The sequence below is a fragment of the Microbispora siamensis genome, from assembly GCF_016863095.1.
GTDB lineage: Bacteria > Actinomycetota > Actinomycetes > Streptosporangiales > Streptosporangiaceae > Microbispora > Microbispora siamensis.
In genome coordinates, this window is record NZ_BOOF01000028.1 from 1 (window position 1) to 56,229 (window position 56,229).

A 56,229-nucleotide genomic window follows, 5' to 3' on the forward strand; every position below is an offset into this window, starting at 1 on the left:
GCCGCACTCTCGTCACGCCGTACCTACCGGCTCACCGCACCGGGAGCGCAGCGCCGCCGAACCAGGTACCGCACTCAGCGCCACCCGAGTATCTGGACTCATGAGCAGTCACCGGCGCTCGTAGAAGGTGATAACTATGCGACCCCTGCGAGCACTGACCCGCTACGTTTCCCGATACGAGCGCGGAACCTTCGCCGCGTTGATCGTCGGCCCGTACGTGCTGATCGTCATCGCCGCGACCGTCTACGTAGAGATCGCCACACGTCAACCGGGCAGCCAAGGTCTGGAAGCACTCGTTCTCTTCGCGGTCACCTCTCCGACCTCGGAACTCCTCATGTTCCTGCCGCTCCCCGACCCGTTGGTCTCCCTGCTGATATTCACCGCCGCCGGGCTGTTTCAGGCATGGCTCCTCTGGCTGATCGCGCGCGGACGCAGAAAGAACAAGGCCTCCGCCGGGTCTCCAGCTCCGGGATGATCGCGACTCGTCACGCGAGGGGCCGTAACTGGCTGAGGTGAGCCCGATCGTCCCGTGGATTGTCGCCCCTCGCCTCGTTACCGTGGTGACGTGACTTTCCCTGTCGGCGGGCCGAATCGGTTACCGGGTAGCCAGCCCGGCGACTTCTGGACGGGCTGGTGGACCTTCATAGGAGGCCCGTTCTTGATCATTCTTGGAGCGTATGACCTGATTACGAGCGGCAGCTTGTGGGGTTACGTGTCCAGTTTCGCGCTCTTGATCGCCGGAGCTGTTCTTTGGCTGGAGCATGGGAAGATCGTGTGGGCGCACGTTCGGAAGTCCCGCCGATCGGACCAATGATCGCGAAGCCCTCACGTCAAGATCCGCAATGCGCTCGGAATTATCTTGGGCGCTCAGTTGCATTTCGGGTTGCGGTTCCAAGCGATCCAGAGCCGTTCAGATCAGACCACGCACGTGCGCTGACCTGCATTGAACTGTCTGGAACCATGATCGGCCGAGCTTTTAATCCGTCGGTTCAGGGTTCGAGTCCCTTGCACCCCACCACTTCACGCCCCACCTGAGCTGGGCTTTCTCGGTCGAGACGGCCCTTGCGGGGAGCGGTTGATCTCGCTTGGTCGCTCGTTGTCCGCTCGGGGGCACGGACCGGGCGCAGCGCGAAGTAGGCCACCGCGCCGGAGGCCAGGTACAGCACGGCCTGCACGTTGAGGACGAGCACCACATTGAGCACGTCGCCGAGCAGGCCGGCGGCCGCCATGCCCAGTCCCTGCGACGCGTTGTAGACCACGTAGAACGAGCCGAAGGCCCGGCCCAGGTCTTTGTCGGGGACGCTCTGCTGGATCTGCGCGAACGCGCCGCTGTTGTACGCGATGCCGGGCACGCCGACCAGGATGAACAGCACGACGTACACCCCGACCTGACGCGACAGCACCGGGCCGTTCCAGATGGTCAGGCTGAGCAGGCCGAACGAGGCGGCGCCCAGGCTCATCAGCAGCCAGGGGCTCAGGCGTGCGCCGAGCAGGCTGACGATGAGCCCGCCCGCCACGCCGCCGATCGCCTGGACACCGCGCAGCACACCGGTGAGCGTGCCGTCGGCGTGCAGCGCGCGGCTGACGAACACGACGAAGAGCACTGCGAACAGGCCCTGGGCGACGCCGCCCAGGGCCACGCTCTGGAACGTCACCCGGACACTGCGGTTGCGCATCATGGTCACCGGGCCGGATCGCCAGTTCGCGAAGAACGACGTGGCGCCGCCGTCCGGGGCCGGTTCCGCGGCGTCGTGGCGTGCCGTCCGGCGGGCGGCTGCGATCAGAGCGGCGGCCGTCACGAACGCCACGGCGGCGCCGATCGCCAGGTACCGGGTTCCTTCCCGGGTGATGGCGAAGCCGCCCAGCGAGCTGCCGATCAGGCGCCCCACGCTGGTGTTGAGCGCGACCATGCTGTTGGCGCGCACCAGGTGCGCGCCCTCGACCAGCCGCGGCAGGGCCGCGTTGCGGGCCGAGTCGGATGCCTGGGTCAGCACCGCCTGGACGCCGGCGACCAGGCAGATGATCCACAGGCGGTGGCTGGGCTCGCCCACCGCCACCAGCAGCATCACCACCACCGTCTGGAGCAGCGCGACGCTGCTCATCAGCCGGAACCGGTCGAAGCGGTCGGCGAGCGCCCCGGCGAACGATCCCAGGGTGATGCCGCACAACAGCTCGACGAGGAACACGGCGGAGGTGACCAACGCCGAGCCGGTGACGCCGAAGACGTAGATCGGCAACCCAGTGATCAGCAGCCAGCTCGCCACGCTCGAGGCGAGCCCGGCGATCCAGACGAGGACGAATCCGCGGTGGCGCAGCAGCATCGACATGTCAGATGAATTCCGGTGTGGGATAGGCCTGCAGGCTCAGGCTCACCGGCCGGGTGTCACCCGGCGCCCCCTCGCGCAGCGGGCGCAGATACGGCCGGATGACGGCGTCCAGCGTCAGGGTGAGGTGCCGCAGTTCCTCGGGGGTCAGCGAGAGGGTGTAGTTGTGGAAGGTCGCGCTCTCCTGCCACTGGTCGGGCAGCTTGTGCTGCTGTTGCCGATAGCGCTGGAGCGAGCGGAACACCTCGTCCAGTTCCAGCGAGGTCAGCGCGTCGTTGACCTGCCGGCCCTGCTCGTCCCCGGGCTCCGGCAGGAAGTCCAGCCCGGTGGCGGCGGCGCGCCACGGCCGGTCGCGCCGGTTGGCACCCTGCGCGGGCGCGCGTTCGATCAGCCCGTGGCGGGCGAGCTGATGCAGGTGGTAGCTGCAGTTGGAGCCGGTGTCGTCGAGCGCCTCGGCGCACTGCGCCGCCGTTCGCGGGCCGGCCGCCAGCAGGTAGCGCAGCAGGCGCAGCCGTAGTGGATGGGCGAGCGCGCGCAGCGTCGTGGGGTCTTGCACGCGTACGCGCCGTTCCGGCCTGGTCGCTTCCATGGGCACTCCAGAACGAAAGATTTCTTTCATTAATACGCCCTCGGGACGTTTTTCCGCAATGATTCTTTTGAATCGAGGTGGTGTGCCACGTCGGCACAGCTCCCACGCGATCCGCAACAGCACGTCGCCGCCCGCCACCAGAGAGCCCTCAGGGCAGACGTCCTGATCCATAGCGAGGTCGGCGTGGGCAGCTTCGCCACCGCCAAGAGAGGAGCGGGACAAGCCGAGTGACCAGGCCCGGAGGCGCGTGAGGGATTTCTCGGCCGAGGTCGGTCTTTCGTTGATCTCGGTTGGTTGCGCCAGACCCAGAGGACGATCAAGAGAAGACGTGGGCCGGCACCACCGCATCGCCGCTCCGGGCCAGCTCGGCGGCAACACGCCCGCCCCGCCGATCCAGATCGTCTATCGCCCACCAAGGCCGTCGACGACACCGCCACCACCGGGCAGGGCGCTCCCGTCAGCGTGCCCGTCCTGGCCAACGGCACCGCGACCGCGCCGACGATCAGCGGCGTCAGCAAGCCCGGCCACGGCACCGCGACGATCTCCGGCGGAAAGGTGGTCTACACGCAACTATGCCTCCACGCTCTACCAGGACCTGCCGACCGTCCCGGGAACCCGGATGACCTGGTCAGCGGGGACGGCGGCCCTTCCTGCCCCGGCTGGTTTGCGCGCCCCGGCGACCCGACCCGTCCGGAGCGGGAGTCCTCGGCTGCTTCCGCGTCTTCCCCTGGGCAGGCGCGGGGGTACGGCCCCGCGAGCTGTTCACCGTACGCCCGCGGACGATGCCGATGAAGTCCTCCACCAGCTCTGTCGTCGCCTTCGTGGGCCACGCCAGCCCGATCTGCGACTGCGGCGTCTCCACAACCGGCCGATAGGTCAGATCCTTGCGGTGATACAGGCGCGCCAGCGACTGCGGGACCAGCAGCAGCCCGGCCCCCGCCGCCACCAGCCGGATCGCCTCCGCCGTCGTCTCCGGACGCGTGAAAGCCGGCAGCCCCGGCAGGGCCGTCCACTCAAGGGTGTCGTCCATCGGACGGAACACCTCGTCGTCGGCGAGATCGGCAACAGTCACCTCGTCGGCGGCGGCCACCATGTGATCCTTCGGCACCACGACCACGGTGGTCTCGACATAGAGAGGGATCACGCTGAGCCCTTCACGGTCCACGGGCAGCCGCACGAACCCGGCGTCGGCGCCGCCGTCGTGCAGGAGCTTCACCACCTCGGCGGCGGCGACGGAGACCAGGGTGAGTGGCACCTCGGGCACACGCTCGGCCCAAATGTCGACCCATTTCGCGGGCGTCACCCCAGGCACGTAAGCCAGCCGGAACTCCCTGTCGGTCACCTCCCCAGGGTACCGATGTAAGGGGAAGCGGCTTCGCGCCCTACCCTTGACACCATGACCAAGCTCAAGGCCACCCAGACGATGAAGCCCGCGACCGCGGCCAAGAAGCTGGGTGTGCTCCTCTCGGCCACTCCCGCCGAGTTCCAGGAGGGAGTCGTCTCCAGGGATGAGCTGAACGCGCTGCAGGCCAATCCGCCGGCATGGCTGGCCGATCTGCGGCGCAACGGGCCGCACCCCAGGCAGGTCGTCGCCGTGAAGCTGGGCATCTCCAACTCGGGCCTGGCCAGGGGCGGCATCACCGGGCCGCTCACCACCGCCGAGATCGACGCCATCAAGGCGGAGAACCCCGAGTGGCTGAAGCGCGAGCGGGCGGTTCAGGCCGAGGTGCGCAAGGAAGCGCAGCGCCTCAAACAGCGCTAGCCAGCCGGTGGGAGTGGCGATCTGGTCCGCCGCCATCCGGGCCGGCCGCCGAGTCCTTCAGCGCGGCCCGGCGCATGAGCAGCTCTGCCGCGCCGTGGCTGACCGGATGTGCCGGCCGTGACGTAGTCCGGCATGCGTCCGCCGGGCACCGTAGGTGCCGGGAGAGCGCTGGTGGATCTGCCGCACCAGGCCGGTCAGCCGGGCGTGCCGACGTTCGGCGTACGCGACGAGGTCGACGGCGTATTGACCCACTTCCCGGCGATTGACCGAGGTGAAGGGGTGATCGGGAGGGTAAGGAGCCCTACGCGGCGGGATGGTTCGTGGGGGGTATCCGATGGGCAGATCAATCCTGAGCGAGCGGCTGGAGCGCGCAGGTCCGGGGAGAGCCACCGATTCTCGCAAGTGGTGGTGGAATCTCGTCATGGTGCTGGCCGCCGCGGTCGTGGGCCGGGTGCTGGTCCGCCGGCTCCTGCGACGCGTGGGTGCCATCTCCGGTGACCTCGCCGAGATCAACGTCAGCGACGAACACGCCCAGATCGCTCAGCAGCGTGATCCGCAGGAGGTGACGCAGCTGGTCGACAACATCAACGCGAGTTTGGACATGCTGGATCGTGAGCGGCAGTTCGCCTCCAACATCGCCCACGAGATCCGGTCCCCGTTGGCCGGGATACGCGTCACGGTGGAAGAAGCGACTTCCCGTCCTGGCGAAGCGGACTACCCCCGCGTACTGGAGGCGGTACTACGTGGAGTCGATCGGCTGGAGGCGCTGAGTACCGCGCTTCTCCTGGTCGCCCGCTCCCGCGCCGCCCAAGCCGACTGGGAACGGATCGACCTGTGCGAACTGATCAGGCAGGAGGTCGCGGACCGGAACGACCCCATCTCGGTCGAAGTCGTCTGCACTCCCGGTGTCGAGGTCACCGCCATGCGCACGCGGATCTGCCAGATCATCACCAATCTGCTGGACAACGCTCAGCACCACGCCACCCACCAGGTGCAGGTCCACGTCGGCCGCAGCGGCTGCAATGCCCGGCTGGCGGTGTCCGACGACGGCCCCGGCGTGCCGGAGAAGGACAGGGAACGCATCTTCGACCGGATGTACCAGCTCAAAGCCACCTCGCAGCGGGGCGGGCCCGGCACCGGCCTCGGCTTGGCCATCACCCGCGACATAGCGAAAGCCCACCACGGAACCGTCTGGGTCGAACCCTCCCCGCTCGGCGGCGCCTGCTTCGTCCTCCAATTGCCCATCGCCGCCCCCTGAGCCACCACCGGTCTCTCCCCTTCTCGGTTGTACGCGCACGCGACCCGTTCCCGGTCCTGCATCGCTTGTCCGTCGTTAGGCTTACTCGGCGTGCTGTCGGGCTGGCTGTGGTGGGTTGTGCCGCTCATCGTGACCGTGGCGCTGTACGGCCTGGCCCTGCGCCAGACGGCAGGGGTGGCCGCCGGGGGCGTCGTGGTCGCGTTGGTGCTGACCGCGGGGACGGCGAGCGTCCTCGGGGAGTCACCCAGGTCCGTCACCGGCGTGACACTGCTGGCCGCCGGACTCGCCGCGGTCGCCTGGGCCCTGGGCCGGGCGCGGCGGCGCGGCCGGGCGAAACGCCGGGCCGTGGCCGTCTTCCGCGCGGCCTCGCCCGATGTGCCGGCCGTGGCCGCCGAGGCCGAGCGGCACCGGCTCGCCGCCGAGCTTCACGACACCGCCGCCCACAGACTCACCGGCATCGCGGTCGGCGCCGCCTCCGCCTTGCGTCTCGCCGACCCGGCTCTCGTGGCCGAGGCGGCCCGGTATGCCGCCGAGACCGGCCGCCTGGCCACCCGGGAACTGGAGCGGCTGACCACCGGCGACATCGGCACCGGCCTGCCCGATCTCGCCGACGTGGACACCCTGGTCGCGGCATGGCCAGAGCCGCGTCTCACCTACCGCAGAACAGCCGGGAGCGCCCCGCCTGAGATCGCCGCCGTCGCATGCCGGGTGGTTCGCGAGGCGCTGACCAACGCCCTGCGGTACGCGCCGGGAGGCGCCGTACGGGTCGGCGTCGACCGCGAACCCGGCCGCCTGGTCGTCACGATCGTCAACGATTCCGGCGAGCCGGTCGTGGACGACGCGGACGTGGCACGTGGACTGGGCGGCGGATACGGGCTCGCCGGGCTCAGGACGGCGGTGGCCGCCTGCGGAGGGTTCCTGTCCGCGGGGCCGGATGACCGGGGGTGGGCCGTGCGCGCCGAGTTCCCGCTCACCCCTGACGAGGGGCCGGCATCGACGTCGTACGAATGGCGTGGCCGGCAGGCGTCCGACGCCGCGCTTGCGATCCTCGCGGTGGCGCTGTCCATCGGTACGAGCCTGTTGACGGCCGACACGCCCGAGAGCCTCCCCGGAGAGGCCGCCCTGCTGGTGCCGCTCTTCCTCGCGCACGCCCTGCCGCTCGGCCTGCGCAGGCGGGCGCCGCTTCTCAGCCTGGCGGCGGCGTTGTCGGTCTATCCGGTCCTGCTCGCCGCCGGACTCTTCGGCTGGACGAAGCAGCCCGCAGGGGACGTGTTCCTGTGGTGCCTCTGGGTCGAGCTGGCGCTGCTCTACGCGGTGGGCGCGTACGGCCCTCGCGCGCGCCGGCGGTGGGGGGCTCTCGCCACGGCGGCTGTGGGGGCGACAGGCGGCCTTGCTCTGGCGTGCGGGCCGGGGATCGTGGGAGATCGGGTGGCCGCCTGGGCGGTGCTGGCCCTGGGCGTCGCGGTCCCGTCGGCGATGGCGTGGGCGCTCGGCCTGACGGTGGGGTCAAGGCGTGCGCGGCGCCATGCGGCCGTGGCCGGGGAGCGGGATCTGCTCGGCCGCGAGACGGCGACGGTCGTGCTGGCGGAGCGGAACCGGCTGGCGGCGGGCCTGCGCCGTACGGCCCTGCGACATGCCAGGGCCATCGTGGTCGCGGCGGACGCGGGGCGGCTGGACAGCGTGCTGGCCGAGGCCAGGGCCGGGCTGGCCGCGCTCAGGGAGTCGCTCGGCGAGCTGCGCCGCCAGAGCGGCGACGACCCGCCCCCGACCATCGCCGGAATCGCCCTGCTCGCCGTGCGGCACCAGGGCACCGTCCGGTACGCCGGAGCCCGCCGCGAGGCGTCCCCCAGCGTGGAGGTCGCCGCGTTCAGGGCGGCCGAGGTGATGCTGCGCGGCTGCACACGGGATGAGCGGGAGATCACCGTGGCCTGCCGCGCCGACGGCGTCGCGGTCTCGGGGCCTTCCGCCGGCACGGGCGGGGATCGGCGCCTTCGGGCGCTGGCCGACGCGGCCGGAGGTAGCGTCTCGGACGCCGGGGACGGAATGGTGAGGGTGTGGCTTCCGGAGGTGCTCCCTTGATCAGGGTGACGGTCGCCGACGACCAGGCGGTGGTGCGGGCGGGCATCGCGGCGGTCCTGGACGCCGAACCCGATCTGAGCGTCGTGGGCCAGGCCGCGGATGGGGAGGCCGCCGTGGCGCTGGCTGTGTCGCTGCGGCCCGATGTGGCCCTCATGGACATCCGGATGCCGGGCCTGGACGGGTTGCGGGCGACCGCCCGGATCGGCGCGGAAGCGCCGGGCACCCGGGTGGTGGTGCTGACGACGTTCGGCCTCGACGAGTACGTGTTCGCGGCGCTGAGAGCCGGCGCCGGCGGGTTCCTGCTCAAGGATGTCGAACCGGAGAAAGTCGCCGACGCGGTCCGGGCGGTGGCCTCCGGAGACGCCCTCCTCGATCCGGGGGTCACCCGACGCCTCATCGATCGGTTCGCGTCCGAGCCGGAACCTCGTGACCCCGCCGTCCTCGGCACGCTCACCCGGCGCGAGACCGAGGTGCTGACGCACGTCGCCCGTGGTCTCACCAACGCCGAGATCGGCGAGGTTCTCCGGATCAGCCCCTCGACCGTCAAGGACCACGTCGCGGTGATCCTCGCCAAGCTCGGTGTCCGCGACCGCCTCCAGGCGACCATCACGGCGTACGAGACCGGCCTGATCCGTCCGGGCAGCCGCTGACCCCCCGCCGTACGGCGGGGGTGACGACGGTTCCGCGGGAGGAGGCCGACGCGGGTTCGGCTTCCTAGCGTGGCTCGCATGAGATCCAACCTGTTGTCCGGCGGCGCGTTGTCGCTCGCCGGGGTGATCGCGGCGGCCGTGGCCGGGACGGCGGCCTTCGCCGGGACGGCCGCCGCCGTCCCGGCGGTGACGGTGTTCTCCGCGGCCGGCCTCCTCGCGGCGGCGGGAACCGCCTGGGCGTTCGGGCGGGCCGCGACAAGGCGCCTCGGCAGCCCGCGAGCGCTGTGGCCGTACGTCGCCGGCGTCGTGCTCGTCACGGCCGGGGCCGCGGCCCTCACGGTGATGCGCCCCTTCCCCGTGCCGCCGACGGCCGCGGCCCCGCCCGGCGTCTCCCACTGGGACCTGCCCACGGGATCCCGCATCGCCTACGTGAAGATCGCCGCGTCAGGTAAGCCGCGCCCGACGCCCGTGATCTTCCTGCACGGCGGCCCCGGGACCCCCGGAGAGGGCGTCCCGGAGGCCGGGCGGGAGCTGGCCGCGGTCGGTTTCGACGTTTACGCCTATGACCAGGTCGGCGCCGGCCGCTCCACCCGGCTGGCCGACGTGACCGGCTACACCGTCGCCCGGCACGTCGCCGATCTGGAGGCGATCCGCCGCGCGATACACGCCGAGAAGGTCGTCCTCGTCGGCAGGTCATGGGGCGGGACCCTGTCGGCGGCGTACATGGCCGCCCATCCCGGCCACGTCGCCAAAGCCGTGCTCACCTCACCGGGCGCGATCTGGGACCCGGCCTTCCCCGGCGGACCGGGCAGTCCCTGGGACCGTCTCCCCCCGGCCCAGGCCGAACGCGCCGACGAACTGACCTCCGATCCCCGGTTCCTCCTCCAAGCGCTCCTGCTCCAGGTCAACCCGGCTGCCGCGCACGCGCTCGTACCCGACGCCGAGGCCGACGCGTACTTCCGCGAACTGCTGCTCACGGCCAAGGACGCCACCGGATGCCCAGGAAGCCCGCCCGCCCCCGTCCACGGCAACCCGCCCGGCTTCTACAGCAATCAGATGACGTCCGCCGACGCCGCCGCCGTCCCCGACCCGCGTCCGAAGCTGCGCACCGTCCATGTGCCCACGCTCATCGTGCGCGGCGAGTGCGACTACCTGAAATGGGCGGTCACCTACGATTACCGGCGCACGCTTCCCGAGTCGACCCTCGTCTACGTGCGCGGCGCGGGGCATTCGATCGCCAACGGCCGCCCCGACCTCTACCGCGACCTGCTCATGACGTTCCTTCTCGACCGCCCGCTGCCGCTCCCGCCGGTCACGTCGGCGGACGAACCCGCCAACTGAAACCCTGTCGACCCTGCTGCGTGATCGGCCTACTCTGACCGCATGGCCCATGGAAAGACCTCCTTCGTCTGCTTGCCTTGCCGTGCCTCGTACAAGCAGCCCTATCCAGGACTGGGCCTTGACGATCGGCTCTGCCCTCGATGCGCTCAGCCGCTCATCCACGTCGGTTCCGCCTTCGCGGCGCCGCGCCGTAGGGACAACGCAGGCTGGCGGACGCTCTCGGTGCTGCTGCACGCGGGCGTCCGCTTTCACAAGAGTTGTTGTGGAGGCCCTGGCTACCGCCCGCGCTCGCTCAGCGAGGTGCGTGCACGCATGACGTACGCCCGCAGAACCGGAGAACCCTTCTCCGAAGCTCTGGTACGCCCCGAACTGCCCTAGCCTCCCCGGCTTATCGAGGCGACGGCCCTCCAGGGCGCCGCCACGATCCGCGCGCGGCGTCACACTTCGCTCCCGCCGGTCCTCTTAGGAGACGTGGCCGTTCCCGTACGCGTACAAGCGGGCGGGACGGCGTGATCCACGGCGACAAGGAGCACTCGGCATGACCGTTCTCGTCACCGGAGCCACCGGCACCGTCGGCCGGCAGGTCGTCCGCCATCTTCTCGATCGCGGCCGGAAGGTGCGGGCGCTGACCCGCGACCCCGGCCGCGCCGTCCTGCCGCACGGCGTCGAGGTGGTGGCGGGTGACCTCACCGACGCCGCCGGCCTGGAGGCGGCCTTCGACGGCGTCACCGCCGTCCACCTGATCAATTTCGGCGTCGGTTATCGGCCTCTCACGAACGGACGCGACATCGTCGCTCTCGCGGAACGCGCCGGGGTCCGCAAGGCCACGGTCCTGGGCGGCTGGCAGGAGGGCACGCTGGAGCCGGCCGTCAGGGCGAGCGGCCTGGAGTGGACCTTCCTGCGGCCGCTGCAGTTCATGGCCAACTTTCTGAACGACTGGGGCGAGTCGCTGCGGACCACAGGCCGGGTGCGCGAGCCGTACGGCGATCGCCCGAGCCCGCCGGTCGACGAGTACGACATCGGCGCCGTCGCGGCGGCCGTGCTGACCCAGGACGGTCACGGCGGCAGGTCCTACCACCTCACCGGCCCCGAGGTGCTGACCGCGCGGCGGATGGTCGCGATCCTCGCCGAGGCGACCGGCCGCGACCTGCGGTTCGAGGAGCTCACCCCTGACCAGGTGCGCCGCGAGTGGAGCGTGCCGGGCCGGCGTCCGCCGCTGTCCCTCTTCCGCGCGTTCGCCGAAATCGACGGAGCCGACGAGGCGGACCTGGTGGAGCGCCTGCTGCGGGTGTACGGCACGCCCAACGAGCACGCCACCACGCTGACCGACCACGTGGAGCAGGTCGCCGGCCGTCCGCCGCGCACGTTCGCCCAATGGGCCGCCGAACACGCCCGTCACTTCCTGCCCACCGACTCGCGCTGACATAACGAAGGCGAGAACCATGATCCTCATCACCGGAGCGACCGGCGCCGTCGGGCGCCTCGTCGTCCAGCAGCTCGTCGCCGAAGGCGCCCGCGTACGCGCCGTGAGCCGCTCTCCGCGCGACGCGGCCCTGCCGTACGGCGTGGAGGTCGTCCAGGGCGACCCGGCCCGGCCCGGCACGATGGCCGACCACTTCAAGGGCGTCGAGGCGCTCTTCCTGCACCCGCGCACCTTCGGCGACTCCGCCGACCGGCTCCTCGCCCTGGCCGCCGAGCGGGGCGTGCGCAAGGTGGTGGCCCTGTCGGCGATGAACGTCGACGACCCGTTCGAGCTGCAGCCGTCCCGCCTGCGCGGGGACCGGAACAAGGAGGCCGAGGAGGCGGCCGTCGCCGGCGGCCTGGCCTGGACCAGCCTGCGCGCCAGCGCCTTCGCCGGCAACACCCTGCAGGCGTGGGGCGCGCAGATCCGCGCCGGAGACGTCGTGCGTTACGTGCACGCGGGCTTCCGGGAATCCGTGCTCGACGAGCGGGATCTGGCCGAGGTCACGGCCCGCGCACTGCTCACCGACGAACTGGCAGGCCGCCGGCTGGAGCTCACCGGACCGGAGTCGCTGTCGCACGAGGAGATGGTGGCCGTGATCGCCGCCGCGCTCGGCAGGCCCCTGCGCTTCGAGGAAGTCCCGCCGCGGGCCGTCGCCGCGCACCTGATCGGCAACGGGCTGCCCGAGCCGTTCGTGCGCGCCCTGATGGCCCGGTACGACCACTACGCCGGCCGCGTCCAGCATCCCCCGACAGGTGAGGTCGGCAAGGTCCTCGGCCGTCCGGCACGGACGTACGGCGACTGGGTGGCCGACCACGTCGACGCCTTCCGGAACGGATGAGCCTTCGATGCCGACCGCCTACGTCGTCACCGCTCTGGTGACGATCGCTTTCAACACGTTCTCCGGATTCGCGGCCATGACCCGGCTCGCGCCGATCATGCGTACCCTCGGCCCCGCGCTCGCCCGAGCCGGTGTGCCGGAGTCGTGGCTGGTGTGGCCGATCGGCGCGCTGAAGGCCCTGGGCGCGCTGGGACTCGCGCTCGGGCTGCTCGGCGTGCCCCTCGTCGGCACGGCCGCCGCCGCGGGCCTCGTCCTCTACTTCGTCTGCGCGCTGTACACCCATCTGCGCGTCGCCGACTTCTCGCCCCAGTTCTACCTGGCGATCGTGTTCCTCGGCCTGGCGGTCGCCACGCTGGCGCTCGATCCCGCCCTCGTGCTGCACGCCACACGCTGATCGGGCAGCCTGAAGCCGAAGTCACACTCTCGCGCCCGACGGGCTCTTGAGGAGTATCCGTACCGGCAAGGAGTCTCATGATGCGCGAAATCCCCGCGGCCGACGCCTCCGAGGCGTTCGCCGACCACCGCGAGTTGTTGTTCTCCATCGTCTACAACATGCTCGGCACGGTCGGCGACACCGAGGACGTGCTTCAGGAGACCTGGCTGGCGTGGGCGGCACGAGATGTGGCCGGCATCGACAACCACCGCGCGTACCTGGTGCGTGTCGCGGTCAACCAGGCCCTCGCCCACCAGAGCGCGCTGCGCAGGCGCAAGGAGACCTACCTGGGCCCGTGGCTGCCGGAACCGTTGATCACCGGTCCCGACGCCGCCGAACCCACCGTACGCGCGGAGTCGGTGTCGATCGCGCTGCTGGTGATCCTGGAGACGCTCACTCCGCTGGAACGGGCCGTGTTCGTCCTGCACGAGGTGTTCGCCTACCAGCACACCGAGATCGCCGCCATGCTGGACCGCAGCCCGGCCGCGATCCGGCAGATCGCCCACCGGGCCCGCGAACACGTACAGGCGCGGCGTCCGCGCGCCCGGGTCGACCGGCGTACGCACCGGGAGGTGACCGAGCGCTTCGTCGAGGCGGCGTTCGGCGGTGACCTTCCCGCGCTGATGGAGATGCTCGCGCCCGACGTCGTCCTGTGGCCCGACGGCGGAGGCAAGTCGGCGGCGGGCGGGCCGCGTCCGATCCGTGGCCGCGACAAGGTCGCCCGGGTGGTCGTGGCCAACGCGCGCGGCGGCGTGGACGTCCGGCATCGCCAGGTCAACGGCGACCCCTCCGTGGTGATCTTCGCGGAGGACGCGCCCCTCGCGGTGATGGTGCTCGACCTCGATCCCGAGGGGAAGCAGGTGCACGACATCTACGTGGTCAGCAACCCCGACAAGCTCGGATCCATCTCCGGCCACACCACCGAGGGAGGTCCCGGAACCCCCGACCGTTAAGGCCGCAGGCGGGCCCTCCTCGTACGCTCGCCTCCGTGGACCTCGGTCAGCGGTGGAGCGCGTCCGGGGTGCCGTCCTCGATGAGGAAGCCTCCGGACTGGTGGTGCCAGAGCCGGGCGTAGGGGCCTTCGGCCTGGAGCAGTTCGCTGTGGGTGCCCTGCTCCACGATGCGTCCCCGGTTGAGCACGACAAGCCGATCCATGCGGACGACGGTGCTCAGGCGGTGCGCGACCACGACCGCGGTCCGGTCCTGCATCAAGCGCCACAAGGCTTCCTGGACGAGGATCTCGCTTTCGGAGTCCAGGGCGCTGGTCGCCTCGTCCAGCAGCAGGATGGGGGCGTCACGCAGGATGGCCCGCGCGAGCGCGATGCGTTGCCGCTGGCCGCCGGATAGCTTGACGCCACGCTCGCCGACCAGGGTGTCGAACCCGTCCGGCAGGGATTCGACGAACTCCGTGACATGCGCAGCCCGCGCGGCCTCGAAGATTTCGGCGTCGGTGGCGCCCGGCCGGGCGAACGCGAGATTGTCGCGTACGGACCGGTGGAACATGGCGGGTTCCTGCGGAACGTAGGCGATCAGGCTGCGCAGGTCGGCTTGGCGCAGCCGGGCGATGTCCTGGCCGCCGATCAGGATCCTGCCGCCGTCCACGTCCATGAGACGCAGCAGCAGCCGGGTGAGCGTGCTCTTGCCGCCGCCGGACTGGCCGACCAGCCCGATCTTGGCGCCGCTGGGGATGTCGAGGTCCAGGTCTTCGAAGAGGGGCGGGCCGCCGGCGTACCCGAACCTCACCCGCTCGAAGCGGACGCTCGCGTCGGCGGGGCGCAGGGGCTGCGGATCGACCGGATCCACCACGGTCGGCGGCACGAGGAGCAACTCGGTGAACTGGGCGGCTTCGGTGAGCACGCTCTCGATGCGCCGGTAAATCTGATTGAACTCGAACATGATGCTGATCGTGTTCGTGTAATAGGTGAACGTCACCACGATGGCCTCCACCCCGAGACCACCGCGGAGCGCCACGGCGAGGAGCAGGCCCACGGCGCTGGTGAGCACCGACAGAGGGGCGACGACGGTGTCCACCCGGAGGTTGCCGTAATCCCAGGAACGTAGGGACAACCTGCGCTGCTCGGCGATCCTCACCCGATATTCGGCGGCTTCGCGATCCTCGGCGGCGAACGCGCGGACCGTCTCCATGTTGGTCAGCACGTCGGCGACGTGACCCGACACCAGCACCCTGGCGGCCTCGCGTTCGTCGACCAGGGCCTGGCGGCGGCGGATGAGCGGAGCGACGAGGACGCCGGTGACGATGATGAGGCCCACGAGAACGAGGACCAGCAGCGGGTGATATCGCCAGAGCACCACCGAGGCGAAGGCCAGGGGCACCACCTTGGCCATGATCGAGAATGTGAGCGTGTCGGCGAATTCCTCGAACCTGGAGGAGAAGCCGATCACCCGCTTGGTCAGCGATCCGGCGAAGTTGTCGTGGAAGAACGCGGTGTCCTTGGCCAGCAACTCCTCCATGCCCACCACGCCGAGCCGCTCGATGCCCCGCGCGTCGGTGCGGTTCAGGAAGTGCAGCCCCACCCGCCACAGCGCCTCGCCCGTCAGCAGCAACGCGCCGAAGCCGAGCACGTACGGCAGGAGCGCGCCGACAGTGCCGTCTCCGCCTGCGGACAGGTGCCCCACGAGCCCGGCCACCGCCAGCGGCGCCAGATAGAACAGGCAGATGTTCCCGATGGCCGGCAACGTCAGCGCGGGCACCGCGACCCGCCACTGGCGCCTCAGCTCACCGCAGTAGTAGCGCAGCGCCAGCAAAACCGCCGATTTTCGTACGGATGGGCCGTTTTCAGCGTCCTCAATCGATCCGAGCGCAGCCATCAGCCCTCCCCGAACGCCGAACCCGCCGTGGCCATGCTGCCGCAGCGCGCACGGGAGAGCGAACGATTTTTCCGTCACCCCAGCCCGGCACGGCACGCGGTGTCGTCATCCGGCCGAATGGCAGGGGAATGGCGAAAGAAACGGCATAAAGTGACACCGTTCAACACCGGGCGGCACTGATCCACAGCGCTTTCCGCTCACCAGGTCGTTCGCCCGCGGAAACGCCTCGTCTGGTCATCTCATTTCACCGGGGTCGTCCTGGCTGCCTACGGGCTGGCGTTGGTCCGTTCGCCGGGCCCCGGGCGACTACGTGATCCACGCGACTCGCCGAAGGACCCCGAGACGACTTCCCGAGTCCTTCGGCGTATCGGCGCGGCATCGCCCCTAGGTTCGGGTCCGACAGATCATGGCCGTGTTCGCGGGTGCGGCTATCCGAAAACGGCTGACACGCGCGCTCTATCGAAAAGACGGAGGCTGCGCCAACCAGAGATAGAACCAGAGTGCCGTAAAAGTCTCCAAGTCCTGCGCCCTTCGTGCCTCCTGTGTCTCCCGCGCCGCCTCGCGTGCCAGCTCCGGCTCCAGCCGCAACTGCATCTCAGGTCCGAACACCTCCTCCGCGAAGGGATCCCACCCTGCCTGCCATTGCCGCGGCTGCCCTGTGGTGAACCGGCGGAATGCGGTGTACCGAGGGAGGATCGTCCGCGTTGCGACCCTCGCCGGCTCATGAGTGCGAGGCACAGTCGCCGTCTGCCGCTCCATCGGTGCCGGCGCCGGGGCCACCGGAGCGACATCGGCCTGCGCGGCCGACGATATCGCAATAGGGAGAAACGCCACCGAAACAGCGAAACCACCCAGATATGCGAATTTTTTCATGGCCCGCCTTCCTCGATTTCGTCAGCTGACCGATCACTGCGCCGAGGGGAATACCCAGCCGCGCTTGCCGCACGACGCCGACACGCCCGCACATACCGTTTTTCTGCCGTGATATGACCAAGATCGGAATGGAGCCCGCCGGCGACACACGCCACCTCCACGGCGAACGACGCCGCGATGAGCGAGCGCGCGAGGAGCAAGGTTCTCAGGCCGGCCACCGCCGGCACCGCGAATACGATGCACCTGACCACGGGGCGACCCGCGGCCAGGCTCCGTGTTCATGCTGATCTCGGGCCTCCTGATGCTCGGCACGAACACCACCAACCGGTTCGGCGACCACGCGGCGGAGAAGAAGGAGGTTCTCGCATGACCAGGGACGACGGCTCGACGGCAAGGTCGCGGTCATCTCCGGAGGGGCCAGCGGCACCGGCCGGGCCCTGGCCGTCGCGTACGCCCGGGCCGGGGCCCACTCGGTCGTCGGCTACTACCCGGGAGACCCGCACGACGCGGGCGAGACGGTCGCCGCCGTCGAGGCCACGGGCGGACGGTGCACGGCCGTGGAGCTCGACGTCCGGTCGTACGCGCAGACCGAGCGCTTCGCCCAGGCGGCGGTGGACGCCTTCGGCCGCCTCGACATCGCCGTGGCCGCCGCGGGCGTGCTGCGCCGGCAGCCGCTCGAGGAGATGACCGACGGCGCGTGGGACGACATGCTCTCCGTCGACCTCGGCGGCGTCCTGCGGATCTTCCGCTCCTGCGCGGCGCGGATGGAGCACGGCGGCAGCGATGATCGCCATCTCCTCGATCGCCGGCGGCGTGTACGGATGGGAGGAGCACAGCCACTACGCGGCGGCCAAGGCCGGCGTGCTCGGCCTGTGTCGTTCCCTGGCCGTCGAGCTGGCACCGCGCGGGATCCGCGTTACGCCACCGAGAGCTGCGCCTCATCGTGGAGGCCGTCGCGGCGGAGATCGCCAGGGACGACGTGACCGGCGTCGTGGTGACCCACGGCACCGACACCATGGAGGAGACGGCCTTCCTCCTGGACCTCGTCCACGACAGCGACAAGCCCGTCGTCCTCACCGGCGCGCAGCGGGCGGCCGACCAGCCCGACAGCGACGGGCCACGCAACCTCCGGGAGGCCGTCGCCGTCGCCGCGCTCGCCAGGGCCGCCGTACGGGCCGGTGCGCGGGCGGTCGTGCTCGCCGGGACCGGCGTCGGCAACGCCGACCACGCCCTGCTGGAGTGGGTTGCAGAGGCGGTGTCCGCGGGAACGGTCGTGGGACTGTCCACGCGGGTGGCCGAGGGGCCGGTCGTGCCCACGTACGGCAACGGCGGCGGGGTCGACCTCGTACGCGCCGGGGCGCTGAGCATAGGCGGGCTGCCGCTCTATCAGGCGAGGTTGCTGCCGGCGCTGCTGCTCTCCGAGGGCTTCCCCGTCACGCGGCAGGCCCTCGCCGCCCATGTCTGACCCATCGATACCGAGAAAAGAGGATGCGCTGTGGCCAAGGAAATCTTCGTAGCGTTCGGAATCGACGTCGACGCGGTCGGGGGCTGGCTCGGCTCCTATGGTGGCGAGGACTCCCCGGACGACATCTCGCGCGGCCTGTTCGCCGGCGAGGTGGGCGTGCCGCGGCTCAACGCCCTGATGAAGAAGTACGACCTGCCGTCGACCTGGTTCTGGCCGGGTCACTCCATCGAGACCTTTCCCGAGCAGTTCGAGCAGGTCGTGGCCGCCGGGCACGAGATCGGCGTGCACGGCTACAGCCACGAGAACCCGATCGCGATGAGCCGCGAGCAGGAGTCCACCATCCTCGACTACTGCATCGACCTCATCGAGACGCGCACCGGCCGGCGCCCCACGGGGTACGTCGCGCCGTGGTGGGAGTTCTCGCCGGTCACCAACGAGTTGCTGCTCGAACGCGGCATCAAGTACGACCACTCGCTCATGCACCGCGACTTCGAGCCGTACTACGTGCGCGTCGGCGACACCTGGTCGAAGATCGACTACGACAAGGACGCCCGCGAGTGGATGAAGCCGCTCGTGCGCGGGCAGGAGACCGACCTCGTCGAGATCCCGGCGAGCTGGTACCTCGACGACCTGCCTCCGATGATGTTCATCAAGACCAGCCCGAACAGCCACGGCTTCGTCAACCCTCGCGACATCGAGGAGATGTGGCGCGACCAGTTCGACTGGGTCTACCGCGAGTCGGAGTACGCCGTCTTCACCATGACGATCCATCCGGACGTCTCGGGCCGCCCGCAGGTCCTGCTCATGCTGGAACGCCTCATCGAGCACATCAACAAGCACGAGGGCGTCCGGTGGTCCACGTTCGACGCGATCGCGGACGACTTCACGGCCCGCCGCCTCCGGGCGTAACCGCCCCGGTCTCGAAGCAGGAGGGGAGTGTTCGGATGTGCGGCGCCTGTGGAGGCCCGCCGGCTGGGCCGGGCCCCTCGTGTCCGGGCACCGGCGCCGGTGGGCCGTCGCCCGCTTCGCCAGCGCCGTGTGCACGGGGGTGCGGGTCCGCCCCGTCCCGGTGTGAGTGGGGTGTGAGCGCAGTGAGCGGAGAGCGCACGGCCCGAGTCGGGGGTCAGCCCTTGCTGCCGGTGTGCGCGATCCCCTGGATGAACTGTCGTTGCAGGAACACGAAGACGGCGATCACGGGAAGCGAGGCGATCAGGGAGCCGGCCATGAGGACGGGGTAGTCGGTCTGATACTGGCCCTGCAGCGAGGCCAGCCCCGCCGACAGCGTCATCTTCTCCGGGTCGGTGTTGACCACCAGCGGCCAGAACAGGTCGTTCCACGCCCACAGGAGCACGAGCACGGACAGCGCCACCAGCCCCGGCCTGGCCAGCGGCAACATGATCGACCAGTAGATCCGGACCGGGCCGGCGCCGTCGAGCCGGGCCGCCTCCTCCAGCTCGCGCGGCAGCCCGAGGAAGAACTGCCGCAGCAGGAACACCCCGAACGCGCTGAACAGGCCGGGCACGATGATCGCCTGGAGGCTGTTGAGCCACCCGAGCGAGGACATGATCTGATACTGCGGGATCACGAAGAGCTGCGGCGGCACCATGAGGACCGACAGGAACACCCCGAACAGCACGTTCCTGCCGGGGAAGCGCAGCCGGGCGAAGGCGTAGGCCGCCATCGAGCAGAACAGCACCTGCCCGACGACCCGCCCGGCCGCCATGACGACCGTGTTGACGAACTGCTCGCCGAACGGCAGCAGGTCGAAGACCTTGGCGTAGTTGTCCCAGCGGCCTTCCGGCAGGAACGTCGGCGGCACCCGGGTGGCGTCGCTGAGTGTCTTGAGCGAGGTGACGACCTGCCACACGAACGGGACCACCATCGCCAGCGACGCCGCGACGAGCACAGCATGGACGCCGAAGGCCCGGCGGTCGGACATGCGGTGGTCAGACATAGTGCACCCACCTTCGCTGGAGCCGGAACTGCAGGATCGTCAGCCCCGCGATGAGCACGAGCAGCGCGATCACGATGGCGGCCGCGTAGCCGCGGTCGTTGGTGACGAAGGCGCGCTCGTAGAAGAGCTGCACCACGGTCTGGAGCCGCCCGTACGCGGGATTGGCCCGCGCCGACTGGCCCGACCCGGTCATCACGAAGACGAGGTCGAACAGTTGCAGCGAGCCGATCACCGAGACGATCGAGACGAAGAACGCGGTCGGCGACAGCATCGGCAGCGTGATCGAGAAGAACTGCCGGACGCGCCCTGCCCCGTCGAGGGAGGCCGCCTCGTACAGCTCCTTCGGGATGGCCTGCATGCCGGCCAGGAAGATGATCAGGTTGTAGCCGATGCTGCTCCAGATGCCCACGACGACCAGCGCGTACATCGCCGTGGCCGGGTCGGCGATCCAGTTGGGCCCGTCGATGCCGACCGTCGCGAGCACCTGGTTGACCAGGCCGTAGTCGCCGTTGTAGAGCCAGCGCCACAGCATCGCGACCGCGACCGGCATGGTGACCACGGGCAGGAAGAACGCGGTGCGGTACACGCTCACGCCTCTCAGCCCCGGCCGGTTGAGCAGCGCCGCGAACACGATCGCGAGCGGGATCCCGACGAGGCCGAGGGCGGTGTACGTGAGCGTGTTGAGCACCGCCCGCCCCACCTCGGGGTCGCCGAGGAGCCGGGTGTAGTTGTCGAGCCCCGTCCAGGTGTGCCCGCCGAACGCCCCCCACTCCGTGAAGGAGAAGTAGGCGGTCTGCAGGACGGGCCACAGGTAGAAGATCGCCAGGCCGAGGCCTGTGGGGGCGATGAACGCGTACCCCCACAGCGCCTCGGCGCGGGGCCGCCGCGCCTTCTCCACGCGGGCCGCCCGTACGGCCCGCGATCCGGCGGTGGTGGTCACGTCACTCCTTGGCCAGCAGGTCGTTCATCCCGGCCGCCAGGTTCGCGGCCGCCTTCTCGATCGGCACCTCGCCGGTCCACGCCTTGGTGAGGTTGGTGAGCTCCGCCTCCTGCCAGGCGGCGGTGTTCTTCGAGACGGGGTACGGCACCGCGTACGCGACGGCGTCGAGGAAGACCTGCAGCTTCAGCTCGGGATGCGCGCTCACCCAGGCGCTCTGGGTGCCGGTGTAGGCCGGGATCGGGCCCTTCCTGCCGAGGATGTCGGCGGCCGGCTTGGAGCCGAGGAACTTGACGAACTCCCACGCCTCGGCCGGGTGCTCGGTCTTGGCCGACATCACGTTGGCGACGCCGTGGATGATCGTGGCCTGCTTCTCGCCCTTCGGCAGCGGGGCGACGTCCACCTTATCCTTGGTGTAGTCGTTCTTGGTGAACTCGGCCACGTCCCAGGAGCCGCCCCAGTACATGGCCAGCTTGCCGGCCTCGAAGAGCTGGAGCGGGGCGGTGTCGGTCATGGTCTTCAGGTCGGGCGACTGCTTGGCGGCGAGCAGGTCGGTCCAGAACTTCAGGCCCTCGATGGTCTTGGGATCGTCGTAGCCCGACTTCCTGCCGTCCGGCGAGATCACGTAGCCGCCGGCCTGGTAGATGGTGTTGTACTGGTATTCCTGAAAACTCGTGAGCTCGGCCCCGATGGCGTAGACGCCCTTGTCCGGGTCGGTGAGCTCGGCGGCCGCCTTCTTGAAGTCGGCCCAGGTCCAGTCGTCGGACGGGTATTTCACCTTGGCGGCGTCGAAGAGCGTCTTGTTGTACCAGACGCCGACCGTGTCCATGTCCTTCGGCAGGCCGTACAGCTTGCCGTCGTAGGTGTAGAGGTCGACCAGCGCCTTGGGATAGACCGACGTGTCGACCTGCTCCTCGATCGGCTTGATCACGCCGTTGGAGGCGTAGAGCTGGAAGTTGGGGCCGTTCATCCAGAAGACGTCGGGCGCCGCCCCGCCGCTCGACGCGGCCTTGAGCTTCGTCCAGTAGTCGGCCCACGGCGTGAGCTGGACGTCGATGGCGATGTTCGGATGCGTTCTGGTGAACTCCGCCGCCAGTTCCTGCATCGCGCTCTGCTGGGTGGCGTCCCAGACCGCGTAGGACAGCGTCACCTTCTCCTGCGACTGCGCGCCGGAGCCGGCCTGCTCACCGCCCCCGCACGCGGAGGCGAGCAGCGCCGCGCCAAGCAGTGGAGCACAGAGCAGCGCAGCGCCGCGTCGTGCCGACTTCCACATCTCCCGGTCCTCTCCTAGAACGTGGGAGTAATGATGGAGTCCTGTGAAATTTTGTTCAAGGGTGGCTGTGTTACAGATGGCTCACGAGCTCATGGGTGGCTGACGAGCGGGGTGCGGCCGTCGAGCACGCGGTCCTCGACGTCGTCGAGGGCCAGCCGTACGGCGCCGAGCACCACGCCCTCCTCGCCCAGTGCCGACATGCGCACCTCTGGGGTCCGGATGCACCAGCGGTCGAGCTCGCGCCTGAGCGGCTCGATGAGCACGTCGGCCGAGCGCGAGAAGCCGCCGCCGACCACGACCATCTGCGGATCCAGCGCCAGGACCAGCGCGGACGTGCCGAGTGCGAGGTCCCTGACGTAGCGGCGCACGGCCGTGGCCGCGGACCTGTCGCCGGCCCTGGCCGCGGCGAACACGTCGCCGGCCTCGCCGCTGGCGGCGCTCAGATGCTCCTGCGCGCGGATCCAGCCGAGCACCGGCAGCGCGCCGATCTCGCCCGAGGCGTTGGCGAACCCTTTGTGCAGCTTGCCGTCGATGACCAGGCCGGCGCCGGTACGCAGGCCGGCCAGCAGGAACACCATGTCCTTGGCGTAGCGGGCCACGCCGCGCCAGCACTCCGCGAGCGCGGCGAGCCTGCTGTCGTTCTCGACCAGCACCGGGCCGGGGGCGAGACGGCGCACGTGGGCGGCCAGGTCGACCCCGGTCCACTCGGGCAGCGCCTCGGAGAGCACCACCCTGCCGACGCCGTCCACCAGGCCGGTGGTGCCGACGCCCGAGGCCCACACGTCGCCGCCGGTCAGACCCGCCGCCTCCAGGCACTCGGTCGCCGCGCGGTCGACCGCCTCCAGGCGCTCGGCCCGGCCCATCTCGGGAGTGACGGGGACGCGGGCGGCGCTCCGCACGACGCCGTCCAGGTCGGCGACGACGGCGCGGACGTTGTGCCCGCCGATGTCGATGCCGAGCACCCGCCCCGCCTCCGCCCTGAACCGGTAGCGCCTGGCCGGGCGCCCCACGCCGCCCGCGGTGGGATCGGCCTCGGTGACCCAGCCCATCTGCAGCAGCTCGCGGACCACGTCCTCGGTGGAGGCCCGCGACAGCCCGGTGCGCTTGGCCACCTCGGTGAGCGTGAGCGACGTCCCGCCCTGCAGCGCCTTGATCACGGCAAGCGAGTTGAGCTGCCTGAGCCGTGAGAGGTCGCCGCCGCTCGGCTCCCCAGTCATCGAGCCCCCTTGCCGTCGACTATCCCGGGACGAATAATGATGTTCTCCATGATATTGATTCGGGGAAGGTTCCATGACTGAGGTGACTCTAGCCGTCGTCGGCGGAGGCCTGCGAGGGCTGACCTACGCGCGCCGCGCGCACCACACGGGCGCCGGCCGCGTCGTGGCCGTGGCCGATCCCGATCCCCTCCGGCGTGCCGTCTTCGCCGAGGAGTTCGGGATCGCGCCGGATCGCACGCACGCCGACTGGAAGGACCTGGCGGCGGGTGGCCGGGTCGCCGACGCGGTGGTCATCGCCACGCACGACCGGTTGCACACCGAACCGGCGGTGGCGCTGGCGGACCTCGGTTACCACATTCTCCTGGAGAAGCCGATGTCCACGAGCGAGCAGGAGGCGACCAGGATCGCCGACGCGGCCAGGCGCAACGGCATCATGCTCGCGGTCTGCCACGTGCTGCGATACACGTCGTACACGCGGGCGGTGCGCGGGCTGCTGGAGGACGGGCGGATCGGCCGGCTCGTCAACGTGCAGCACCTGGAGCCCGTGGGGTGGTGGCATCAGGCGCACTCGTTCGTCCGCGGGCACTGGCGGCGACAGGACACCTCCGCGCCGATGCTGCTGACCAAGGCGTGCCACGACATCGACTGGCTCGTCCACCTCTTCGGCCGCCCGCCCGCCCGCGTCTCGTCGTTCGGCTCCCTTTCGCACTTCCGCCAGGAGGACCGGCCCGCCGGGGCCGCCGACAGGTGCCTCGACTGCCCGATCGAGCCGTCGTGTCCCTACTCGGCGCCGCGGCTCTACCTGGGGTGCCTCGGCGATCCGTCGAGCGAGTTCTGGCCGCTGTCGGCCGTCACGCCGGGGCGCACCGAGGCGGACGTGCTGGCAGCCCTGCGTACGGGGCCGTACGGGCGGTGCGTGTACGCGTGCGACAACGACGTCGTCGATCATCAGGAGGTCCTGATGGAGTTCGACGACGGCGCGACGTGCTCGTTCACGATGAGCGCGTTCACTCCCATGGAGCACCGGCGTACACGGTTGTCCGGGACGCACGGCTACATCGAGGGCGACGGCCACGCCGTACGCGTGGTCGACTTCCGCACCGGCGCCGAGGAGACGATCGTCGTGGGCGCCGACGAGACGACGTCCGAGGCGCAGGGCCCCTCGGCGGCCGACGGACACGGGGGCGGCGACGAGGGTCTCACGGACGCCTTCCTCGCCGCCGTGGCCTCGGGCGACGCCGGCCTGCTGCGGTCGGACGCGGACGAGAGCCTGATGACCCACCGTGTGGTGTGGGCCGCGGAACAGGCCCGTCTCACCGGCAAGGTCGTCACCTTGTGAGATCCCCCGCCGCACTGGATTCGGGTGCCTGGCTTCTGACCAGGGCGGCTGACAGCACGCATAGAGGACGTCGTACGAGAGGGCGGCGGGTGAGAGTCCCGCCGAGCCCGGCGACGTACGGTCGGGACATGGCCGGCATTCCTGGTGACCCTGGATCACGGCGTCCCGCCCCTCCGCTTCGCGACGAGGCGGAGCGGCACGTCGTGATGATGTGCGGCATCGCGGGTTCGGGCAAGACGACCTACGCGCAGGAGTTGGAGCGGCGCGGCTACGTCCGGCTGTCCGTCGACGAGGTCGTCTGGGCCCGGCTCGGGCGCGACGGCGGCCATCTCGACCCGGAGGAGTACGCCGACCATCAGGCCCACGCCGAGGAGGCCTTACGGCAGGAGCTCGTGCGCCTGATGCGGGCAGGCCGACGGGTGGTGCTGGACTACAGCTTCTGGCGGCGCGCGACACGCGACCGGTACAAGTCCCTGATCGAGAGTCACGGCTATCGGTGGGAGCTCGTCTACCTGAAAGCGAACCCGGAGACCCTGCGCCGGCGGCTCGCGGCGCGCAATGCTCTGCACGGGCCGAACCGCGTCACGGTGTCCGAGGATCTCCTGCGGTCGTACCTGGCGGGATTCGAGGAGCCCGTGGGTGAAGGAGAGCGGGTCATACCGCAGGAATGAGCCGGGGTGCGGGTTCTATCGCTGTCCGGCGGGGTGGACGCCGTTGGCGGCGGCGATCACCCGGGTCAAGGCCTGGTGCAGACTCTGCAGTTCGGTCAGCTCCATCCCCAGCCGCTCGACGATCGCCACGGGAACCTTCTCGGCCTGCTGACGCAGTGCGCGTCCCTCGCCGGTCAGCACGATCGCCAGGGAACGTTCGTCGGCGCTGGCGCGGCGGCGCTCGACGAGGCCGGCGGCTTCGAGGCGCTTGAGCAGCGGCGACAGCGTGGCCGGCTCCAACTGCAGCAGCCGGCTGAGGTCCTTGACCGACAGTGGCGCGTACTGCCACAGGGCCAGCATCACCAGATATTGCGGGTGGGTCAGACCCATCGGTTCGAGCAGGGGCCGATAGAGGCCGATGACCGATCGTGAGGCGACCGCCAGGGCGAAGCAGACCTGGTTCTCCAACGCCAGCGGGTCGGCGATGTCGCCAATGTCACTCATACGCACCTCCGCCACCATGCTACTGGATTAGTACACTAACTGTTAGTGCACTAAGCAGCGCCGAGAACACAGGAAGTGTCATGGCCCGTAGGAAGAGTCTCGAAGAGCGCATCGCCGACCGCGTCGCCAAGCGCCCGCCGATGAAGGAGAGCAAGCACTTCGAGCACGGCCCCGCCAAGTGGATCTTCGCCAGTGTCCTGGTGTTCGCGGTGCTCATCCACTTCGTCATCGTCGGCCTCGTCATGCTCTTCGGCCACTGATCGAGCCGGCGCCCCACCGCCGGCACAGCGCACGCGGACGCGGGGACGATCCGGGCGGGGATCGTGAACCGACGTGCGCGGCGCGGACATGCCGAGGGCCCGCGGCGCGGCCGCCGCGGGCCTCGATCATCGGGGCTCGATCGCTCGTGACAAGCTCGTGGCCGGGAGGGTCACGGGCTGGTGCAGGTGGCCGCCGGGGTGGCCGAGGACCCTCCGGCGATGAAGCCGAAGGTCGTGCTCCCGTTGGCCGCGAGCGAGCCGTTCCACGACTCGTTGCGCACCGTCACGTTCGCACCGGAGCCCGAGCGTACGCCTCCCCAGATCTGGGTGATGGTCTGCGAACCGGGCCAGGTCCAGTTCACGGTCCAGCCGTTGACGGCGGAGTTCCCCGCGCGCACCGTGACCTCACCCTGCCAGCCGCCGGACCAGGAGTTGACCACCCGGAACGTCGCCGAACACGCTCCGGACACCCCGCCGGACGGCGAGGGGCTCGGGCTCACGCTGGGTGACGGACTGGCACTGGGCGAAGAGCTGGGGCTGGGTGACGGGCTGGGGCTGGGCGAGCGGCTCGGGCTCGGGCTGGGAGACGGGCCGGAGTCGGTCAGGACCGGGGTCGTCCAGTCTCTCCACTGCGACAGGTTGCCGGACTTCTTGGACGAGATCCGGAACACGGCGGGGGCGTTGCCCGTCTTCAGCAGGAACTTCTGGATGTTCTGCTGCAGCGGGGTGCGCCATTCGGACCGGGTGGCGCAGTGGGTGCCGTCCTGTACGTCGGACCAGTAGCTGATGTTGTCTCCCGCGCCGAGCGCCTTGTAGATCTCGGCCCCGGCCAGCGCGGCCACGCTGCCCGACTGGGCGCCCAGCCAGTCGACGTGCGGGTTCTCCATGATGAACAGCCCACGCGGGGCGATCATCCCCACCATCTCGTGGGTGTCCACCGGCAGCTGACCGGGGTTGCCGGTGAAGGAGCCGAACGCGTCTCCCAGCCACGGCTGCTCGGAGTAGGCGCTGCTCAGCGGCTGCGCGCCGGACTCCTGGGCGATACCGCGGAGGATGGGAACACCGGCGCTGCCCGACTCGATCGGCATGGTCAGGGCGATGCGCTGATCGAACATTCCGGCCGTGAAGGCGCCCTTGCCGAACCGCGAGCATCCCGTGACGCCGGTCGCGTCCGCCTTGAGGATGCCGCCGCCCGACTGTTCGATGACGTCGATGATGCGGCTCACGCCCCAGGCCCAGGCGGCGAGCAGCCCGGTGCTGCTCGAAGAGCCGTAGATGCTGTAGTAGGCACCCTGCTTGTTGTTGCGGGCCGTGCCCTCCTTGCCGACCGTATAGGGGTCGTAGCTGATGACGGCGGCGCCGCTCGCCTTGATGGTGGCCGTGTCGGCGCCGAACCCTCCGTAGACGATGACGGCCGGGAACGGCCCGGTGCCACTCGGCAGGTCCACGCTCGCCGAGAAGGAGGCGCTCCTGCCGCTGTCCGACACGTTGACCGTGATGCCGGTTCTCGAAACCGTCCCGGTGACGCCGGCCGGCTTGCCGTGCTTCTCACCGTAGACATACCGTTCGGCCAGTTTCTTGATCTCTTCGCGGCGGCACCGCCACTCCGACTTGGCGGTGATGCGCTGACCGTTGATCTTCTTGAAGGGATCGGGAAGCCTGGAGTTGGCCGTCAGAGTTCCCAGATCGGACACCGCGCAGTCGGCGCCCTCGTCCTCGACGCCGGCGGCGGCCGCCTGCACCGTTCCGGTCCCCACGAGCGCGCCGACACCGGCGTTCGCGCCGGGGATCTCGAACACCGCGAGACCCAGCGAAAGCGCCGCGACGGCACCGATGACGAGCGCGCGGCTGCCGCCCGGGGTGCGGCCCCTGCCGCCGGAAGTGACGTTGCCGATCATCGGGCGCCTCCGTCCGAGGGCCGACCGGCATGGATGGAGAGTGTGGGCCCGGCCTGCACCGGGCTCGCCAGTGTTGCCGCCGAGACCTTGAGACCTTTCAAGGCAGTGCGTCCTTCCTCCTGAGGTCCCGGACCTGTCCCAGGTCCGGAGAGATCCGCAGATCGAGCGGGAGGCGAATGTTTTCGAAGCTTCACCGAAAAATTGCGGCAACCACAAGACCCAAATCGCCGGGGATGTCCGCCGCATCGGGAGCGCATTGCGACAGCGCTGTTCACGACAGAACAACCGCCACTGCTGCACAGGTTTTTCCGAAAAAGTCACGAAAGTTTCAGGACAGCCCAGCCTGAGCCGGCGACCAGCCGCCGCGACTCACCTCATCGGGCGCCGAGGCGTGGACATCCTCACTCTTCGCCCGCCTCTCCCGAAGCGGAAGCCGCCGGCCCGGGCCGTCGCCATTCCCGTACCAGGCCGCGTACGAGGTGCTGGACGAGCAGCGCGCCGAAGGCGAAGGACACGACGCGCACCAAGACGGGCCCGTCGTCGAACAGCCCCCGGATCATCGCGCCGCAACCGGCGAGAAGTCCCAATCCCGTTCCCAGGAACGCGAGAGCCCGCCCGACGACTGTGTTCATGGCCCGAGTTTCTCAGTTGCCCGGGTTCGTCACCGGCGGTTCGCCGTACGGCTACGGGCACAGCCGCCAGCGCTGGATGATGCTCGCCGCGAGGCGCGCACAGCTTCGGGGCCGCCTGCGGCACGTACTCGAGCCGAAGAGTCCCCGCCCGCTCGCGAACGCCGCGACCCGCGCGGCGACCTCGTCCGCCGGTACGACATCGTCGTCGGGAACGGCGTCCTCTCCCGAGACGACGACCACCAGAAATTCTCCGGGCAAACGATTTCCGGCCCGGTCGGCGGTGTCACCCCGCAGGGCCACGTCGAGGAGCGAAGAACGCCGATCCCGGACACGAAGATTCGGCACAGGAACGGCCGGGGTTCGCGCGAGCACTCTTCGTTCTCGAACCGTCTCCGACTATTGGCTCGGCCGAAACACAATCGGTGGAGCCGTGAATTCGACGGTTCGGCGGGACCCTCCGGCTTCCGTTCATCTGAGAGTTCTCCGGCAGTTCACGGGGTCGACTCCTCCCTTCTTCCCTGACCCCTGGAGGCGTTTCCTCCCTCGCGATTCACCTCCCCTCGCCCTCGCCGAATCACTCGCCGAATCACCGAAAACGGTATAACCGAAATGTTCATTGATGAATTGACTGTGCCTGTCAATCTTTTGAGAGATATATTACAAAGATCGAAAAGTCCGCCTGGCCGATGTGATCATTTCGGTGAACCGCCCCCAAGAGGGCGTATCCGTACCGATGGGAGTTCATCGGAATGCAGCTCAGGCGAACCCTCTCCCTGGCGGCAATGGGGGCGCTCGCGGCCGTCCTGATCGTCTTACCTTCGCGGGTGTCGGCCGCCGCGCCGCCGGACGACGGCCCCTCCCGCGTCGCGTCAGACGTGTTCCCCGGCGCCAAGATCGGCCATCGGGCCGGCCCGGCCGCGCTCGCGTCCGCCTCGGCGGCCGAGGCACAGGCGGCCCCGCAGCTGGTGGCCTGCGACGGCGACGGCACCAGCGGGAAGCGTGTGGAGGTGCTGTACGTACGCGAGCCGTCGATGCCCGACCGCTACACGCAGCTGCTGCCCATGATCCGGGCCTGGCTGGCCGACGCGGACGACCAGTTCAACGACGCCGCAGCGACCTCCAGCCGCAGCCGGCACATCCGCTACGCGACCACGTCGGTCGCAGGCGGCTGCGCTCCCGTCGTGCGCAACCTCGTGGTTCCGGCCGGTTCGCTGACGGACTTCGACTCGGGCGTCAACGCCGTGAAGGCCCTCGGCTACACCAGCACGGACCGGCACTACCTCCTGCTCACCGAGGCCACCGTGATCTGCGGCATGGGCGAGATCAAGGGTGACGACCTGACGACCGGGGCCGCCAATCTCAACAACGGCCTGGCCTTCGCCCGCGTGGACGCCATCCCCGGCTGTTTCGGCGCCAACGCCATCGCCCACGAACTCGGGCACACCTTCGGCGCCGTACAGATGAGCGCCGCGCACTCTGACGGCAGCTGGCACTGCCTGGACCAGTGGGACCTCATGTGCTACGGCGGCACGCCGTCGTGGAACTGCCTCCAGTGGAACGACTACCGCCTGCCCGACTGCAACCGGGACGACTACTACAACGCGGCCCCGGCCGCCGGCAGCTACCTGGCCACGCACTGGAACACCGCCAACAGCGCCTACCTCATCGCCGGGAGCACGGCCGACAGCGATCCCCATCCCAAGGTCGGCAACACCTACGTCGTCACCAACGTGGCCACGGGAGGGGCGCTCGAGCCCATCGACGCGTCCACCGGGGCGCTGACCGAGCTGAGCCAGCGCGCCCGCGTCGACACTCCCAGCCAGAAGTGGCTCATGGGCTACACGACCGGACTGCAGTTCATCAACGTCGGCAGCCGCCTGTGCGCCGACAGCTCCTACAGCGGCACCACCCCCGGCACGACGCTGCTGCAGTACATCTGCAACGGCCAGGACGGCATGCGCTTCGCCTACCTGCCGGTCGGCACCAACACGTACGCCATCTTCGACTGGCTGTCGGGCCTGGCGCTGACCGCGAGCGGCTCGTACCCCTCGCCGGTCACCCAGCAGACCTACACCGGCGCCACCAACCAGCAGTGGGTGTTCAACCAGGTCACCGGCATCGCCCCGGTCAACAACAGCGTCTACTACCTCCAGGGTCTGGGCAGCCGCGACAACGCCGAGCCGGTCGGCGGCTCGACCGCCTCCGGCACGCTGGTCACCCACAACCCGCCGTCGGGGGCGACCAGCCAGCAGTGGCGGCTGCAGGCCACCGGGTCGTACTGGAACCTGGTGAACGTCAACAGCGCCAAGTGCCTGGACCTGGTCTCGGCCGGCACCGCGAACGGCGTGCAGGTCAGGCAGGCGACCTGCGGCACCGCGACCAGCCAGCAATGGACGTTGCGGCGGGTCGCCGACGGCACGTTCTACCTGGTCAACCGCTTCAGCGGGAAGGTGCTCGACAGCCCGCAGGGCAGCGGCACCACCCTGGAACAGCAGACGATCACCGGCAACACCGACGGCAGCCTCGGCATCGTCGCCGGCGACCAGATCTGGTATCTGAACCCCGCCTGACGCTCCTCGCGGGCCGCCCGGCACGCCCGGGCGGCCCGCATCGGGCCCTGTCAGGGTCACCCGGGAAGCTGGAAGTGCCAGACGACCATCGTCGGCACGTCGCCGTTGGCGGCCTCCGCCGCCTCGGGCACCAGGTCGGCGAGACACCAGGGCCAGAGCTCCCAGACGCCCACCGCCTCCGCCGTGGACGGCGCCCCGCTCGGCCGGCGACGCTCCGCCTTGGGTTCCTCGCAGCGTCGCACCTGCAATCCGGCCGACAGCGCGGCGCGCAGGTAATCGCCTATCGAGTGCTGATGAGTGGAGATCCGTCCCGGCCCGCCGTCCGCTCGCCGTACGGGCGGGACGAAGCCTCGCCGGACCCCTTCGGGGTGCATGTCGGAAATGATCAGGTGCCCGCCCGGACGCAGGACTCTGGCGAACTCGGTCATCGCCGGCCGCAGCACGGGGACATGGGTCAGCGCCAGAGAGCACACCACCAGGTCCACGGCGTCGTCCGGCACCGGCAGGTCATGCAGATCCCCGAGCAGGAACCGGCCGAGCGGTGCCCGGGCACGCGCGTGTGCCAGCATGTCGGGCGAGCTGTCCACACCCAGCACCCGATGACCCCGTTCGGCCAGCAACGCCGCGACCCGGCCGGTTCCGCAGGCGGCGTCCAGGGCGACGCCCGGGGACAGGGTGCCGACGATCGCGCCGATGATGGGCTCGTCGATGTCGAACAGGCCGTTCGGGCCGTCATAGGAGCCGGACCAGATGCGGTAGCCCTCCGTCGTGTCCACGCGCGCGACCTCCACGGCCGCCTCCGCCAGTGCCTCGTCGTCGAGCAGCCTGCGGATCTCCGCGATCCGCGAGTCCACGAAGCCGCGGTCGAACCGGCCGGTGAAGGAACGCAACAAGGCGACGCCCTCGAGACCGAGCAGGTACGCCAGAGGGTTTTCGTAGATCACCGGATCGACACTAACGACATGTGTCACCCCGGTGCCATCGAAATAAGCGCCGCCATCCGCCGCACCGTCCGCGCAGGTCACCGGGCACCACGGGTGTCTCAGGGCGCCCCGGCGGACGGCCGGACGACGTCGGCGCCCCGCTCTTCGAGCAGGTCGGCCAGGCGTGCGGCGTTGCGCTGGGAGTTGTCGGCGCAGCAGTTGTTGGTCAGCACGTGCGTGGTCGCCGTACGGGCGGCGAGGGCCGCTATCCGGCCGGCCCAGTGCCGAAGCTCCTCCTCCGAGTAGAGATAGCCGAACCGCTCCTCGATGACGCGGCTCGTCCACTTCTCCGAGTGGCCGTGCAGGCGGACGACGGCGAGGTCGGAGGTGGCCGCGAGCACCGGCGGGACCGACGAGGGGTGCCCCTGCGGCATGTCCACCCCGACGTACGGCACGTCGTTGGTACGCAGGAAGTCGAGGGTGTCCCCCCGGGTGGCCTCGTCCATCCAGGCCGCGTTGCGGAACTCGACGCACACGCGCATCGGCAGGCAGCGGTCGCGGCATTCGAGGATGTAGCGGCGGTTCGCGCCGCCCGGCGGGAACCACTGCGGGAACTGGAGCAGCACCGCGCCGAGTTTCCCCGACTCGTGCAACGGCTCCAGCGCGCCGAGGAACCGGCGCCACACCTCCTCGACGACCTCCGGGGGGAGGTCGCGCCGGTAGAGCGTGCGCTTCGGCTCCCCCAGCACGGCCCGCAGGTCCCTGTAGAGCGCGGCCGGCCGGGTCGGATGCCCGGTGAGCAGGGAGAACGCCTTCACGTTGAAGGTGAAGTCCTTCGGCGTACGGTCACGCCACAGCTCGGCCGTACGCCGGGCCGGCGGGTTGTAGTAGGTGGCGTCCACTTCGACCAGGGGGAACCGGCCCGCGTAGTGGCCGAGCCTGGCCTCGGGTGTGGACGCCTCGGGCGGATACCAGCCCGAGGCGAGCAGCGACTTGTCCGTCCAGGAGGCCGTACCGACCAAGATCTTGCCCATCACAGTCACACGGGGGAACCCACTGCGTCAGCAGGCGGGTGTTCCGCGCTTCCTCCCTTCGCGTTTCGCCTCTCCGCCGCATTCCGGTGGTGATCTCCACTGCCCGGCACGACGCGGGCGACGCCGGTCGCCCACGCCACATCGGCGTCCGGCTCGCGCTGCGGCCCACCGTCCCGACGCCGCGCATCGGCCCGCGCACCGGATGACATAGCCTGTGAGCAGGCAAAACGACGACCGGAGGAGAACCCCGCCATGGGTTCGCTCAGCCCTGTTCACTGGATGATCGTGTTCGTGGTTCTCGTGCTGCTCTTCGGCGCGAAGAGGCTGCCGGACACCGCGAAGGCCGTCGGGCAGTCGCTGCGGATCCTCAAGAGGGAGACCGGCAAGCTCGGCGACGAGGACGACGCCCCGGCCGCCCGGGCCCGTACGGCACCGGCCTCCCCGGACGTCGAGGAGCGGCTGCGGGCGCTCGAAGAGGAGAACGCCCGGCTCAGGGCCGCGGCGGACGGCGCGCGACGGGACGAGCCCGAGGTCCGCTGACGCATCGCCCCGGCCGACGGGAGCGAGGGTGCCCCGGGCAGGGATTCGCTCCCGGCCGCGTGAACCTTTCCGCCGGGCCCGGACTCCAACAGGACATGAAGTTCACGACCTCGCTCCGCGTCGTCCTCCCCGCCGCCGCGGCCGCCGCGTTGCTCTCCGCCGGGTTGCTCTCCGCCGCGTCGCTCCCGGCCGGCGCCGCGACCATGCCAAAGTTCGCCACGCCCAAGGCGTACGGCACGTCGTTCCAGAGGGACCCCCACCACGACTTCACCAAGCACATCTCGCCGCGGCACGACGGCATCCTGCGGGGCTGGGTCACGCACTACCGGTCCGGGGTGGCGGAATACGAGCCGATCAGGTGGGTGAAGGACAAGACCGGCCACACGGAGGGGCACTTCGAGGGCCCGCCCGAGGGTGACGTCATGGCCTACGCCTCCCCGGTGGCGAAGAACGTCGTGTTCTACAGCGCCATCGGGTGCAAGGGCACCACGGTGACGGTGACGAACGGCGGTCTGGGGTCGAAGCGGTGCTCCCGGAGCGAGCTGATCTCCCGGATGAAGAACGTCCATCATCCGGCGCTCATCACCGTCTATCGCGGCAAGATCGTCAAGGTCCAGGAGATCTACACCCCCTGAAGAACCGCCGGTCACCCGGCACCTCTCGGCACAGGGCCGGACTTCCCGTTTCGCGGAGGTCCGGCCCTTTTCGTGCACGGGCCTGCCGCGCAGGCGGACGGCCTCGACTTGACGCCTCTCGGGTTAGGAGAACATACTCTGGTTATAGCTTCTAACCAACGGAACGAGGTGTCATGCCCGTGTCGGTCCGCGCCCGCGGTGTCTCGCTCGCACTGCTGGCGTCGTCGCAGTTCCTGGTGGTGCTGAACACCTCGATCGTCAACGTGGCGCTGCCCGCCATCGGCGACGACCTGAGCCTGTCGGCCGCCGGGTTGTCGTGGGTGGTCAACGCGTACCTGATCGCCTTCGGGGCGCTGCTGCCCGCGGGCGGCAGGCTCGCCGACCTGTACGGCGGGCGGCGCGCCCTCGCCGCGGGGCTGGCCCTGTTCACGGCCGGCTCGGCCGGGGCCGCGCTCTCCCCGGGCGCCGGGGCGTTGATCGCGGCGCGGGCCGTGCAGGGCGTCGGGGCCGCGGTGCTCTCCCCGGCCGCGCTGGCCGTCCTGCTCACGCTGTATCCCTCCGGCGCCGCACGCGGCCGGGCGCTCGGCGTGTGGGGTTCGGTCTCGGCGGCGGGCGGCGCGGCCGGGGTCCTGCTGGGCGGGCTGCTGACCGGCACGCTCGGCTGGTGGTCGGTCTTCGCCGTCGGCGTGCCCGTCGCGGCGTTGGTCCTGGCCGCCCTGCCGCGCCTGGTGCCGGGCGACGACCGGCCGCCGCGCGGCGGCGGGCTCGACCTGCCGGGAACGGTCTCGGTCACGCTGGGCCTGCTCGGCGTCGCGTACGGCCTGGGCGGCGGCGGATGGGCGGCGATCGCCGCGGGCGTGGCCCTGCTCGGCGTGTTCGCCCTGTGGGAGCGGCGGGTGGAGCGGGGACCCAAGCAGGGCGCCGCCGTGCCGTTGATCCCGCCGAGCCTGCTGCGCACGGCCGACGTGGGGATCGGGAACGTGCTCATGCTGCTGCTCGGGATGGTCTGGGTCGGCACGTTCTTCTTCCTGCCGCTCTACCAGCAGCGGGTGCTCGGCTACTCGCCGCTGGAGGCGGGGCTCACCCAGCTTCCCCTCGCGCTGGCGCTCGTCCTGGCGCCGCTCGCGGCGGGCCGGCTGCGGCGCACGCTCGTCCCCGGCCTGCTGACGCTGGCCGCAGGGCTGGCCTGGCTGGCACGGGCGCCGGAGGACGGGACCTTCCTCGTCGACCTGCTGGGGCCGACGGTCCTGGTGGGCGCGGGACTGGGGCTGGCGTTCGTGCCGCTGACCGCGCTCGGCGTCGCCGGGGTGCCCGGCGAGCGGGCGGGCGTCGCGAGCGGCCTCATCACCACCACACGGCAGGTCGGCGGCGCGCTCGGCCTCGCCGTCCTCACCTCGGTCGCGGGCCTCGCCCCGGCCGGTGTCACCGGCTACCGCCACGCCTTCCTGACGGCGGCGGCCATCTCCCTCGTCGCGGCGACCGCCGCGCTCCTGAAAGGACGCACCCGATGAACAAGCCGTATCTGACCGGTCACTTCACCCCGCACGTGGACGAGGTGACCGCCCGCGACCTGGTGGTGGAGGGCACGCTGCCCGCCGAACTGACCGGCCGGCTGGTGCGCAACAGCCACAACCCCCTCCCCGGGGTCACGCCTGCGCACTGGTGGAAGGGCAGCGGCATGGTCCACGGCATCCGGCTGCGGGACGGCCGGGCCGAGTGGTATCGCAACCGCTGGGTGCGGACCCCCGCCCTCGACGGCGCGCCGTACATGACCGAGAAGGGGCCCGACCTGACCGCCAGCACCGCGGGAACGCACGTGATCGAGCACGCGGGCAGGCTGCTGGCGCTGTGCGAGGCCAACCACCCCTTCGAGCTGACCCCCGAGCTGGAGACCGTCGGAGCGTACGACTTCGGCGGGAAGCTCACCACGATGATGACCGCCCACCCCAAGAGCGACCCGGTCACCGGTGAGCTGCACTTCTTCGGCTCCTCGCCGTTCCCGCCGTACCTCGTCTACCACGTGGCCTCGGAAACGGGCGATATCGAATTCAGCGAGGAGGTGCCCGGGGCGACCGCCTCACTGAAGCACGACTTCGGGATCACGGAGCGCTTCGTGGTGTTCGTGGAGGGCTCTGTGACCTTCGACCACACCGAGACCTCCGGCATCCCGTACTCCTGGAGCGACGACCAGGTCACCCGCATCGGCGTGATGCCGCGGGGCCGGGGCGGCGCGGCGAAGATCCGGTGGTTCGCCATCGAGCCCGGCAGCCTGCTGCACGTCGCCAACGCGTACGAGGACGCCGAGGGCCGGATCGTCCTCGAAGGACCGGCCATGGACCGCGACGGGTTCCGGCGCTCGTGGAAGTGGTGGGCGGGGCTGCCCGGGCACGGCGTCGTGCCGAACTCGCGCTCCTTCAACCGCCGCTGGGTCGTGGACCCGCGGACGGGCAAGGTCGCCGAGGACCTCGTGGACGACCTGGTCATCGAGTTCCCCACGATCAACGATGAGCTGCTGGGCCGCGAGCACCGCTACCAGTACGCGATCTCCTTCCCCGACGACCGGGGCGTGGGCGGCTACGGCGTGGTCAAGTACGACCGGGTCTCCGGCGGCAGGCAGGTGCTGCCGGTCGGCGACGGGCGGCTGCCGAGCGAGGCCGTCTTCGTGCCCGCCGCGGGCGCGGTGAACGAGGACGACGGATACCTGCTGACGGTCGTGAGCGACCTGCACGCGGACGCCTCCCGGCTGCTGGTCCTGGATGCCGCCGACCTGAACCGGCCCCCGGTCGCGACCGTGCACCTGCCCCGCCGGGTGGTGGCCGGCATCCACGGCTCGTGGATCTCCGACAACTGACATCCCTTGAGAGGAAGAACCATGGACATCGACCGGAACGCCCCCGTCGTCGTCGAGCTGGAGACCACCGTGCACGCCCCGATCGAGAAGGTCTGGCGGCTGCACACCGACATCGACGCCTGGCCGAGCTGGAACCCCGACATCTCCTCGGCGCGGCTGCGCGGTGACCTCGCCGTCGGCGCGACCTTCGACTGGGAGACCCACGGGCTGGTCATCGCCTCGACGGTCGCCGAGCTCGTCCCCGGGCGCCGCGTCGTCTGGGGCGGCCCGGCCCACGGCATCGACGGCGTGCACGTCTGGACCTTCGAGGAGACCGACGGCGGGGTGCTCGTACGGACCCGGGAGTCGTGGGCGGGCCCGCCCGTCGAGGCGGACCCCGAGGGCATGCGGGCGGCGCTGGAGGGCTCGCTCCGGGCCTGGCTCGCCGCGCTCGAGCGGACAGGAGACGCCGATGAGAGGCACTCACCATAATGAGGGGATGTCAACGCCGCGACAGCGCTACCGGGACCAGGTCCGTTCGGAGATCAAGCAGATCGCCCTCGTCCAGATCGGCGAGGGCGGGGCGGCGGCGCTGAGCCTGAACGCGGTGGCGAAACAGCTCGGCGTCACGGGCCCGGCGATCTACAAGTACTTCCGCAGCCGCGACGACCTGCTGACCGAGCTGATCCTCGAGGGTTTCGACGAGGTCGCCGCGGCCGTACGGGCCGCCGTCAGCGAGGGCGCGCCGCGGGAGCGGCTGCACGCGCTGGCCCGGGCCTTCCACGGATGGGCGGTGGCCAACCCGCACCTGTTCCAGTTGCTGGCCGGGACGCCCTCGCCCGGCTACGAGGCTCCCCCGGAGAGCGTGATGCGGGCCCGGAACGTGCTCGGGCCCTTCCTCCCGGTGTTCGCCGGGGGGCACTGCCGGCCGGGGACCGAACCGCTGCGGGAGCAGATGCGGCGGTGGGTGGAGGAGACCCCTGCGGTCGCCGAGTGGGTGCGCGCGTTCGCCCCGGAAGGGGATCCGGCGACCGCCCTGGCCGGGACGGTCATGGCCTGGGCCCAGCTCCAGGGCGTGGTGAGCCTGGAGGTGCAGGGGCAGTTCGCCGGCATGGGGCACAGCGGGGCCACCCTGCTCGCCGCCGTGATGGACGCGCTCGCCGACAGCATCGGCCTGTGACGGGCATCCTGGAACGATGAGTACGGAAACGATCAGCGCGGCGGCGGCGGGGTCCTGGCGGCTCGGCGACCTCACGGTCAACCGGATGGGGTTCGGCGCGATGCGCCTGACGGGCAGCGCCGCCTTCGACCTCGGCACGCCGAGCGACCGCGAGCGGTCGATCGCGGTGCTGCGGCGCGCCGTCGACCTCGGCGTGAACCACATCGACACGGCGGCGTTCTACTTCTCGCGGCTGCGCTCGGCCAACGAGCTGATCAACCGGGCGCTCGCGCCGTATCCGGACGACCTGGTCATCGCGACCAAGGTGGGCCCGGGACGGGACCCGTCCGGCGAGTGGCTGCCGTTCGCCCGGCCCGACCAGTTGCGCGGCCAGGTCGAGGAGAACCTGCGCCAGCTCGGCCGTGACCACCTCGACCTGGTCTACCTGCGCCAGCCCGGGCTCGACTCGATCGCCGAGCACTTCGGCGCGCTCGCCGAGTTGCGCGAGGCCGGTCTCATCCGGCACCTCGGGATCTCCAACATCCGGCCCGGGCATCTCGCGCAGGCCCAGGCGATCGCGCCCGTGGTGAGCGTGCAGAACCGGTACGGCGTCGGCGCCACGCGAAGCCGCGAACTGCTGCACACCTGCGGCGAGCAGGGCGTCGCCTTCGTGCCGTTCTTCGCGATCGCCGGTGAGGGCCGCGAGTCGGGGGCGAGCGGCACGGACCAGGAGGAGGTGCTCGCCGTGGCCCGCGCGCACGGCGCGACCCCCGCGCAGGTGCGGCTGGCCTGGACGCTCCAGCAGGGGCCGCACGTGCTGGCCATCCCGGGCACCGGCAACCCCGATCACCTGACCGAGAACGTCGCCGCCGCCGCGCTGCGCCTCACGGACGAGGAGATGGCCCGCCTGGACGCGGTCTCCGACGCCGGCTGACCGGGGACTCGCACGAAGGCCGCCGGCCTCCCAGGGGAGCCGGCGGCCCGGATGGCGGTCACTGGTCGCTCTCGGCCTCTGCCTTGGCCGACTGGGTGTCCTCGCTCTTGCCCACCTTGGCCAGCGCCTCGCGAAACTGCTCGGCGGTCATCTTGGAGCTGCTCTCCACGCCCGCCTCATGACCCTGACGGTGCGGGTCGTGGAGTTCCCGGTCCTCACTCATGACCCGTCCCCTCTGCGTACCGACATCAGAGCCGCTGGTTCCCCGCGGACGCGCCGCCCACACAACCGTCGGCCAGAGTTTGCACGATTTCCGCGTGCCGTCCGAGATCATTGCGGGACCGGACTTCGCCGGTGACATCGAGAGGGAGATCCAGTGGCTTCGGCAGGTCGCGGCGGCGTGCACGAAGGTCGTCAAGGAGAGAACCGTTTCGCCCGTGGACTGACCGAAGTGTTCGCACCCGCGCACATCGTCATAGGACTACCGCTGGTGGTGGGCGCGATCACCAGCGGTTGGGCGGGCGTCGCCTGGGGCGCGCTGGCCGCGGCGCTGTGCGGAGGGATTCCTCTGGGGGTGCTTCTCCTGGGCGTTCGATCGGGCCGGTTCGGCGACAAGCACGTCAAGGATCGCGCCCAACGCCCGAAGCTGATCGCACTGATCGTCGTCCTGGTCGGCACCGTGCTGGCCCTGATGGTGATGCTCGGCGCTCCGCGCCTGATGGTCGCCGGTGCGACCGCCATGCTCTCCACGCTGGCGGTGACCGGCCCGGTCACGCTCTGGTGGAAGATCAGCTTTCATACGGCGGTGGCGGCGGGCGGCGTGGTGATGCTCGCGTGGATCCTGCCGCCGGTTCCGGTCTACGCGGCCGGTGCCGTACTGGTGGCCGCGCTCGCCTGGTCCCGGGTGGTCATCCGCGATCACACGCTTGCTCAGACCGTCGCGGGAGCCATGGTCGGCGGAGCCGCGACGTGGCTCACGCTCGCCATCTTCCTGTGACCGCGAGCGGCCGGTGGCTCACGCACCGTCCGACTGGGGCCCACGCTCACCCCTCACGGCCTCGGACCCGGCGGTGCCGATCTTCCGGTTCAGCCGGCGGCCGAGCCGCTGCCCGGGGGCCTCCACGAACCGGTACGCCACGTGGCCCAGGACCAGCAGGACGAGGAAGAACACCGGGAGGTTCGGGACGACCCGCAGCAGGAGCGGGTGCAGCAAGTACAGGGAGAAGCTGATCACCCCGAGGTAGGCGAGCCACCGGGGGAACGTCCGGTGCCGCAGCACGAACGCGAGCGCGAAGAAGCCCGCCGCCAGCAGGACCGCCGAGGCCCAGGCGGGCTCGTCGGCCACCAGTACGCCACAGACGAGGACCGTCAGCAGGGCGGCGACGGCCCGGACCGGCCGGAGCGTGCCCTGCTCGGCGCGATACACGGCGGTCCCGGCGAACATCACGGCCGCGATGACCAGGCCCGGCCCTGCCCCGATCCGGCTGCCGAGGATCACCAGCGTCAGGCCGAGCAGTCCGCCGACCACCGCGGCCGCCGTCCTGAGGCGCCCGTTCGCGGCCACGGTCACGACGACGACCAGGACCACCGCGACGCCCATGAGCGCGGCGACCAGGTCCGCGCCGCCGTTGATCGTCGCGCCGGGCATGAGCAGCCCGAGCGGCACGGCCGCCACCGCCAGGACCACGGCGATCGGCGCCGACCTGTGCGCCTGCCGTACGGCGAACAGCCCGGCCGTCATCAGGTAGAACGACATCTCGTAGGAGAGCGTCCACATCACGTTGATCACCGAGGGGACGCCGAGGAGTTCCTGCAGCATCGTGAGGTTCGCCAGCGCGACGAGCGGCGGCGGCCGGCGGTCGAGGCCCGGCGACGTCGCGAACACCCCGGCGTACGCGAGAAGCAGCGCGAGGGCGAGCGCGGCGAGCAGCAGCGGGAGGAGCCGGAAGGCCCGGCCGGTCCAGAAGGCCCGCAGGTCGCCCCGCCGTTCCAGCGAGGCCGGGATGATGTACCCGCTGACCAGGAAGAACACGAAGACGCCCCAGGTGCCGACGTCGACCCTGCGGTCCACCTCCCCCCAGACGGCCGGGACGAAGGTCCAGGCCGAGTGGTGCAGCGCCACGGCCGGAGCGGCGACCCCGCGTAGGGCGTCAAGCCATGCCAGCCGGGCGCGGTTTGCTGCCATTCAGGTGACTTTAGGCGAAATTAGGCGTTGGCAGCACCGCGCCTGGTGAGCCGCGCACTCGGCAGGGATGCTAGGAAACGGGGATGGACCATCGTGATCTCCGGCTCCTGGACGACGACGCTCTGGAGCGGTCCTCGGTCGTGGCCAACAGCGACATGAACCGCGAACGCCGCCTTCCGGCCTACCGGCGCGAACTCGGCGTCGACGTCCTCGCCCTCCTGCGCGGCGCCGATCGGGTCGTCCGGCGGCTCGACCTGTGCTGCGGCACGGCGAACGCGCTGTTCGAGGCCGGTCATGAACTGGGAGACCGGGTGGAGATCGTCGGGGTGGACCTGGTCGGCTACTTCGCCGGACCGCCCCGGCCGCCGCGGCTGCGGCTGGTCACGGCGTCGGTGGCCACATGGGTCCCCGATGCGACGTTCGACCTGATCACCTGCGTCCACGGGCTGCACTACGTCGGCGACAAGCTGGGTGTGATCGCCCGGGCCGCCTCCTGGCTGACCGACGACGGCCTGTTCGCCGCCAACTTCGACGTACGGAGCGTACGGCGCGCCGACGGGACGCCCGCGGGACGGCGGCTGACGGCGGCGCTGCGGGCGAGCGGCCTCGTCTACGACGCCAGGAACAGGCGGGTGAGCCGCCGTGGCCGTGGGCAGATCGACCTGCCCTGGTCCTACCTCGGCGCCGACGACCGCGCGGGCCCGAACTACACCGGCCAGGCGGCCGTGGACTCCTACTACGCGTTCGGCTGACGCCCGTCGCCGGGCCGGGGGCGTACGTCGCAGTCCGGCAGGCCCGCGAGCACGCCGGCGAGCTGGCGGGCGTTGACCTGGGCGTAGTCGCGGTAGCAGTTGTTCATGAGCACGTGGGTCGCGGACGCCTGGCCGCCGAGTTCGCGCAGCCTCGGCGCCCACCGCTTCAGCTCGTCGAGGGAGTAGCGGTAGCCGAAGCGCTCGTGGATGTCGTGGCTGGTCCACTTGTCGCTGTGCCCGTGGAACCGCACGACCTCCAGGTCGGACGTGGCCGCGACGACCGGCGGGATCGAGTCCGGGTAGCCCTGCGGCATGTCCACGCACACGTACGAAATCGCGTACGAGCGGAGGAAATCGAGGGTCTCGGCCTGGTTCTCCTCGCTCATCCACGTGTGGTTGCGGAACTCCACCGAGATGCGGAACGGCTCGCAGCGCCGCTTGCACTCCAGGATGTAGTGCTTGTTCGCCCTGCCGATCGGGAACCACCGGGGGAACTGGAAGAGGACCGCCCCGAGCTTGCCCGCCTCCCGCAGCGGCAGCAGGGCGCTGAGGAACCGCTCCCAGACCTGGTCCACGACCTTCGGGTCGAGGTCGCGGGCGTACAGGTTCTTGCCGCCGCCGCTCGGCCGCAGGTCCTTCGGCAGCGCGGCAGGCCGGGTCGGATGCCGCGTGAGCAGCGAGAACGCCTTGACGTCGAAGACGAATCCCGCGGGCGTGCGCTCGGCCCACAGCCGTACGGTGGCCTCGGCGGGCGGCGCGTAGTAGGTCGAGTCGACCTCCACAAGTGGGAACCGGCTCGCGTAGTGGCGCAGGCGTTCCTCGGGCGTCGTGACGCCGGGCGGATACCACCCGGACTCCAGCAGCGTCTTGTCGGTCCACGACGCCGTGCCGACCAGGATCTCCCCCATACCTCACGATAAGGAGCCCGGTCCGCCCCGGCCCGTCTCCGACGGTCAAAAAGAGCTGTGACCTACGTGACTCATGAAGCGTTCGCGGGACTATGATGTTGGAAAATAAAGTGCCCCCGGTGTCCGGCGGTCACTGGACAGAGCAGCACGTGCGGAGCACACCGGAGGTGGCGATGCTGTCGACCTGGGCTCTGGAGACGTTCGGCCCGCGCGCCGAGCAGATCCGCCAGGGGGTGACCGAGGCGCTGGCGCTCGCGCTGGAGAACGCCCAGGACGCCCAGAAGACGGCGCGGACCGAGCTCCTCCACCCGTTCGGCTTCACGCTCATGTCCCGCAAGTTCGAGGCCCTGGCCAGCGCGTTCGCGGACATGCCCGACGTCGTGACCGTCAAGCCGCCGGGCTCCCAGCACGAGCTCGTCGTGCTCGGCGGCAACCTGCTGTTCCCCTTCCGCTACGCCAAGGACCGTTCGGTCAGCGTGGTCAACGCCAGGATCGGCGACGGCAGGCCGTCCGGGCTGGTGCAGGCGCTGTTCACCAGGTTCGGCCCGCGGCCCTGGGCCGAACAGCTCACGCTCGGCGGCGTCGAGGCCGCCCTGCCGGAGCCCGCGATTCCGGCCGTCCGTGCGCTCACCCGGCTGCCCGAGGGCACCCGCCTCGTGCTCATCGCGTACGCGTGCAACGCCAAGGCCGGCCTGCTCGACGTGTGGTGGGGCGAGGCCGAGCTGCTCGACCGCACCGGCAGCCTGCGCTGGCACCACTGCGAGCCGATCCCGCTCGCCGGGCAGGCGCCCGCGGCCGAACTGCCCGGGGTGGTGGCCCCCGTCGGCGAGGCGTCCGCGTTCACCCGGGGCGCGATGCCGGCTCCCGCGCTGAATCCCCGCCCGCCGTACGAGCGCGCGACCGCCCTGCCTCCGATGAGCGAGGCACCGTACGCACCGGACGCCGCCGCCGATGAAGGACGATGACCGGCTGCGCCTGGTCGAGGAAACCGTTCCCCCCGAATCCGGCAACCTTAGCAATCCGGCACCCGGCAATGCGGCGCTCAGCCCGCAGGCGGTGTCGGACGCCTTCGACGGAACCCGCCTCACCCAGGCGCGGCGGCTGGCGGCGCTGACGAAGAAGGAGGTGGCCGAGCGCATCGGCGTGTCACCCGCGGCGGTCGGCCAGTACGAGGCCGGGGTCACCCGGCCGCGTCCCGATCTGGTCCCGCTCCTCGCCGAGGTGCTCGCGGTCCCCGCGGCCTTCTTCCTGCCGGGCCGCCCGCACGGCAAGCTGGACGGCTCGATGGCGCACTTCCGCAGCCTGCGCTCCACCCGGGCCTACCAGCGCGCCAAGGCCGTGGCCTTCGTCGAACAGGTCTGGGAGCTGACGTACGCGCTGGAGAAGCGGGTGCGGCTCCCCTACGTGGACCTGCCGGGCTTCGCCGGAGGCGAGGTGCACTCGGGCAGCGCCCTGCCCCGCGATCCCATGGGCGCGGCCCGAGCGCTGCGGGCCCACTGGGAGCTCGGCACCGGGCCGATCAGCCACCTGGTGCGGCACATGGAGTCCCGGGGGATCGTCGTCGTCTTCCCCCAGGCCGACGAGGACGCAGTCACGGTGGACGCCTTCTCCACCTCCAGCCTGCCCCGGCCCATCGTGGTCCTGACGCCCAACCGCTTCGACGACGTCTACCGGCATCGCTTCACCGCCGCCCACGAGCTGGGGCATCTGGTGCTGCACGGGGACGCGGCGGCCGGGGACAGCCAGCAGGAGCGCGAGGCCGACTCCTTCGCCGCGGAGTTCCTCACGCCGCGCGACAGCATCCTGCCCAGCCTGCCCGCCCGCGCGGACCTGCGGCGGCTGGCGGAGCTGCGCCGTGTCTGGGGCGTGTCGGTCGACTCCCTGCTGTACCGGTGCCGGGAGGTCGGCCTGCTGTCCGACTCCGCGGCCGGGCGCGCCTACCAACGGCTCGCCGCGCTGCGCGGGCAGCCGGGCTTCGCCACCGAGCCGGTCTCGGGCTACCCCGGCGAGCAGCCGGTCCTGCTCGCCCAGGCCTTCGAGATGGCGGCGGCCGAGACCGGGCTGACCGTGCCCGCGCTGGCCCGGGAGCTCGCCTGGCCCGTGGCGCGCGTACGCGAGCTGATCGGCCTGCCCACCCACCGTCCCGAGCTGAGACTCGTTCCCTGAGGCCGCGTCCCGGGCGACGGCCTCCTCATTCCGCCGGCCGACGCTCGTCGAGGATCAGATCAGCGGCGGAGCCGGGAGCGCGGGTCAGACGAGCGGGGTGGGGTCGGCGGGGGTGAGCAGGCGGCGGGTGGTCTCCAGCCCCCACTCGTCCAGGCCGCGCAGCCGGTCGCTGGAGGCCCGCAGGCCGCCGTACCGCTCGACGGTGCGCGCCCAGTCCTCCCGCCGTTCGACCTCGGGGCGGAGCATGAGGCAGTCGGGGTCGTTGATCCAGAACCTGCCGTGCTGCCACGCCCGGGCGACGGTGTTCCTGGTGGCGTTGGCCTGGCTGGGCTCGGACGGGTGTCCGCTGGGATTCTGCCAGTACGCGGCGATGTCCGGGCCCACCCGCATGGCGTCGACCATGCCGACCGAGGGCAGGATCGGCGCCCCGCACCCCAGCAGGTACGCCTCGGGACCGATGGCCTCGCGGATCAGCCGCAGGCCGTGGCGGTAGGCCTCCACACCGGTCACGTCCTCGTGGCGGCGGCCCTCCAGCGCTCCCGCGTACACGAAGTCGATCTTGAAGTAGTCGACGCCCCAGCCGCGCATGGCCCGCAGCGTGTCCGCGAGGTATTCGGCCGCATCCGGGTGGGTGAGGTCGAGCGCGGCGCAGGAGTCGCCGAGGACGTCACCCGCGAAGACCGGGTCGCCGCTCGCGGGATCGGTCACCATCCACTCCGGGTGTGCGGCGAACAGCGCGCTCTTGCGGGCCACGACCATGGGGGCGATCCAGATCCCGGCCCGCCGTCCGTGTTCGCGGATGCGCCGGACCAGCCCGGGCAGGTCGTCGAAGCGGCCCGAGGGCGTCAGCCAGTCGCCCGGCGCGGCCTGGTAGCCGTCGTCGATCTGCACGACGTCCACGGGGACCGCCAGGTCGTCCATGGCCGTGAGGTTCTCGGCGACGTCCTCCTGGGTGACCTCGGAGAAGTACTGGTACCACGAGCACCAGACCGTCGGCGACGGGCGCGGGCGCACGCCGGCCGGTTCGGCGAAGGCGTCGCCCCAGCGGGCCAGCGCCGCCTCCAGCCCGCCCTGATGCTCCGTGTGGACCACGGGGGCGTCCGACGCGATCACGACCTGGCCGCCGTACCGCCGCGCCTCGATGACCGGCACCCGGGACGCGACGCTTTCGGCGCTTTCGGCGCTTTCGGCGCTCGCGGCGCTCGCGGCGCCGAAGACGTGGACGGGCCCGCCGTCCCCGGGATCGACGGCCAGCAGCCCCTCTCCCCGGAACACGCCCTCGTCCGGGGCGGAGCCGTAGTGGCAGTCGATGACCAGCGAGTTCGGCAGGTCACCCGATAGGGAGTCTCCGCCAGGGGAAGGGCGGCGGTGACGCTCCAGGATTGCCAACCCTCCGCGTAGACCCGGGCCCTCGCCGGGTCCACGCCCAGGGCGGCGACGTCCTCAAATCGCGGTTCCATCACCGGCCAGTTCATCCATGAACCGGTTAAGGGTCAAGAGCCGTCTCATCGGGTGGACGCATCGGGGGCGCCGTCGCGGCGGTTGTTCAGGCCGCGACGGCGCTCTGCACGACCTGCTCCTTCAGTGGCGCCAGTGCCCCGGCGATGGAGCCGATCGTCTCGGCGTCGACGCCGCACGACTCCAACGCCCCGGCGAGATGGAAGACCACCTGGTCGAACTCCTCCGCTGTGATGCCGAGCCCGGCGTGCGCCTCGTCCATCGACTTGCCCCGGTATTCCTGCGGGCCACCGAGCGCGGCGGCGACGAAACTGCGCTGGTGCGCCTTGAGCTTGGCCATGTCGACGTCGGCGAAGTAGCCCCGCAGCATCGGGTCGGCGACGACTCGCGTGTAGAACTCATTGACCACGGCCGCGACCGCGTCCGAACCGCCGATCCGATCGAAGATGGACGCCATACCGCTTTCCTCCCGCATCTGCGTGACCTCGTTGCCCACGACGATCGCCACGCTTCGTTACGGGCCGATGACCAGGCGGAAATACGTACGTAGCCGGGCGCTCACGCGGTCGACACGACCGAAAAGGCCGCGGGCGACGACGGGGTTGTCGCTCCAGGTAGTTGCCTGTTTCCGCTGGCGACGTTAAGGAGACGGGGATACGGTCCCACTCGGGAGGACGTTTTCGCCTTCACGACAAGAAAAGCGTCAGCGAATTCGCTCTCGATATATAGGGCCATTTCGGGGTTGCCGACACTTGAGGGCGATGTCTACCTTTGACATCAAATACGACGCGGGGGCGAGCGGCGGGCGGCAGCAGGGGGCGGTGTGGCGGAAGAGATGGTGCCCAACCCTCGCCACGCACAACTGGTGAAACTTCTCAAAGAGGTACACAACCGATCTCAGGAGGTCGGGCAGGCATACCAGCGTGTCTACGCGTCGATGCAGTCCGGCAAGGTATGGACGGGACCGACCGCCGCGAAATGGACTACCGAGGTCGCCGAACGGCACCACCGCCTGGCGCAGCTCGTACGGCAGATGACCAACGCGATCGAGGAGGAGCTGCACCGGCATCCGGCGATGGTGACCCGTTCCCAGGCCGAACTCATCCGGCACCAGCTGACCGGACGCCCCTGATCCCGGCGGCGGCACGGGAGGAAGGACGCGATGACATCCCCGAGCGGCGACTTCTGCGGCATCGACCCGGCGGCGATGAACGCCATGGCGGCCGACCTGCGTCAGGCGGCCGACCGGCTCACCGCCTTCGCCGCCGACTTCGAGGGGCTCTTCCGGGCCAACGGAGTGAGCACCACGCCGCTCGCGCAGATCACCGCCATCGCCGACTGGGGCAGAAGCCAGGCTCCCACGCTGTCGGAGCGGGCCGAGCTGATCAAGGCGCTGAACGGGACCGGCGACCACACCTTCGCCCGCCTGCCCGACGCGCTGGACAGCTTCGCGGCCGGCCGCGGCCTAGGCCTGATGTACGGCACCGGCATCCTCACCAACCCGGCCACCAGCGTCGAGGCCAAAGGCGAGCTCGCCCACCTGCACATCAAGGAGGTCGCCGCACTGGCGAAGGACCCCGCCGCGGCCGCGGCGTTCTTCGCCACCCTCCCCGCCAAGGTGCGCGACGCGCTGCCCGACATCCTCGCCTCCACGGGCAGCCCCACCGCCAAGGAGGACCTGGCCGCCTTCAGCGCCGCCCTGGGCGCCGCGCTGCGTGCTCCCGGCCGCATTCCGGCGATGGAGAAGGTGAAGGCCGAACTGGTCGGCAAACCGGCCGACCGCGGTGTGGCGTGGAACCGGCTGGCGCTGCTGGCCGGGGCGAAGGCCCCGACGGATGTCCGCGTGGCCGCCGCCCGCGCTCTAGCTTTGGACGACTTCATGAAGAACCCGCGGCAGGAGTGGCGTGGCGGCAGCCCGAGCCTGTCCCGCGCGTACGGCTACTCCCCCGACACGATCGCCCTCGCGCTGGAGGTGCTGGCCGGGGACGGCAAGGCCGCCCGCGCCGCCTTCGCCCAGATGGGCGGCGACGGGGTGAAGCTCAGCCAGGTCGAGAAGATGAAGCGGTTTCTGGGCTACGCCAAGGCCCATGGGACAGGTGACCAGGTCGCCGACGCCTTCGGCCGGGTAATGGAGTCGGGCAGTGAGGCCACGACGGAGAAGCCGGGCAAGCACTCAATGGAGGCCGCCACGTTCGCCCTGGACGCGATCCTGGCAACCGGCTCCTTCGGCAAGGACCTGCCGAACTCCGCCCGGGACTCCATGGCCTCGATCGCCAAGTCGTACATCCACGAACTCGCCTCCGGCGCCCGCTTCGACAAGGCCGCCTACCGAACCTCCGGCATGACCCGGCCCGACGAGTGGCTGCCGATCCCGGGCGTCACCCCCGCTTTCTATCTGAGCCCCGGCGACACATACCGCTTCCTCCAGACGTTCGCCGGCGAGGAGCGGCTCACCGACGACTTCGACAAGACCGCCGCCAATTTCCGCTATGAAATCCTGACGAAAGCCGCCCAGCTGGACATCAAAGGAAACGAAGACTGGTTTCGTCGTGCAGCGCAGATGTTCGGTGATCTCGGCGGGCTTGAGTTCAAGGCGGCGCTTGAGGTCCGAGGTGAGAAGGACGCTACGGACAGCCTGATCAGAGACCTCACCAAGAACACCATGGGCCTGGGCATTGACCAAATTCCGATAGCAGGTGCCGTCATCGAGGCGGGATGGACACTGACGAAAACATACGCCGTGAGCAAGTTGCTCGACAACTGGGCGGCCAGTTTCGAGACACGCGTTCAGGCGCTGACCGATGCTCGGGCGAATTTTACCCTCCGGCAGAAGTACGACATGGCATACCTGCTACACGAGGCAGGTTACCCGGCGAGCAAACCACCGGCAGAGCTGATCAGTGCCAGAACGGGCCATCTCAAGACCTTCGACGAGTTGATGATTGAGGCCAAGCAGGAGGCGGCCCACAGCGGAAAGAGCTGGGAGAATCTCCTCAGAACGAAACTGACCCCATACGAGCGATGGATGGACTCCAACAAGGCCTTCGACGACAAGCTAGAGAACGCCTCACGAAATGTTGTCAATGATAACGCCAAGGAACTCATCAAGGTCTGGGGATGATGCTCCTATGAACGCGGGAGGCAATCAGTTTCCGCGACCAAGCGCCAAGTCGGCGACTCTGGCACCACGATAACCTTGACTGTGATGCCGGGGGACTCCTTCCTGCCCTCGATCAATCGCGCGTCCTTCCAGTCCATCTGGGACAAGTCATAAGTCATCTTGTAGTGAAGGACCTGGGACAACGTATTCTCCATCAACGTCTGAGCAAGGTCCAGGTGACCATCTACGTCGGGAGTTTTGCGGTCCTCGTCAGCCGTCGCGCGCAGCACCCGCTGAAATTTTCCCTTGTCGCAAGGAAGATCCCTGTCTGGACGATCCACTATCCGCAGCTTTTTGAGAGGGTTCTTGAAGACGTCGTCGGTTTCCAGGCGTACCAGGTCTTTCTGAAGCTCGGTGGAGGCGGCCTGGAGGGTGGGGCCGGTGCCGCAACCCGAAACGACCCAGCCGATCAGGAGAAACGCTACCGTCACTCGTGCAACGCGCACGCCTCTACCTCCATCAGCCGACCGACGGACAAAGCAATCTTGACCTAAATCATCGCCTCTCGTCATCCCATCGATTGAATCGGTCGCTCATTCGGATTGCGTCAAGTTCGACGGCTCCGAGGTGCGCGCCTCGGACCTCGGGGCCGGTTCGGGGCCCGCCTGCAGTCACGGGGGCTTCCGGCAGGCGGGCGGCTCAGGCGGCCGGGCAGCAGTGGCCCGCCTCCCGCTTCCGGCCGCTCATCCGGGCTCGGCCGGCTCAGCCGGTCTTCCTCTCGCGGCGCTGTCCGGCCGAGAGATGCCGCGCTCGGGGGCCTGTTGTTCGGTGATGCTCTCCTGCCGCGCGATGGCCTGACACAGCGCGCGGTGCGATTCCTCGACCGCGGACTGGTCACCCTGCCCGAGGCGTACCGGCGTGATCGCGCGTGGTTCGGGACCTGCCTGGCGCGCGCCCATGCCCTCGCGGGTGACGTGGAGGGCGCCGAGCGGCTCGCGGTCCCGCGGTGCCCGATGCCCTGGCCGTCAACCGTTACGCCGTTCAGGACCTACGTAAGTTGTCCGCCGCTCTACGCCCCCTCCGCCTTCAGAGCGGGCAGAGCATCGAGGAGGCCTTGAGAGCGGCAGAGCGATGACACCGCCTGGTGCGAAGGGGCCCGGGCCAGGTGAAAGCGTTCGGAGAACGGCAGGAGGCGAGACGGTGCCCGGCCCCCGATGGGCGCGGGCACCGTCATGGGGAGGGTCAGTGCCTTCCGGCGTCGCGCAGGGCGTCGCGGATCGCGTAGTAGGCCGGCTTGGGCTGGAGGTTCTCGTCGTACGGCAGGGCCGCGCCCTCACCTTCGAAGAAGGCGGGGATCCAGGAGTACTTGTCGGTGTAGTCCCAGATCGTGATGCCGACACAGCGACGTACGGCGAGGCACGCCTTGGTCACCCTGGCGTACCAGTCCGCCTGGGTCGCGAGCTTGGCCTCGTCGGCCGGGACGTACATGCGGATGTCCAGCTCGGTGATGGCCACGTCCACGCCGAGGTCGGCGAAACGCTGCAGGTTCTGCTGGAGCGTGTCCGGATAGCCGTACTGGAGCGCGAGGTGCCCCTGGAAGCCGACGCCGTCGATCGGCACGCCCTGGGCCTTGAGCTGCTTCACCAGGTTGTAGTAGGCGTCGCTCTTGGGCCCGACGGCCTCGATGTTGTAGTCGTTCAGGTAGAGCTTGGCGTGCGGGTCGGCCTGGCGCGCCCAGCGCAGCGCGTCGGCGATGTAGCCGGGACCGAGCGTCCGGTAGAAGATCGTGTCCCGGTAGGTGCCGTCCTCGTTGAACGCCTCGTTGACGACGTCCCACGAGTAGACCTTGCCCCGGTAGTGGCGCGCCTCGGTCAAGATGTGGTTCTTGAGGATCGCCCGGAGCTGGTCGGCGGTGAAGGTGCCGTTGTTCAGCCAGTCGGGGAGCTGGCTGTGCCACACCAGCGTGTGCGCCCGGAAGGACATGTGGTGCCGGCGGGCGAAGTCGAGCACCTGGTCACCCTGGGTGAAGTCGAACACCCCCTGCTGCGGCTCGGTGGCGTACCACTTGAGCGCGTTGCCCGCCGTGGTCGAGTTGAACTCGCTGCCGAGGATCTTGAGGTACGCCGCGTCGGAGAACTCGGGGTTGTCGGTGGCCGAGCCGAGGTAGCGATGCGAAGCGGCGGCCAGCTCACCCAGGGTCTTGTCGTGGTGCCGGTCGGGGTGGGCGGAGGCGGGGGCCGCCGCGAGCGCGGTGACGAGCCCGGCCGCGGCGAGGGCCGCGGCGAATCTGTGCAGCATGAGGAAGGTCCTCCGGTCGGGGGTACGGGGTCGGACGTCCAGATGCACGAGCCGGGAATGCTCCACAAGCCGAAACTTTTCGAAACAATCCCCTAACTTTTCTGTTGACGTACCCTACGAACCGACCCGCTCCGGGTCAATACCGGATGACAAATCCGAGAATTACCAGCTAAAACGCCAGCGGAGAGTCGACAACAACCCAGTCAAGTCCGGAAAGTTTCAACGGAGAGGCCGTGAAGAGACATCTGGCCGTCGACCTCCGCGTCGTACCGCTCCCGCCCGAGGAACAGGTCGCGGCGGGCGGGCAGGGTGGCGACGTACGGCGCAAGGCAACGGCGGCGCGTCTGTCGTACTCGAAAAGCATGAGGGCGGCATGAAGGACTGGGTGATCGACTTCGCGGAGTTCGTACGCGAGGAGTTGCCGGCGGAGAGCGCGGAGCGACTGATCGGGCTGTCACGGCCCGCCATCCGGCTGTCCGCCGCCGAGGACGGGGAGATCGCGGTCGGGCGGCTCGGGTCTCCCGAACCTGCCGGACGGCATGGCGTGGCCGTCCCTGCCCGGCGGGGGCCGGCCGCTGTCGTTCCTGGCCGAGCTCGACTGCGGGGAGCTCGCACGCTACGAGGTGGACATCGCCCTGCCCGAGACCGACACGCTGCTGTTCTTCGCCACGGCGGACGAGACCCAGGTGATCTACGTGCCGTACGGCAGCGCCGTCGCCGAGCGGCCCGTGCCCGACGACCGAGTCACGGTGTACGCCGAGCTGCCGCTCGCCGCGGTCACCGAGCCGACCTGGCCGCCGCGGAACCACCCCGCTCTCGTGGACGTCTTCGGGAGCCTCAAGCAGGCCGAGGACATGGTGTGGCACCACGTGCTGGACGAGGACACCGGTGAGGTCTTCGAGCAGCAGCTCCAGCTGTTCGAAGACGGGGGAAGGGACGGGCCGCCGCACCAGGTGGGCGGATACTCCGACCGTCCAGGGGCACTGACCCCGGTGGTCACGGACGAAGAAGGAGGGCCGGGTCGCCCCGGCCCTCCCGCCGTCACGGTTCCAGGCTCTCCGGAACGGAGTCGGACCGCCCCTTCGGGCGTTCGGTGCGGCCGTGGGCATCGTAGATCTTCACCCAGCGGATGCCGGGAAGCCGCTTGAGCGTGGGTGTGATCTCATCGGCGACCGTGAACGCCGACCCACCGCTGCCGAGTGAACCGGTGAGCCGCACGTGGGCGACCCCGTCACGGACGACGACCGAGCGGACGCCGGTGGCTCCCGAGGCGACGAAGCGCAGCCCCTTGGCGTACTCGGCCTGCGTCGGCCCGGCGAACAGCCGCTGGAGCGCGCCGCGCGCGGTGGACGGCGGCGTCACCGGCCGTGACACCGCCGCCGTGTACGGCCGCCGCCCCGCCGCGTACGCCCGGGAGTCGAGGAAGTACGTCCGCACCGGCACCGTCCGGTAGGGCGTCTTGATGTCCACGACCACCCGGCTCGGGTGCGTGAGGGTGTAGACGCGATAGGGCGCCTTCCTGCTCAGGCCGATGCCGAACGTGAGCTCCGCCTCGAAGTCGCCCGCGTTGACGACCTGGATCACGCCGGGCAGCGCGAGGGTCTCACGGGCGGGCCCGTAGGTGGGGCGCCCGTGGTCGTCGTGGCCGGTCGCGCCGCCGAAGCGCAGCCCGAGGATCGCGTCCCCGGCCACCGGGACCGTGTGGCCCGAGCCGTCGGCGATCAGCCGGGACACGTAGCCGGCGTCGCGCCGTGGCGGGAGCGGCCCTCGGAACTCGAAGACGACCCGGTCGAGTCCGGGCTGGTGCGAGGCGCGCACGTCGACCAGGGTCGCCACGCGCGGGGCCGCGTGAACGGCCGCGTTCGACGGGACGGGTGTCGCGGCGGCCGGGGCCGCGGTCAGGCTCACCAGCGGCACGGCCAACGCCGCGGTCAGGCTCACCAGCGGCACGGCCAACGCCGCGAGCGAGCGCTTGGGGGGCAGAAACATGAGGGCTCCTCTGCCGGGTTCCTTTCGCGAGTTGGGGGACCCGCGGGCGGGCGCGCGACCGGTTCCGGACCGCCGCCCACTTGAAGTATCCCCAGGTAGACCCGCATCGGGGACGGCACAGACCTGTCACCTTCCATCCGGCCTTTCCGACCCATTGACGGCGCGGTGGGCCCTATGTAACATCTGGGCAACCTAATGTAAGAAATTTGCAGCACTAAATCGAGACTTTGCGGTTCTCCGCAAGTTCCGGCAGGAAGCACTGCGTCCGTGCGCCCCGCCACCGTCACCTTTCGCATGAAAGGACATGAGGTGATGTCGGCCACGGCAGTGGGCAACCGGTCGCCGCCGCGACCCCGTCGAGCCCCGATCTCCGAAATCCCCCCACGACCGCGGATCGGACGACCCGCCGGTCGGTTCCTGCCGGACAGAGGAACGCAAATGTCGAAAACGCATGTCCCGTTATTGCGCTTGATCGCTGTGGTGGCCGCGGCCTGCCTGCTCGCCGTGGCTGCTCCCCTTTCCCCCGCCTCCGCCGCCGGCGGCCCCAACCTCGCCGCCGGCCGCACCGTGACCGCGAGCAGCAGCAACAGCCCGTACGTCGCGGGCAATCTCAACGACGGCAACCAGGGCACCTACTGGGAGAGCTCGAACAACGCCTTCCCCCAGTGGGCACAGGTCGACCTCGGCGGCGCGACGAGCATCGACCAGGTCGTGCTCAAGCTGCCGGCGTCGTGGGAGGCCCGCACCCAGACGCTGTCGGTGCAGGGCAGCACCGACGGGTCCTCCTTCAACACCATCGTGAGCTCGGCCGGCCGCTCCTTCTCCCCCGGCTCCGGCAACGCGGTGACGATCGGCTTCACCGCGACCACGACCCGGTACGTCCGGATCAACATCACCGCCAACACGGGGTGGCCCGCGGCGCAGCTGTCCGAGATCGAGGTGTACGGCGCCGCCACCGCCTCCGGCAACCTCGCGCTCGGCAAGACCATGAAGGAGAGCGCGCACGCCGACGTGTACGGCGCGGGCAACGCCAACGACGGCAACCAGGCCACCTACTGGGAGAGCGCCAACAACGCCTTCCCCCAGTGGCTCCAGGTGGACCTCGGCGCCTCGACCGCGGTCGACAAGGTGGTGCTGAAGCTCCCGCCCACCTGGGAGGCCCGCACCCAGACGCTGGCCGTGCAGGGCGGCGCCGACGGCACGAACTTCTCCACCCTCGCCGCCTCCGCGGGCCGCACCTTCGACCCCGCGAGCGGCAACACGGTCACGATCAGCTTCTCCACCGCGAACGTCCGGTACGTCCGGATCAACGTCACCGCCAACACCGCCTGGCCGGCCGCGCAGATCTCCGAGTTCGAGGTGTACGGCCCGGCGCCCACCGGTGACACCCAGCCCCCGACCGCGCCCTCGAACCTCGCCTACACCGAGCCCGGCGCCGGCCAGATCAGGCTCACCTGGTCGGCGTCCACCGACAACGTCGGCGTCGCCGGCTACGACGTCTACGCCAACGGGGTGCTGCGCACCAGCGTCGCCGGGAACGTCCTGACCTACACCGACACCCAGCCGGCCGACGCCACCGTGTCGTACTACGTGCGGGCCAAGGACGCCGCCGGCAACGAGTCGGCCAACAGCAACACCGTCACCCGCAAGGGCGCGACCGGCGACACCCAGGCCCCGACCGCTCCCGGCAACCTCGCCTACACCGAGACCACGCCGGGGCAGGTCAAGCTCACCTGGACCGCCTCCACCGACAACGTCGGCGTCACCGGCTACGACGTCTACGCGAACAACGCGCTGCGCGGCAGCGTGGCCGGGAACGTCACGACCTACACCGACACGCAGCCCACGAGCGCCACCGTGTCGTACTACGTGCGGGCCAAGGACGCCGCCGGCAACGAGTCGATCAACAGCAACACCGTCACCCGCAACGGCACGGGCGGCGGCTCGAACATGGCCGTCGGCAAGCCGATCACCGCCTCCTCCTCCACGTTCACGTACGTCGCCACCAACGCCAACGACAACGACGTGACGACCTACTGGGAGGGCGCGGGCGGCTCGTACCCGCAGACGCTGACCGTCCAGCTCGGGGCCAACGCGGTCGTGAGCTCGGTCGTGCTGAAGCTCAACCCCGACGCCGCCTGGTCCACGCGTACGCAGACGATCCAGGTGCTGGGCCGC

At 70.2% G+C, this 56,229-nt stretch carries 53 protein-coding genes and 4 pseudogenes (1 of these 57 only partly in view); 35 read left to right on the plus strand and 22 right to left on the minus strand.

Going from position 1 to position 56,229, the window contains the following annotated elements:
• Positions 1-136 precede the first annotated feature (136 nt).
• Positions 137-475 (plus strand): SCO4225 family membrane protein, encoded by a 339-nt coding sequence (locus Msi02_RS22700; RefSeq protein ID WP_204050161.1) that lies wholly within the window; start codon positions 137-139, stop codon positions 473-475.
• A 514-nt stretch (positions 476-989) separates the two neighbouring features.
• Here the strand turns inward: Msi02_RS22700 and Msi02_RS22705 are convergent.
• Positions 990-2,327: an MFS transporter gene (locus Msi02_RS22705; protein ID WP_204050162.1), complete on the minus strand. Its 1,338-nt coding sequence runs from the start codon at positions 2,325-2,327 to the stop codon at positions 990-992.
• Between the two features lies 1 nt (position 2,328).
• Entirely contained in the window at positions 2,329-2,913 is a 585-nt protein-coding gene (locus Msi02_RS22710) for a winged helix-turn-helix domain-containing protein (protein WP_204050163.1), read from the minus strand.
• 294 nt (positions 2,914-3,207) lie between these two features.
• Between Msi02_RS22710 and Msi02_RS44570 the strand changes: the two are divergent.
• A pseudogene (locus tag Msi02_RS44570) lies at positions 3,208-3,468 on the plus strand (hypothetical protein); the annotation flags it as partial.
• A gap of 73 nt (positions 3,469-3,541) precedes the next feature.
• Here the strand turns inward: Msi02_RS44570 and Msi02_RS22715 are convergent.
• Entirely contained in the window at positions 3,542-4,255 is a 714-nt protein-coding gene (locus Msi02_RS22715) for a LysR family transcriptional regulator substrate-binding protein (protein WP_239108618.1), read from the minus strand.
• A gap of 54 nt (positions 4,256-4,309) precedes the next feature.
• Here Msi02_RS22715 and Msi02_RS22720 point away from each other — a divergent pair, with 54 nt between their 5' ends.
• The 9 genes from Msi02_RS22720 to sigJ all read left to right on the plus strand — a co-directional run bounded on the left by Msi02_RS22720 (position 4,310) and on the right by sigJ (position 13,692).
• Positions 4,310-4,675, plus strand: a complete 366-nt coding sequence (locus Msi02_RS22720) for a DUF5997 family protein (protein ID WP_079315004.1) — start codon at positions 4,310-4,312, stop codon at positions 4,673-4,675.
• A 421-nt stretch (positions 4,676-5,096) separates the two neighbouring features.
• Positions 5,097-5,933 carry a sensor histidine kinase gene (locus Msi02_RS22725; RefSeq protein WP_204050164.1) on the plus strand — a complete coding sequence of 279 codons (837 nt, stop codon included), beginning with the start codon at positions 5,097-5,099 and terminating at the stop codon, positions 5,931-5,933.
• Positions 5,934-6,023: 90 nt separating this feature from the next.
• Positions 6,024-8,012, plus strand: coding sequence for a sensor histidine kinase (locus Msi02_RS22730; protein WP_204050165.1), 1,989 nt, complete (start codon positions 6,024-6,026; stop codon positions 8,010-8,012).
• Entirely contained in the window at positions 8,009-8,662 is a 654-nt protein-coding gene (locus Msi02_RS22735) for a response regulator (protein ID WP_204050166.1), read from the plus strand. Before Msi02_RS22730 ends, Msi02_RS22735 begins: the two co-directional genes overlap by 4 nt.
• 78 nt (positions 8,663-8,740) lie before the next feature.
• Positions 8,741-10,003: an alpha/beta hydrolase gene (locus Msi02_RS22740; RefSeq protein ID WP_204050167.1), complete on the plus strand. Its 1,263-nt coding sequence runs from the start codon at positions 8,741-8,743 to the stop codon at positions 10,001-10,003.
• 538 nt (positions 10,004-10,541) lie between these two features.
• Entirely contained in the window at positions 10,542-11,426 is an 885-nt protein-coding gene (locus Msi02_RS22745; protein ID WP_204050168.1) for an SDR family oxidoreductase, read from the plus strand.
• A 19-nt stretch (positions 11,427-11,445) separates the two neighbouring features.
• Positions 11,446-12,306: an NAD(P)H-binding protein gene (locus tag Msi02_RS22750; RefSeq protein WP_204050169.1), complete on the plus strand. Its 861-nt coding sequence runs from the start codon at positions 11,446-11,448 to the stop codon at positions 12,304-12,306.
• Between the two features lie 7 nt (positions 12,307-12,313).
• Entirely contained in the window at positions 12,314-12,700 is a 387-nt protein-coding gene (locus tag Msi02_RS22755; RefSeq protein WP_204050170.1) for a DoxX family protein, read from the plus strand.
• Positions 12,701-12,777: 77 nt separating this feature from the next.
• Entirely contained in the window at positions 12,778-13,692 is a 915-nt protein-coding gene (sigJ, locus tag Msi02_RS22760) for an RNA polymerase sigma factor SigJ (RefSeq protein ID WP_239108619.1), read from the plus strand.
• 46 nt (positions 13,693-13,738) lie between these two features.
• Here the strand turns inward: sigJ and Msi02_RS22765 are convergent, their stop codons facing one another.
• The gene (locus Msi02_RS22765; RefSeq protein ID WP_239108620.1) at positions 13,739-15,505 is read right to left on the minus strand and encodes an ABC transporter ATP-binding protein; all 1,767 of its coding nucleotides are present in this window, start codon (positions 15,503-15,505) and stop codon (positions 13,739-13,741) included.
• A gap of 1,340 nt (positions 15,506-16,845) precedes the next feature.
• Here Msi02_RS22765 and Msi02_RS44290 point away from each other — a divergent pair.
• The 4 genes and pseudogenes from Msi02_RS44290 to Msi02_RS22780 form a co-directional block, all read left to right on the plus strand.
• Positions 16,846-17,205 (plus strand): annotated as a pseudogene (locus tag Msi02_RS44290) (SDR family NAD(P)-dependent oxidoreductase); the annotation flags it as partial.
• 19 nt (positions 17,206-17,224) lie between these two features.
• Positions 17,225-17,302 (plus strand): annotated as a pseudogene (locus Msi02_RS44295) (hypothetical protein); the annotation flags it as partial.
• A gap of 82 nt (positions 17,303-17,384) precedes the next feature.
• Positions 17,385-17,906 (plus strand): asparaginase domain-containing protein, encoded by a 522-nt coding sequence (locus Msi02_RS22775; protein WP_239108621.1) that lies wholly within the window; start codon positions 17,385-17,387, stop codon positions 17,904-17,906.
• A 30-nt stretch (positions 17,907-17,936) separates the two neighbouring features.
• Entirely contained in the window at positions 17,937-18,815 is an 879-nt protein-coding gene (locus tag Msi02_RS22780) for a polysaccharide deacetylase family protein (RefSeq protein ID WP_204050172.1), read from the plus strand.
• A gap of 214 nt (positions 18,816-19,029) precedes the next feature.
• On the opposite strand, the gene Msi02_RS22785 is transcribed toward Msi02_RS22780, so the two are convergent.
• From Msi02_RS22785 to Msi02_RS22800, 4 genes are all read right to left on the minus strand, one after another.
• A complete protein-coding gene (locus Msi02_RS22785; protein ID WP_239108622.1) occupies positions 19,030-19,860 on the minus strand; it encodes a carbohydrate ABC transporter permease in 831 nt (276 codons plus the stop codon).
• Positions 19,853-20,800, minus strand: a complete 948-nt coding sequence (locus tag Msi02_RS22790) for a carbohydrate ABC transporter permease (protein ID WP_239108623.1) — start codon at positions 20,798-20,800, stop codon at positions 19,853-19,855. Before Msi02_RS22790 ends, Msi02_RS22785 begins: the two co-directional genes overlap by 8 nt.
• Position 20,801: 1 nt before the next feature.
• The gene (locus Msi02_RS22795) at positions 20,802-22,070 is read right to left on the minus strand and encodes an ABC transporter substrate-binding protein (RefSeq protein WP_204050173.1); all 1,269 of its coding nucleotides are present in this window, start codon (positions 22,068-22,070) and stop codon (positions 20,802-20,804) included.
• A gap of 89 nt (positions 22,071-22,159) precedes the next feature.
• Complete coding sequence (locus Msi02_RS22800) at positions 22,160-23,287, minus strand: ROK family transcriptional regulator (protein WP_204050174.1); 1,128 nt, start codon at positions 23,285-23,287, stop codon at positions 22,160-22,162.
• Positions 23,288-23,360: 73 nt separating this feature from the next.
• Between Msi02_RS22800 and Msi02_RS22805 the strand changes: the two genes are divergently transcribed.
• Both Msi02_RS22805 and Msi02_RS22810 read left to right on the plus strand, forming a co-directional pair.
• Entirely contained in the window at positions 23,361-24,626 is a 1,266-nt protein-coding gene (locus Msi02_RS22805) for a Gfo/Idh/MocA family protein (protein WP_204050175.1), read from the plus strand.
• Positions 24,627-24,754: 128 nt separating this feature from the next.
• Positions 24,755-25,297, plus strand: a complete 543-nt coding sequence (locus tag Msi02_RS22810) for a P-loop nucleotide/nucleoside kinase family protein (protein ID WP_204050176.1) — start codon at positions 24,755-24,757, stop codon at positions 25,295-25,297.
• Between the two features lie 15 nt (positions 25,298-25,312).
• Here the strand turns inward: Msi02_RS22810 and Msi02_RS22815 are convergent, their stop codons facing one another.
• Positions 25,313-25,780: a MarR family winged helix-turn-helix transcriptional regulator gene (locus Msi02_RS22815; protein ID WP_204050177.1), complete on the minus strand. Its 468-nt coding sequence runs from the start codon at positions 25,778-25,780 to the stop codon at positions 25,313-25,315.
• Between the two features lie 80 nt (positions 25,781-25,860).
• On the opposite strand from Msi02_RS22815, the gene Msi02_RS22820 reads away from it, so the two are divergent.
• On the plus strand, positions 25,861-26,040 hold the full coding sequence (locus Msi02_RS22820; RefSeq protein WP_030509785.1) for a hypothetical protein: 180 nt from the start codon (positions 25,861-25,863) through the stop codon (positions 26,038-26,040).
• A 170-nt stretch (positions 26,041-26,210) separates the two neighbouring features.
• Here Msi02_RS22820 and Msi02_RS22825 read toward each other — a convergent pair whose 3' ends face one another.
• The 3 genes from Msi02_RS22825 to Msi02_RS22835 all read right to left on the minus strand — a co-directional run bounded on the left by Msi02_RS22825 (position 26,211) and on the right by Msi02_RS22835 (position 28,828).
• The gene (locus Msi02_RS22825) at positions 26,211-27,938 is read right to left on the minus strand and encodes a glucuronyl esterase domain-containing protein (RefSeq protein ID WP_204050178.1); all 1,728 of its coding nucleotides are present in this window, start codon (positions 27,936-27,938) and stop codon (positions 26,211-26,213) included.
• A 401-nt stretch (positions 27,939-28,339) separates the two neighbouring features.
• On the minus strand, positions 28,340-28,570 hold the full coding sequence (locus tag Msi02_RS22830) for a hypothetical protein (protein WP_204050179.1): 231 nt from the start codon (positions 28,568-28,570) through the stop codon (positions 28,340-28,342).
• A gap of 51 nt (positions 28,571-28,621) precedes the next feature.
• Positions 28,622-28,828 carry a hypothetical protein gene (locus Msi02_RS22835; RefSeq protein ID WP_204050180.1) on the minus strand — a complete coding sequence of 69 codons (207 nt, stop codon included), beginning with the start codon at positions 28,826-28,828 and terminating at the stop codon, positions 28,622-28,624.
• Between the two features lie 491 nt (positions 28,829-29,319).
• Between Msi02_RS22835 and Msi02_RS22840 the strand changes: the two genes are divergently transcribed.
• Positions 29,320-31,140, plus strand: coding sequence for an RICIN domain-containing protein (locus tag Msi02_RS22840; RefSeq protein WP_204050181.1), 1,821 nt, complete (start codon positions 29,320-29,322; stop codon positions 31,138-31,140).
• A 56-nt stretch (positions 31,141-31,196) separates the two neighbouring features.
• On the opposite strand, the gene Msi02_RS22845 is transcribed toward Msi02_RS22840, so the two are convergent.
• Together Msi02_RS22845 and Msi02_RS22850 are read right to left on the minus strand one after the other, a co-directional pair.
• A complete protein-coding gene (locus tag Msi02_RS22845) occupies positions 31,197-32,084 on the minus strand; it encodes a class I SAM-dependent methyltransferase (RefSeq protein ID WP_204050182.1) in 888 nt (295 codons plus the stop codon).
• A gap of 98 nt (positions 32,085-32,182) precedes the next feature.
• Positions 32,183-33,097, minus strand: coding sequence for a DUF72 domain-containing protein (locus Msi02_RS22850; RefSeq protein WP_204050183.1), 915 nt, complete (start codon positions 33,095-33,097; stop codon positions 32,183-32,185).
• A gap of 252 nt (positions 33,098-33,349) precedes the next feature.
• Here Msi02_RS22850 and tatA point away from each other — a divergent pair, with 252 nt between their 5' ends.
• The 7 genes from tatA (at position 33,350) to Msi02_RS22885 (ending at position 39,195) form a co-directional block, all read left to right on the plus strand.
• On the plus strand, positions 33,350-33,637 hold the full coding sequence (tatA, locus tag Msi02_RS22855) for a Sec-independent protein translocase subunit TatA (protein ID WP_079314979.1): 288 nt from the start codon (positions 33,350-33,352) through the stop codon (positions 33,635-33,637).
• A 95-nt stretch (positions 33,638-33,732) separates the two neighbouring features.
• Positions 33,733-34,272 (plus strand): hypothetical protein, encoded by a 540-nt coding sequence (locus Msi02_RS22860; protein WP_204050184.1) that lies wholly within the window; start codon positions 33,733-33,735, stop codon positions 34,270-34,272.
• Positions 34,273-34,445: 173 nt separating this feature from the next.
• Positions 34,446-35,783, plus strand: coding sequence for an MFS transporter (locus Msi02_RS22865; protein ID WP_204050185.1), 1,338 nt, complete (start codon positions 34,446-34,448; stop codon positions 35,781-35,783).
• Positions 35,780-37,123: a carotenoid oxygenase family protein gene (locus Msi02_RS22870; protein ID WP_204050186.1), complete on the plus strand. Its 1,344-nt coding sequence runs from the start codon at positions 35,780-35,782 to the stop codon at positions 37,121-37,123. Before Msi02_RS22865 ends, Msi02_RS22870 begins: the two co-directional genes overlap by 4 nt.
• Positions 37,124-37,144: 21 nt before the next feature.
• Positions 37,145-37,594: an SRPBCC family protein gene (locus Msi02_RS22875; protein ID WP_204050187.1), complete on the plus strand. Its 450-nt coding sequence runs from the start codon at positions 37,145-37,147 to the stop codon at positions 37,592-37,594.
• 7 nt (positions 37,595-37,601) lie between these two features.
• Positions 37,602-38,282: a TetR/AcrR family transcriptional regulator gene (locus Msi02_RS22880; protein WP_204050188.1), complete on the plus strand. Its 681-nt coding sequence runs from the start codon at positions 37,602-37,604 to the stop codon at positions 38,280-38,282.
• 16 nt (positions 38,283-38,298) lie between these two features.
• Positions 38,299-39,195, plus strand: a complete 897-nt coding sequence (locus Msi02_RS22885) for an oxidoreductase (protein WP_204050189.1) — start codon at positions 38,299-38,301, stop codon at positions 39,193-39,195.
• Positions 39,196-39,253: 58 nt separating this feature from the next.
• On the opposite strand, the gene Msi02_RS22890 is transcribed toward Msi02_RS22885, so the two are convergent.
• Positions 39,254-39,418, minus strand: a complete 165-nt coding sequence (locus Msi02_RS22890) for a hypothetical protein (RefSeq protein WP_204050190.1) — start codon at positions 39,416-39,418, stop codon at positions 39,254-39,256.
• A gap of 153 nt (positions 39,419-39,571) precedes the next feature.
• Here Msi02_RS22890 and Msi02_RS22895 point away from each other — a divergent pair, with 153 nt between their 5' ends.
• Complete coding sequence (locus tag Msi02_RS22895) at positions 39,572-40,192, plus strand: phosphatase PAP2 family protein (RefSeq protein WP_239108624.1); 621 nt, start codon at positions 39,572-39,574, stop codon at positions 40,190-40,192.
• Between the two features lie 18 nt (positions 40,193-40,210).
• Here Msi02_RS22895 and Msi02_RS22900 read toward each other — a convergent pair whose 3' ends face one another.
• Positions 40,211-41,380: an acyltransferase family protein gene (locus tag Msi02_RS22900; protein WP_204050191.1), complete on the minus strand. Its 1,170-nt coding sequence runs from the start codon at positions 41,378-41,380 to the stop codon at positions 40,211-40,213.
• Between the two features lie 83 nt (positions 41,381-41,463).
• Between Msi02_RS22900 and Msi02_RS22905 the strand changes: the two genes are divergently transcribed.
• A complete protein-coding gene (locus Msi02_RS22905) occupies positions 41,464-42,132 on the plus strand; it encodes a class I SAM-dependent methyltransferase (RefSeq protein WP_239108625.1) in 669 nt (222 codons plus the stop codon).
• Here the strand turns inward: Msi02_RS22905 and Msi02_RS22910 are convergent.
• Complete coding sequence (locus Msi02_RS22910; protein ID WP_204050192.1) at positions 42,117-43,040, minus strand: DUF72 domain-containing protein; 924 nt, start codon at positions 43,038-43,040, stop codon at positions 42,117-42,119. The genes Msi02_RS22905 and Msi02_RS22910 overlap by 16 nt on opposite strands.
• 149 nt (positions 43,041-43,189) lie before the next feature.
• On the opposite strand from Msi02_RS22910, the gene Msi02_RS22915 reads away from it, so the two are divergent.
• Positions 43,190-44,005 carry a hypothetical protein gene (locus tag Msi02_RS22915; protein WP_204050193.1) on the plus strand — a complete coding sequence of 272 codons (816 nt, stop codon included), beginning with the start codon at positions 43,190-43,192 and terminating at the stop codon, positions 44,003-44,005.
• On the plus strand, positions 43,992-45,206 hold the full coding sequence (locus Msi02_RS22920) for a helix-turn-helix domain-containing protein (RefSeq protein ID WP_204050194.1): 1,215 nt from the start codon (positions 43,992-43,994) through the stop codon (positions 45,204-45,206). The genes Msi02_RS22915 and Msi02_RS22920 overlap by 14 nt, the downstream gene beginning before the upstream one ends.
• 84 nt (positions 45,207-45,290) lie before the next feature.
• On the opposite strand, the gene Msi02_RS22925 is transcribed toward Msi02_RS22920, so the two are convergent.
• The gene (locus Msi02_RS22925; RefSeq protein WP_204050195.1) at positions 45,291-46,595 is read right to left on the minus strand and encodes a glycoside hydrolase family 36 protein; all 1,305 of its coding nucleotides are present in this window, start codon (positions 46,593-46,595) and stop codon (positions 45,291-45,293) included.
• Positions 46,596-46,752: 157 nt separating this feature from the next.
• A complete protein-coding gene (locus Msi02_RS22930) occupies positions 46,753-47,172 on the minus strand; it encodes a group I truncated hemoglobin (protein ID WP_204050196.1) in 420 nt (139 codons plus the stop codon).
• A gap of 357 nt (positions 47,173-47,529) precedes the next feature.
• Here Msi02_RS22930 and Msi02_RS22935 point away from each other — a divergent pair, with 357 nt between their 5' ends.
• Together Msi02_RS22935 and Msi02_RS22940 are read left to right on the plus strand one after the other, a co-directional pair.
• The gene (locus Msi02_RS22935; RefSeq protein WP_204050197.1) at positions 47,530-47,796 is read left to right on the plus strand and encodes a hypothetical protein; all 267 of its coding nucleotides are present in this window, start codon (positions 47,530-47,532) and stop codon (positions 47,794-47,796) included.
• A 30-nt stretch (positions 47,797-47,826) separates the two neighbouring features.
• Positions 47,827-49,785: a hypothetical protein gene (locus Msi02_RS22940; RefSeq protein WP_204050198.1), complete on the plus strand. Its 1,959-nt coding sequence runs from the start codon at positions 47,827-47,829 to the stop codon at positions 49,783-49,785.
• Between the two features lie 5 nt (positions 49,786-49,790).
• Here the strand turns inward: Msi02_RS22940 and Msi02_RS22945 are convergent, their stop codons facing one another.
• Both Msi02_RS22945 and Msi02_RS22950 read right to left on the minus strand, forming a co-directional pair.
• A complete protein-coding gene (locus Msi02_RS22945; protein ID WP_204050199.1) occupies positions 49,791-50,270 on the minus strand; it encodes a hypothetical protein in 480 nt (159 codons plus the stop codon).
• 736 nt (positions 50,271-51,006) lie between these two features.
• Positions 51,007-52,062, minus strand: coding sequence for an endo-1,4-beta-xylanase (locus Msi02_RS22950; RefSeq protein ID WP_204050200.1), 1,056 nt, complete (start codon positions 52,060-52,062; stop codon positions 51,007-51,009).
• 233 nt (positions 52,063-52,295) lie between these two features.
• Between Msi02_RS22950 and Msi02_RS22955 the strand changes: the two genes are divergently transcribed.
• Positions 52,296-52,439 carry a hypothetical protein gene (locus tag Msi02_RS22955; RefSeq protein WP_204050201.1) on the plus strand — a complete coding sequence of 48 codons (144 nt, stop codon included), beginning with the start codon at positions 52,296-52,298 and terminating at the stop codon, positions 52,437-52,439.
• 147 nt (positions 52,440-52,586) lie between these two features.
• Positions 52,587-53,210 (plus strand): annotated as a pseudogene (locus Msi02_RS22960) (DUF1963 domain-containing protein); the annotation flags it as partial.
• Here Msi02_RS22960 and Msi02_RS22965 read toward each other — a convergent pair.
• Positions 53,104-54,051: a GerMN domain-containing protein gene (locus tag Msi02_RS22965; RefSeq protein WP_204050203.1), complete on the minus strand. Its 948-nt coding sequence runs from the start codon at positions 54,049-54,051 to the stop codon at positions 53,104-53,106. The pseudogene Msi02_RS22960 and the gene Msi02_RS22965 sit on opposite strands and share 107 nt — an antisense overlap.
• A gap of 477 nt (positions 54,052-54,528) precedes the next feature.
• On the opposite strand from Msi02_RS22965, the gene Msi02_RS44015 reads away from it, so the two are divergent.
• On the plus strand, positions 54,529-56,229 hold the beginning of the coding sequence (locus Msi02_RS44015; protein ID WP_275414167.1) for a discoidin domain-containing protein. The gene runs 2,556 nt beyond the window's last position; the window shows 1,701 of its 4,257 coding nt (coding positions 1-1,701); its start codon is at positions 54,529-54,531; its stop codon lies off the right edge, out of view.

What these genes read in the sequence shown, in the direction of transcription:
- Msi02_RS22700 (WP_204050161.1), top strand. Translation starts at nt 137, where the DNA reads ATGCGACCCCTGCGAGCACTGACCCGCTACGTTTCCCGATACGAGCGC.
- Msi02_RS22705 (WP_204050162.1), bottom strand. Translation starts at nt 2,327, where the DNA reads ATGTCGATGCTGCTGCGCCACCGCGGATTCGTCCTCGTCTGGATCGCC.
- Msi02_RS22710 (WP_204050163.1), bottom strand. Translation starts at nt 2,913, where the DNA reads ATGGAAGCGACCAGGCCGGAACGGCGCGTACGCGTGCAAGACCCCACG.
- Msi02_RS22720 (WP_079315004.1), top strand. Translation starts at nt 4,310, where the DNA reads ATGACCAAGCTCAAGGCCACCCAGACGATGAAGCCCGCGACCGCGGCC.
- Msi02_RS22725 (WP_204050164.1), top strand. Translation starts at nt 5,097, where the DNA reads ATGGTGCTGGCCGCCGCGGTCGTGGGCCGGGTGCTGGTCCGCCGGCTC.
- Msi02_RS22740 (WP_204050167.1), top strand. Translation starts at nt 8,741, where the DNA reads ATGAGATCCAACCTGTTGTCCGGCGGCGCGTTGTCGCTCGCCGGGGTG.
- Msi02_RS22745 (WP_204050168.1), top strand. Translation starts at nt 10,542, where the DNA reads ATGACCGTTCTCGTCACCGGAGCCACCGGCACCGTCGGCCGGCAGGTC.
- Msi02_RS22750 (WP_204050169.1), top strand. Translation starts at nt 11,446, where the DNA reads ATGATCCTCATCACCGGAGCGACCGGCGCCGTCGGGCGCCTCGTCGTC.
- Msi02_RS22755 (WP_204050170.1), top strand. Translation starts at nt 12,314, where the DNA reads ATGCCGACCGCCTACGTCGTCACCGCTCTGGTGACGATCGCTTTCAAC.
- sigJ (WP_239108619.1), top strand. Translation starts at nt 12,778, where the DNA reads ATGATGCGCGAAATCCCCGCGGCCGACGCCTCCGAGGCGTTCGCCGAC.
- Msi02_RS22785 (WP_239108622.1), bottom strand. Translation starts at nt 19,860, where the DNA reads ATGTCTGACCACCGCATGTCCGACCGCCGGGCCTTCGGCGTCCATGCT.
- Msi02_RS22795 (WP_204050173.1), bottom strand. Translation starts at nt 22,070, where the DNA reads ATGTGGAAGTCGGCACGACGCGGCGCTGCGCTGCTCTGTGCTCCACTG.
- Msi02_RS22800 (WP_204050174.1), bottom strand. Translation starts at nt 23,287, where the DNA reads ATGACTGGGGAGCCGAGCGGCGGCGACCTCTCACGGCTCAGGCAGCTC.
- Msi02_RS22805 (WP_204050175.1), top strand. Translation starts at nt 23,361, where the DNA reads ATGACTGAGGTGACTCTAGCCGTCGTCGGCGGAGGCCTGCGAGGGCTG.
- Msi02_RS22810 (WP_204050176.1), top strand. Translation starts at nt 24,755, where the DNA reads ATGGCCGGCATTCCTGGTGACCCTGGATCACGGCGTCCCGCCCCTCCG.
- Msi02_RS22815 (WP_204050177.1), bottom strand. Translation starts at nt 25,780, where the DNA reads ATGAGTGACATTGGCGACATCGCCGACCCGCTGGCGTTGGAGAACCAG.
- Msi02_RS22820 (WP_030509785.1), top strand. Translation starts at nt 25,861, where the DNA reads ATGGCCCGTAGGAAGAGTCTCGAAGAGCGCATCGCCGACCGCGTCGCC.
- Msi02_RS22825 (WP_204050178.1), bottom strand. Translation starts at nt 27,938, where the DNA reads ATGATCGGCAACGTCACTTCCGGCGGCAGGGGCCGCACCCCGGGCGGC.
- Msi02_RS22830 (WP_204050179.1), bottom strand. Translation starts at nt 28,570, where the DNA reads ATGAACACAGTCGTCGGGCGGGCTCTCGCGTTCCTGGGAACGGGATTG.
- Msi02_RS22840 (WP_204050181.1), top strand. Translation starts at nt 29,320, where the DNA reads ATGCAGCTCAGGCGAACCCTCTCCCTGGCGGCAATGGGGGCGCTCGCG.
- Msi02_RS22850 (WP_204050183.1), bottom strand. Translation starts at nt 33,097, where the DNA reads ATGGGCAAGATCTTGGTCGGTACGGCCTCCTGGACGGACAAGTCGCTG.
- tatA (WP_079314979.1), top strand. Translation starts at nt 33,350, where the DNA reads ATGGGTTCGCTCAGCCCTGTTCACTGGATGATCGTGTTCGTGGTTCTC.
- Msi02_RS22860 (WP_204050184.1), top strand. Translation starts at nt 33,733, where the DNA reads ATGAAGTTCACGACCTCGCTCCGCGTCGTCCTCCCCGCCGCCGCGGCC.
- Msi02_RS22865 (WP_204050185.1), top strand. Translation starts at nt 34,446, where the DNA reads ATGCCCGTGTCGGTCCGCGCCCGCGGTGTCTCGCTCGCACTGCTGGCG.
- Msi02_RS22870 (WP_204050186.1), top strand. Translation starts at nt 35,780, where the DNA reads ATGAACAAGCCGTATCTGACCGGTCACTTCACCCCGCACGTGGACGAG.
- Msi02_RS22875 (WP_204050187.1), top strand. Translation starts at nt 37,145, where the DNA reads ATGGACATCGACCGGAACGCCCCCGTCGTCGTCGAGCTGGAGACCACC.
- Msi02_RS22880 (WP_204050188.1), top strand. Translation starts at nt 37,602, where the DNA reads ATGTCAACGCCGCGACAGCGCTACCGGGACCAGGTCCGTTCGGAGATC.
- Msi02_RS22885 (WP_204050189.1), top strand. Translation starts at nt 38,299, where the DNA reads ATGAGTACGGAAACGATCAGCGCGGCGGCGGCGGGGTCCTGGCGGCTC.
- Msi02_RS22890 (WP_204050190.1), bottom strand. Translation starts at nt 39,418, where the DNA reads ATGAGTGAGGACCGGGAACTCCACGACCCGCACCGTCAGGGTCATGAG.
- Msi02_RS22900 (WP_204050191.1), bottom strand. Translation starts at nt 41,380, where the DNA reads ATGGCAGCAAACCGCGCCCGGCTGGCATGGCTTGACGCCCTACGCGGG.
- Msi02_RS22905 (WP_239108625.1), top strand. Translation starts at nt 41,464, where the DNA reads ATGGACCATCGTGATCTCCGGCTCCTGGACGACGACGCTCTGGAGCGG.
- Msi02_RS22910 (WP_204050192.1), bottom strand. Translation starts at nt 43,040, where the DNA reads ATGGGGGAGATCCTGGTCGGCACGGCGTCGTGGACCGACAAGACGCTG.
- Msi02_RS22920 (WP_204050194.1), top strand. Translation starts at nt 43,992, where the DNA reads ATGAAGGACGATGACCGGCTGCGCCTGGTCGAGGAAACCGTTCCCCCC.
- Msi02_RS22940 (WP_204050198.1), top strand. Translation starts at nt 47,827, where the DNA reads ATGACATCCCCGAGCGGCGACTTCTGCGGCATCGACCCGGCGGCGATG.
- Msi02_RS22950 (WP_204050200.1), bottom strand. Translation starts at nt 52,062, where the DNA reads ATGCTGCACAGATTCGCCGCGGCCCTCGCCGCGGCCGGGCTCGTCACC.
- Msi02_RS22965 (WP_204050203.1), bottom strand. Translation starts at nt 54,051, where the DNA reads ATGTTTCTGCCCCCCAAGCGCTCGCTCGCGGCGTTGGCCGTGCCGCTG.